The 57671-nt window shown below is 33.0% G+C and carries 51 protein-coding genes and 5 pseudogenes (2 of these 56 only partly in view); 18 read left to right on the top strand and 38 right to left on the bottom strand.

What is annotated here, in order from left to right; all coding sequences use genetic code 11:
* On the bottom strand, window positions 1–615 hold the 5' portion of the coding sequence (locus ACLBXA_RS17400; RefSeq protein ID WP_079245788.1) for a FecCD family ABC transporter permease. 420 nt of this gene lie to the left of the window's left edge; 615 of the gene's 1035 nt are visible here — the first part of the coding sequence; its start codon is at window positions 613–615; its stop codon lies off the left edge, out of view.
* 268 nt (window positions 616–883) lie between these two features.
* Between ACLBXA_RS17400 and ACLBXA_RS17395 the strand changes: the two genes are divergently transcribed.
* Window positions 884–1648 carry a DUF817 domain-containing protein gene (locus ACLBXA_RS17395; protein ID WP_000499382.1) on the top strand — a complete coding sequence of 255 codons (765 nt, stop codon included), beginning with the start codon at window positions 884–886 and terminating at the stop codon, window positions 1646–1648.
* Window positions 1649–1731: 83 nt separating this feature from the next.
* Here the strand turns inward: ACLBXA_RS17395 and ACLBXA_RS17390 are convergent, their stop codons facing one another.
* Together ACLBXA_RS17390 and ACLBXA_RS17385 are read right to left on the bottom strand one after the other, a co-directional pair.
* Window positions 1732–2769 carry a DUF4003 domain-containing protein gene (locus ACLBXA_RS17390; RefSeq protein ID WP_003309751.1) on the bottom strand — a complete coding sequence of 346 codons (1038 nt, stop codon included), beginning with the start codon at window positions 2767–2769 and terminating at the stop codon, window positions 1732–1734.
* Window positions 2770–2962: 193 nt separating this feature from the next.
* Complete coding sequence (locus tag ACLBXA_RS17385) at window positions 2963–3418, bottom strand: DinB family protein (protein WP_447617342.1); 456 nt, start codon at window positions 3416–3418, stop codon at window positions 2963–2965.
* A 205-nt stretch (window positions 3419–3623) separates the two neighbouring features.
* Between ACLBXA_RS17385 and ACLBXA_RS17380 the strand changes: the two are divergent.
* Window positions 3624–3803 (top strand): annotated as a pseudogene (locus ACLBXA_RS17380) (DinB family protein); the annotation flags it as partial.
* On the opposite strand, the pseudogene ACLBXA_RS17375 reads toward ACLBXA_RS17380, so the two are convergent.
* The 3 genes and pseudogenes from ACLBXA_RS17375 to ACLBXA_RS17365 all read right to left on the bottom strand — a co-directional run.
* A pseudogene (locus tag ACLBXA_RS17375) lies at window positions 3800–4078 on the bottom strand (DUF2690 domain-containing protein); the annotation flags it as partial. The pseudogenes ACLBXA_RS17380 and ACLBXA_RS17375 overlap by 4 nt on opposite strands.
* 17 nt (window positions 4079–4095) lie before the next feature.
* Window positions 4096–4608 (bottom strand): annotated as a pseudogene (locus ACLBXA_RS17370) (YjfA family protein).
* 299 nt (window positions 4609–4907) lie between these two features.
* Window positions 4908–5801: a LysR family transcriptional regulator gene (locus ACLBXA_RS17365; protein ID WP_000403873.1), complete on the bottom strand. Its 894-nt coding sequence runs from the start codon at window positions 5799–5801 to the stop codon at window positions 4908–4910.
* 123 nt (window positions 5802–5924) lie between these two features.
* On the opposite strand from ACLBXA_RS17365, the gene ACLBXA_RS17360 reads away from it, so the two are divergent.
* The gene (locus tag ACLBXA_RS17360; RefSeq protein ID WP_000645236.1) at window positions 5925–6890 is read left to right on the top strand and encodes a quinone oxidoreductase family protein; all 966 of its coding nucleotides are present in this window, start codon (window positions 5925–5927) and stop codon (window positions 6888–6890) included.
* A 67-nt stretch (window positions 6891–6957) separates the two neighbouring features.
* Here the strand turns inward: ACLBXA_RS17360 and ACLBXA_RS17355 are convergent, their stop codons facing one another.
* The 3 genes from ACLBXA_RS17355 to ACLBXA_RS17345 all read right to left on the bottom strand — a co-directional run bounded on the left by ACLBXA_RS17355 (window position 6958) and on the right by ACLBXA_RS17345 (window position 10261).
* Window positions 6958–7668: a histidine phosphatase family protein gene (locus ACLBXA_RS17355; RefSeq protein WP_001042048.1), complete on the bottom strand. Its 711-nt coding sequence runs from the start codon at window positions 7666–7668 to the stop codon at window positions 6958–6960.
* Between the two features lie 160 nt (window positions 7669–7828).
* Window positions 7829–8353, bottom strand: a complete 525-nt coding sequence (locus ACLBXA_RS17350) for a GNAT family N-acetyltransferase (protein WP_000256473.1) — start codon at window positions 8351–8353, stop codon at window positions 7829–7831.
* Window positions 8354–8359: 6 nt separating this feature from the next.
* Window positions 8360–10261, bottom strand: coding sequence for an endonuclease MutS2 (locus ACLBXA_RS17345; RefSeq protein WP_001095201.1), 1902 nt, complete (start codon window positions 10259–10261; stop codon window positions 8360–8362).
* Between the two features lie 608 nt (window positions 10262–10869).
* On the opposite strand from ACLBXA_RS17345, the gene ACLBXA_RS17340 reads away from it, so the two are divergent.
* Window positions 10870–11583 carry an exosporium leader peptide-containing protein gene (locus tag ACLBXA_RS17340; protein WP_001001586.1) on the top strand — a complete coding sequence of 238 codons (714 nt, stop codon included), beginning with the start codon at window positions 10870–10872 and terminating at the stop codon, window positions 11581–11583.
* Window positions 11584–11684: 101 nt separating this feature from the next.
* Here the strand turns inward: ACLBXA_RS17340 and amyS are convergent, their stop codons facing one another.
* Window positions 11685–13226, bottom strand: coding sequence for an alpha-amylase (gene amyS / locus ACLBXA_RS17335; RefSeq protein WP_079245791.1), 1542 nt, complete (start codon window positions 13224–13226; stop codon window positions 11685–11687).
* Window positions 13227–13429: 203 nt separating this feature from the next.
* Between amyS and ACLBXA_RS17330 the strand changes: the two genes are divergently transcribed.
* Window positions 13430–14221 carry an arylamine N-acetyltransferase family protein gene (locus ACLBXA_RS17330; protein WP_136804219.1) on the top strand — a complete coding sequence of 264 codons (792 nt, stop codon included), beginning with the start codon at window positions 13430–13432 and terminating at the stop codon, window positions 14219–14221.
* A 117-nt stretch (window positions 14222–14338) separates the two neighbouring features.
* Window positions 14339–16126, top strand: coding sequence for an oligoendopeptidase F (gene pepF / locus ACLBXA_RS17325; protein WP_136804220.1), 1788 nt, complete (start codon window positions 14339–14341; stop codon window positions 16124–16126).
* 48 nt (window positions 16127–16174) lie between these two features.
* Here the strand turns inward: pepF and ACLBXA_RS17320 are convergent, their stop codons facing one another.
* The 7 genes and pseudogenes from ACLBXA_RS17320 to ACLBXA_RS17290 form a co-directional block, all read right to left on the bottom strand.
* Window positions 16175–17221: an agmatine deiminase family protein gene (locus tag ACLBXA_RS17320; protein ID WP_447617340.1), complete on the bottom strand. Its 1047-nt coding sequence runs from the start codon at window positions 17219–17221 to the stop codon at window positions 16175–16177.
* A gap of 187 nt (window positions 17222–17408) precedes the next feature.
* The gene (locus tag ACLBXA_RS17315) at window positions 17409–18230 is read right to left on the bottom strand and encodes a MerR family transcriptional regulator (RefSeq protein WP_447617339.1); all 822 of its coding nucleotides are present in this window, start codon (window positions 18228–18230) and stop codon (window positions 17409–17411) included.
* Window positions 18231–18272: 42 nt separating this feature from the next.
* Window positions 18273–19250, bottom strand: a complete 978-nt coding sequence (locus ACLBXA_RS17310) for an agmatine deiminase family protein (RefSeq protein WP_000435525.1) — start codon at window positions 19248–19250, stop codon at window positions 18273–18275.
* A 231-nt stretch (window positions 19251–19481) separates the two neighbouring features.
* Window positions 19482–19673 (bottom strand): annotated as a pseudogene (locus ACLBXA_RS17305) (bestrophin family protein); the annotation flags it as partial.
* Between the two features lie 210 nt (window positions 19674–19883).
* Window positions 19884–20300, bottom strand: a complete 417-nt coding sequence (psiE, locus tag ACLBXA_RS17300) for a phosphate-starvation-inducible protein PsiE (RefSeq protein WP_447617338.1) — start codon at window positions 20298–20300, stop codon at window positions 19884–19886.
* A 167-nt stretch (window positions 20301–20467) separates the two neighbouring features.
* Window positions 20468–21625 (bottom strand): agmatine deiminase family protein, encoded by a 1158-nt coding sequence (locus tag ACLBXA_RS17295; protein WP_000755771.1) that lies wholly within the window; start codon window positions 21623–21625, stop codon window positions 20468–20470.
* Between the two features lie 250 nt (window positions 21626–21875).
* Window positions 21876–23003 carry a serine hydrolase domain-containing protein gene (locus tag ACLBXA_RS17290; RefSeq protein WP_000915206.1) on the bottom strand — a complete coding sequence of 376 codons (1128 nt, stop codon included), beginning with the start codon at window positions 23001–23003 and terminating at the stop codon, window positions 21876–21878.
* Window positions 23004–23260: 257 nt separating this feature from the next.
* On the opposite strand from ACLBXA_RS17290, the gene ACLBXA_RS17285 reads away from it, so the two are divergent.
* On the top strand, window positions 23261–23491 hold the full coding sequence (locus tag ACLBXA_RS17285; RefSeq protein WP_000798793.1) for a hypothetical protein: 231 nt from the start codon (window positions 23261–23263) through the stop codon (window positions 23489–23491).
* A gap of 110 nt (window positions 23492–23601) precedes the next feature.
* Here ACLBXA_RS17285 and ACLBXA_RS17280 read toward each other — a convergent pair whose 3' ends face one another.
* Entirely contained in the window at window positions 23602–24801 is a 1200-nt protein-coding gene (locus tag ACLBXA_RS17280; RefSeq protein WP_015945864.1) for an MFS transporter, read from the bottom strand.
* Between the two features lie 117 nt (window positions 24802–24918).
* Here ACLBXA_RS17280 and ACLBXA_RS17275 point away from each other — a divergent pair, with 117 nt between their 5' ends.
* Both ACLBXA_RS17275 and ACLBXA_RS17270 read left to right on the top strand, forming a co-directional pair.
* Entirely contained in the window at window positions 24919–25770 is an 852-nt protein-coding gene (locus ACLBXA_RS17275; RefSeq protein WP_000351677.1) for a LysR family transcriptional regulator, read from the top strand.
* Window positions 25763–26272, top strand: a complete 510-nt coding sequence (locus tag ACLBXA_RS17270; protein ID WP_001208325.1) for a DUF3916 domain-containing protein — start codon at window positions 25763–25765, stop codon at window positions 26270–26272. Before ACLBXA_RS17275 ends, ACLBXA_RS17270 begins: the two co-directional genes overlap by 8 nt.
* Window positions 26273–26310: 38 nt before the next feature.
* On the opposite strand, the gene ACLBXA_RS17265 is transcribed toward ACLBXA_RS17270, so the two are convergent.
* Both ACLBXA_RS17265 and ACLBXA_RS17260 read right to left on the bottom strand, forming a co-directional pair.
* Window positions 26311–27255, bottom strand: a complete 945-nt coding sequence (locus tag ACLBXA_RS17265) for a glycerophosphodiester phosphodiesterase (RefSeq protein ID WP_001226361.1) — start codon at window positions 27253–27255, stop codon at window positions 26311–26313.
* A gap of 395 nt (window positions 27256–27650) precedes the next feature.
* Window positions 27651–29270 (bottom strand): FAD-dependent oxidoreductase, encoded by a 1620-nt coding sequence (locus ACLBXA_RS17260; protein WP_000841683.1) that lies wholly within the window; start codon window positions 29268–29270, stop codon window positions 27651–27653.
* 510 nt (window positions 29271–29780) lie between these two features.
* Between ACLBXA_RS17260 and ACLBXA_RS17255 the strand changes: the two genes are divergently transcribed.
* The 3 genes from ACLBXA_RS17255 to ACLBXA_RS17245 all read left to right on the top strand — a co-directional run bounded on the left by ACLBXA_RS17255 (window position 29781) and on the right by ACLBXA_RS17245 (window position 32787).
* Complete coding sequence (locus ACLBXA_RS17255; protein ID WP_000571870.1) at window positions 29781–30125, top strand: ArsR/SmtB family transcription factor; 345 nt, start codon at window positions 29781–29783, stop codon at window positions 30123–30125.
* Between the two features lie 18 nt (window positions 30126–30143).
* Window positions 30144–31142 carry an NADP-dependent oxidoreductase gene (locus ACLBXA_RS17250; protein WP_079245796.1) on the top strand — a complete coding sequence of 333 codons (999 nt, stop codon included), beginning with the start codon at window positions 30144–30146 and terminating at the stop codon, window positions 31140–31142.
* A 178-nt stretch (window positions 31143–31320) separates the two neighbouring features.
* Complete coding sequence (locus ACLBXA_RS17245) at window positions 31321–32787, top strand: protein adenylyltransferase SelO (protein ID WP_000164912.1); 1467 nt, start codon at window positions 31321–31323, stop codon at window positions 32785–32787.
* A gap of 153 nt (window positions 32788–32940) precedes the next feature.
* Here ACLBXA_RS17245 and ACLBXA_RS17240 read toward each other — a convergent pair whose 3' ends face one another.
* From ACLBXA_RS17240 to ACLBXA_RS17215, 6 genes are all read right to left on the bottom strand, one after another.
* Window positions 32941–33072: a hypothetical protein gene (locus tag ACLBXA_RS17240; RefSeq protein WP_000229165.1), complete on the bottom strand. Its 132-nt coding sequence runs from the start codon at window positions 33070–33072 to the stop codon at window positions 32941–32943.
* Between the two features lie 54 nt (window positions 33073–33126).
* Complete coding sequence (locus ACLBXA_RS17235) at window positions 33127–34221, bottom strand: response regulator aspartate phosphatase (protein WP_001025501.1); 1095 nt, start codon at window positions 34219–34221, stop codon at window positions 33127–33129.
* A 155-nt stretch (window positions 34222–34376) separates the two neighbouring features.
* Window positions 34377–34724: a DUF4260 domain-containing protein gene (locus ACLBXA_RS17230; protein WP_001172057.1), complete on the bottom strand. Its 348-nt coding sequence runs from the start codon at window positions 34722–34724 to the stop codon at window positions 34377–34379.
* Window positions 34725–34736: 12 nt separating this feature from the next.
* Entirely contained in the window at window positions 34737–35714 is a 978-nt protein-coding gene (locus tag ACLBXA_RS17225; RefSeq protein ID WP_000865816.1) for a bile acid:sodium symporter family protein, read from the bottom strand.
* Window positions 35715–35718: 4 nt separating this feature from the next.
* A complete protein-coding gene (locus ACLBXA_RS17220) occupies window positions 35719–37110 on the bottom strand; it encodes an FAD-binding oxidoreductase (protein WP_000406576.1) in 1392 nt (463 codons plus the stop codon).
* Between the two features lie 126 nt (window positions 37111–37236).
* Entirely contained in the window at window positions 37237–37635 is a 399-nt protein-coding gene (locus ACLBXA_RS17215) for a DUF2871 family protein (protein WP_000737896.1), read from the bottom strand.
* Between the two features lie 255 nt (window positions 37636–37890).
* Here ACLBXA_RS17215 and ACLBXA_RS17210 point away from each other — a divergent pair, with 255 nt between their 5' ends.
* Window positions 37891–38394, top strand: coding sequence for a GNAT family N-acetyltransferase (locus ACLBXA_RS17210; RefSeq protein WP_000636434.1), 504 nt, complete (start codon window positions 37891–37893; stop codon window positions 38392–38394).
* Window positions 38395–38447: 53 nt separating this feature from the next.
* Here ACLBXA_RS17210 and ACLBXA_RS17205 read toward each other — a convergent pair whose 3' ends face one another.
* Window positions 38448–39884: an MBL fold metallo-hydrolase gene (locus ACLBXA_RS17205; protein ID WP_447617337.1), complete on the bottom strand. Its 1437-nt coding sequence runs from the start codon at window positions 39882–39884 to the stop codon at window positions 38448–38450.
* A 66-nt stretch (window positions 39885–39950) separates the two neighbouring features.
* A complete protein-coding gene (locus ACLBXA_RS17200) occupies window positions 39951–41150 on the bottom strand; it encodes an FAD/NAD(P)-binding oxidoreductase (protein ID WP_000857326.1) in 1200 nt (399 codons plus the stop codon).
* Window positions 41151–42166: 1016 nt separating this feature from the next.
* On the opposite strand from ACLBXA_RS17200, the gene ACLBXA_RS17195 reads away from it, so the two are divergent.
* From ACLBXA_RS17195 to ACLBXA_RS17185, 3 genes are all read left to right on the top strand, one after another.
* The gene (locus ACLBXA_RS17195) at window positions 42167–42400 is read left to right on the top strand and encodes a hypothetical protein (protein WP_000752669.1); all 234 of its coding nucleotides are present in this window, start codon (window positions 42167–42169) and stop codon (window positions 42398–42400) included.
* A 224-nt stretch (window positions 42401–42624) separates the two neighbouring features.
* The gene (locus tag ACLBXA_RS17190) at window positions 42625–42870 is read left to right on the top strand and encodes a hypothetical protein (RefSeq protein WP_000477970.1); all 246 of its coding nucleotides are present in this window, start codon (window positions 42625–42627) and stop codon (window positions 42868–42870) included.
* Between the two features lie 31 nt (window positions 42871–42901).
* Window positions 42902–43879 carry a CgeB family protein gene (locus ACLBXA_RS17185; protein ID WP_000772272.1) on the top strand — a complete coding sequence of 326 codons (978 nt, stop codon included), beginning with the start codon at window positions 42902–42904 and terminating at the stop codon, window positions 43877–43879.
* Between the two features lie 73 nt (window positions 43880–43952).
* On the opposite strand, the pseudogene ACLBXA_RS17180 reads toward ACLBXA_RS17185, so the two are convergent.
* The 10 genes and pseudogenes from ACLBXA_RS17180 to ACLBXA_RS17135 all read right to left on the bottom strand — a co-directional run.
* Window positions 43953–45011 (bottom strand): annotated as a pseudogene (locus ACLBXA_RS17180) (FtsW/RodA/SpoVE family cell cycle protein); the annotation flags it as partial.
* Between the two features lie 710 nt (window positions 45012–45721).
* The gene (gene pseI / locus ACLBXA_RS17175; RefSeq protein WP_000073382.1) at window positions 45722–46771 is read right to left on the bottom strand and encodes a pseudaminic acid synthase; all 1050 of its coding nucleotides are present in this window, start codon (window positions 46769–46771) and stop codon (window positions 45722–45724) included.
* A complete protein-coding gene (gene pseH / locus ACLBXA_RS17170; protein WP_098578176.1) occupies window positions 46764–47324 on the bottom strand; it encodes a UDP-4-amino-4,6-dideoxy-N-acetyl-beta-L-altrosamine N-acetyltransferase in 561 nt (186 codons plus the stop codon). The genes pseI and pseH overlap by 8 nt, the downstream gene beginning before the upstream one ends.
* A gap of 1 nt (window position 47325) precedes the next feature.
* Window positions 47326–48426 carry a UDP-2,4-diacetamido-2,4,6-trideoxy-beta-L-altropyranose hydrolase gene (pseG, locus tag ACLBXA_RS17165; RefSeq protein WP_000890380.1) on the bottom strand — a complete coding sequence of 367 codons (1101 nt, stop codon included), beginning with the start codon at window positions 48424–48426 and terminating at the stop codon, window positions 47326–47328.
* A 39-nt stretch (window positions 48427–48465) separates the two neighbouring features.
* On the bottom strand, window positions 48466–49461 hold the full coding sequence (locus ACLBXA_RS17160) for a cytidylyltransferase domain-containing protein (RefSeq protein WP_043311326.1): 996 nt from the start codon (window positions 49459–49461) through the stop codon (window positions 48466–48468).
* Window positions 49462–50667 carry a UDP-4-amino-4,6-dideoxy-N-acetyl-beta-L-altrosamine transaminase gene (pseC, locus tag ACLBXA_RS17155; RefSeq protein WP_000251478.1) on the bottom strand — a complete coding sequence of 402 codons (1206 nt, stop codon included), beginning with the start codon at window positions 50665–50667 and terminating at the stop codon, window positions 49462–49464.
* The gene (locus tag ACLBXA_RS17150) at window positions 50667–51629 is read right to left on the bottom strand and encodes a dTDP-glucose 4,6-dehydratase (RefSeq protein ID WP_000699375.1); all 963 of its coding nucleotides are present in this window, start codon (window positions 51627–51629) and stop codon (window positions 50667–50669) included. Before ACLBXA_RS17150 ends, pseC begins: the two co-directional genes overlap by 1 nt.
* Window positions 51626–52651, bottom strand: coding sequence for an SDR family NAD(P)-dependent oxidoreductase (locus ACLBXA_RS17145; protein ID WP_000465153.1), 1026 nt, complete (start codon window positions 52649–52651; stop codon window positions 51626–51628). The genes ACLBXA_RS17150 and ACLBXA_RS17145 overlap by 4 nt, the downstream gene beginning before the upstream one ends.
* A gap of 213 nt (window positions 52652–52864) precedes the next feature.
* Window positions 52865–54268, bottom strand: coding sequence for a CDP-glycerol glycerophosphotransferase family protein (locus ACLBXA_RS17140; protein WP_001280558.1), 1404 nt, complete (start codon window positions 54266–54268; stop codon window positions 52865–52867).
* A gap of 4 nt (window positions 54269–54272) precedes the next feature.
* Complete coding sequence (locus ACLBXA_RS17135) at window positions 54273–55040, bottom strand: glycosyltransferase family 2 protein (RefSeq protein ID WP_001124407.1); 768 nt, start codon at window positions 55038–55040, stop codon at window positions 54273–54275.
* Between the two features lie 283 nt (window positions 55041–55323).
* Here ACLBXA_RS17135 and ACLBXA_RS17130 point away from each other — a divergent pair, with 283 nt between their 5' ends.
* Complete coding sequence (locus ACLBXA_RS17130) at window positions 55324–56610, top strand: glycosyltransferase family 2 protein (RefSeq protein ID WP_001183018.1); 1287 nt, start codon at window positions 55324–55326, stop codon at window positions 56608–56610.
* A 745-nt stretch (window positions 56611–57355) separates the two neighbouring features.
* Window positions 57356–57671: the 5' portion of a hypothetical protein gene (locus ACLBXA_RS17125; RefSeq protein WP_000782791.1), read on the top strand. 254 nt of this gene lie beyond the right edge of the window; the window shows 316 of its 570 coding nt (coding positions 1–316); it begins with the start codon at window positions 57356–57358; its stop codon lies off the right edge, out of view.

Here is a 57671-nt window from a genome sequence, read left to right as displayed (position 1 = left end):
GTGTTCCCACTTAACCCCTGCAACACCACCAGCATACCAAAACGCTAAATCTTGGCTTAAATCATAATAAATCGCAACACCTGAACTTAATGAATGTAAAAGCGCTGCCATAACCGCTCCAGCAATCGTTAACCTCATTGGTGTTAATCCGCCTGATGTGGCCGATCCGATAATAAAAATGAGTACTGTACTTAAAACCGCTCCAATAAAAGAGACAATCATTAAATAGGAATATGGCATATGCGGAAAAAAGGAAAAACTAAGTGCTACTACAAACATCGCACCTGCATTTATGCCAAGCACACCTGCATCAGCTAAAGGATTTCGTGTTACTCCTTGCATAACAGCCCCAGCGACCGCAAAAGCTGCTCCTACAACTGCTGCTCCAATTACCCTTGGGAGCCTTAATTCATATATAATTTGGTGCTGCGTTAATTTCGGATTATAATCAAAAACCGCTGTCCATACGGTTTGCAAATGGATATCCTTTGCACCGAATGCAATAGCTAAAAATATAGATCCGATTAAACATAAAATTGATAAGCACATGAAACATATGAACTTAATATGTTTCATGTGCTTATTGCCAGCATATACAGCAGACTTATGTAACATGTTTCATTTCATCCTTTATATTCAGTTGATTTTTATAATTATTTTTATTTTATAATATTTATTGATAATAATTATCATTTTTATTTAGAAATTATATCCTCACTTTTTTAAAATAGCAAACTATTTTTTTAATTTGTTAAATATTAAAATACTTATTACAATTCCTTTCTAAAACTTACAAATACATGCAAAATAGACTGCTGGTTTATTTTTTAAATTGTAGTATACTTAGTCATTATTTTGATTTTTCTAACAAAAAGGAGATACAATGTTCTATATAAAACAACTATTACATTTCACTTACGAGCAAGCATTATCCTGTTTATTCCCAGTCGTTATTTTCTTAACACTAGCCCTATCAAAAATCATTTCCATCCCAGGGTTATACCGCTATGATTTCATACTCATCGTATGTCTTCTTATGCAGTGGATTATGTATAAGACTGGACTTGAGACGAAAGATGAACTAAAAGTAATTACTGTTTTTCACCTTATCGGGCTTTTACTAGAAATATATAAAGTACATTTCGGTTCATGGAGTTATCCAGAAGAGGCATATTCAAAAGTTTTTGGAGTTCCACTTTACAGTGGCTTTATGTATGCAAGTGTTGCCAGTTACATATGCCAAGCGTGGAGAAGATTACATTTACAAATGTACCATTGGCCGAGGGCTATTTTTGCTATACCGCTAGGCGCTATGATTTACTTTAATTTTTTCACACATCATTTTCTATATGACTTTAGATGGGTATTAACTGTACTTTTATTCATCGTTTTCTTTCGGACATTTGTAGAATTTTCATTACGAGGCGTTACATATAAAATGCCACTCGTTCTCTCCTTTTTCCTTATTGGGTTCTTTATTTGGATTGCAGAGAACATCGCAACATTTTTCGGAGCATGGCAATATCCAAATCAACGGGAAGCGTGGAATCTCGTTCACTTAAGCAAAATTAGTTCATGGTTTTTACTCGTTGTTATTAGCATTATGATTGTTACACAACTCAAACATTTGAAAGAGTCGAAAAAATAATGCTGATTATGTAAAAATAGTTAGCCCATCACTCATTAGAAAGTGATGGGCTTTTTTACCTTCCTTATTAAAGTAGTTACATATTATGAGCTACTACTAGCAGAAGATGTTGCTGCAGATGAAGCGGCAATCGTTGCCATCATAGCTGCTTGTTGTGCTTGTATGAGGACTTCTATCATAGTTTGTAAACCTGTGTTGGTAGCTTTACTTTCCTCACCTTTCTGACTTACGAACAGTTGAATAGCAATAAGAATATTCGCATCTGCATGCCAACGGAATAATTTCTCCCCCTGCAGTTTTTCAATCAACGCTTTAATAGCATAAATCTCTTTTTCTCCATCTTCAAGTAACGCTAGTAGCCCGATTGCTGGATAATGCATCTGTTTCACTTTTACCTTTTCTTGTTTTAACAAATTCCATATGTTTGTACATGTTGCAACTAACATTTCTTCACGGACATCCTTCTTTAGTGAAAGAATATGACTTAAAAACTGAAGATCATTCCCTTTACGCAAACCAGCTTTCGCTAGTTTCTGATACAGACGTTCTACACGATCCATAAGTGTTTCTACATTCTCTGATTGTCCTGCTAATAAAACCGCGAGCGGATAATCATTTGTACTTGTAAGAAAGAGGTGATCCTTTTTCATGCGTTTATATACTTGCATCGAACGCTGAATGTGCGCGCCATGCTGTTCATTTTCTTCTGTTAAAAGCACAGCTGCTGCGAGATAAGTAAATATACTCCGGCTAAAGCCACTAGTGACCAATTGTTCATATAAATCTAAAAACGTCCGAAAAGCTTTCTTGTAATCTGTAAAGTGAATATCTAATGTTGCGGCCACTACAAAACGATGATAAGACTTTAAGTATGAAAACATCCCTACCTGATTCTTAATATAACTACTAATTTCTAAAAAACGTTCGAGATTAAACAATTTATCACTACCTGCATACATAGCAGCAATCATCATTCCTGTTCGAGAATCACTCGTTTTCCATTTTAGTTCTCCCTTTAACTGTACATATGTATGTTTATATTGCTCTAACTTTTGCTCTAATGTAATCATAGTATTCACCCCTATTTCTAGTTCTTCTCTATCATTATACTTATATTCCATATTTAGGAATACTACAATTAATAATCACAACCTAAAAAATTATAAAATTCTCTAATCCTTCTTCATCAGCACCACGATGATAATCCCTAATCCTTCACGAAGTTATACAAAAAAGGTAGATAATAATTTATCTACCTTTTTTGTATATATTATTTAACATTACAACTGTATTGCTTGTTATATGCAATTAAGACTAAAGAGCTTTAATAATACGTTCCATCGCTTTCATTTGCCCAATATGATCAGCTTCATGATAAAGCATCATACCGTAAAGCTCCCCTACTGTTTCCAATCCTAGGAATGGCTCTGGCAGTTTATTTTCAAATGCTTCTGCTGGAATTTCGTTAATACGTTTTGCTTGTTCTTTTAATTGAGCCGTTAATACTTCTAACGATGGTCCTTCTGTTTTCCAATTAGATGGTCGTGATCCATACCCAAACATACCTGGATATTCAGTTGGTAATTGTTTGAATTCTTTTCCAAACATGAAAACCTCTGCTGCCGTTAACACATGACCGATATGCCAACGAATTGTATTGTTAAAACCCTCTGGCTGCGTATCCGCAGTTTTATCATCTAACGTTTCCATAAATTTAAGTAACGCCCCGCGCGTTATTTCAAATTGTTTTAAACCCACTAGTCTATTCATTTTATCGTTCCCCTTCTTGATGTACAATTTATTATGAACTAAGAATGTTCAACTTATTAACGTTTCACCTTGTTTAATCTATCAGAAACGATTAAGAAAAACATCTAATATGCTTAGTAAAAATAATTAAAAGGTTCACCCCTAATAAATATAGAATTACTTACTACACAGTTAGTTTAGTAAATAATAGAGGAGTGTCAATTACATGTTACATGTTTTAAAACAACAATATGATCTTATTAGCTCTACAAGAGAAACTCTATTTTCGTTTTTGGAAGAAATCCCACTAGAAAAATTACATAGCACTGTTCCTAATTTCGGGAGCGGTAGCATTATAAAGACGCATATTCATGTAGCCGATTGCTACCGATACTGGCTTGGATCAGCTTCGTTATTATAAACTGCTGGACGAGTTACAGTAACTTTCGCCCAAGCCGTCTTACACGTCGTGCTAAATTTTAATTCTACATAAGAATTTGAATCTATCCATTTCTTCTCTTTCGTTACTGCGGATTGATCACAACTATTATAATAAGGACTTTTCCCATCATATGAATGATCTTCTGCATATGCTTTATCGCTATTAATCGTGCTAAACATACTAGTTACAACGAGTAAAGATAGCAATAAACATGCACTCGTCTTTTTTAAAAGTTTCATATAATTTCACTCCTTTATTAGTAACGTGCTGTTTTCCCGTAACCGTTATTAAACGTAACTGCTTCAGCATCTGCTGTGTATCCGAAATCAGCAGTTAAATCAAATACCATTCCTGTATAAGTGCTCGTTTGACCTGTTTTTATTGTGCCGTTCCCCTGATTAGAAGTAACTGATTTTTGGAATACATCATTTTTGTATTTATTTACAACAGCGTACGCGTACACTCCTCCCGAAACAGCTGGTGCTGGTTAATCTAACACAAACTTAGCCCATGCTGCATGACATTTATTACTGTAACGTAAATACACTGTCCCCACTTTTTTACTACCTTCATAAACTGCTGTAGACTTTGCATTAAATCCATCTGCATCACATGTTGTACTTCCCCCGTATACTTTCGTTGTTGCTGGATTTTTCCCGTCATAATAACTACTTAAATCAGTAGCTGCAAATGTACTTCCTTGAAAACTAAATAATACACCTATACTTGCCGCACTTAACACACATACTTTCATTAACTTTTTAAACATTTTAAATTCCCCCTCACAATAAGTACGTATACTAAAGACAAGCTATACTGCTATGTAAGCCCTCCTTTCACTCTTCCTAGAGGCATCTTACAGAAACGAATAAACGTTGTAAATTCCCTGATGATTATTGGAATATACGAAGAATTTTACTTATCCTTGTAAGAAAAAAGTTGAGAAATACACATTTTATAGCATTCTATATTTAAAACATAAAAGAACCGATACTTGTTATATTCAAGCATCGGTTCTTTATACAAAATTGCCATTTTTTCTTTTATATAAAATAAATATTTCTCCACTTAATCCGTTGTAAAAAACTCCCTTGTTACATCAATAAATTGCTGCAGTGGTGCTGTCATCCATTTATCTTTATGCCAAGCAATTTGTGTATAAATCGATGAAATTGCATTTTCTAAATGTAACTCTTTTATTGTCCCTTCTCTTATATCTTTTTCTACTACTATCGCTGGTAGAACAGCTATACCTAAATCTGCAATAACACATTGTTTAATTGCCTCGACACTAACGAACTCAATTTTATTTGCTGGATACACATCTTCTATACGAAATAGTTCTTCAAATAAAGTCCGATACGAGCAGCCTAATTCTGTTAGTAGAAGTGTTTCACTCTCTAAATCTTTTATAGAAACTGAAGGTTGTTCAAGTAAACGATGCGTAGGAGCAGCTACTACTTTTAATTCTTCTTTCATAAGTGGTTCCACATGTAAAACATCTTCTGTTTTACATTCGTCCAAAATAAATGCAAGATCTACTTTCCCCTCCATCAATTGTTCCTTTGCATCTTTATTGGAATGTGCTGGTTTAAATATAAGTTTTATTTGAGGAAATTGTGCTTTAAACCTCTTTAATATAGAAGGCAGTCTGTATGTACATTGACTTTCTTGTGCACCAATTATTAACGTACCTGCTATTTCCTCATCATCTTTCACGGCCGTCTTTGCTTCTTTACTAAGTGCGATTATCTTGTCCGCATATAGTTGAAACTTTCTTCCTGCTTCAGTTAAGAAAAGGCGTTTTCCTAATCTTTCAAATAACGGTGTACCAAGCTCAGCTTCTAACGTTTTAATTTGTGCCGTTACGCTTGATTGGGCAAAATTTAATTTCTTTGCAGTTTGTGTAAAATTCAAAGTGTCTGCTGCTACTTTAAATGTAATTAATTGTTTTATCTCCATTTATCATCCCTCTTTTCAATCGATATTTCCGATTGATTTCATCAAAATAATCCTCTTTGCCTATTGATATTTGTATTGTATGATAAAGAGCATCGACAAACAATACAAATGGAGGGATTCCATATGAAAGCACTTTGTTTCGAACAGTTTGGAAATCCAGATGTACTACAATATAAAGAAATACATGATCCAATCATAAATCCAAATGAAATTCTAGTCCGCACGAAAGCAATCGGATTAAACTTCGCTGATATTTATAGACGCCGCGGCGATTATCATCTTGCTGGCAATCCGCCTTATGTATTAGGTTATGAAGGAGCTGGAATTGTTGAAAAAGTAGGAGCTGACGTTACTACTATCAACCTAGGAGACCGTATTGCATTTGCGGACGTCCCATTTGCAAATGCAGAACTAGTTGCCGTTCCATCTGAAAAAGTAATCCCACTACCAGATTCTATTTCTTTTGAAACAGCCGCTTCTGTCTTATTACAAGGATTAACTGCACATTATTTAACGCAAGATAGCTATCAACTAAAACAAAGTGATATAGCTTTAGTACACGCTGCAGCTGGTGGCGTCGGTCAACTTCTTGTTCAAATGATTAAACTATATGGTGGAAAAGTAATTGGTTTAACGTCATCAAAAGAGAAAGCAAAGATAGCTACATTAGCTGGTGCCGATCACGTATTTTTATATAACGAAGAATGGCATACGAAAGTACTTGAAATGACTAATGGAACTGGAGTAAATGTTGTATATGAATCAGTAGGTTCTACATTAGAGGACAGTTTTAACGCTACTAAAATTGGCGGTACTGTCGTATTTTACGGAATGGCTGGTGGTAATCCTGCGCCAGTTGATCCACGTATGCTTATGGATACTTCAAAAACTTTAACTGGCGGAGACCTTTGGAACGTTCTTACCACTTATGAAGAACGTAAAAAACGATCTACTCAATTATTCGATTGGATCGCAACTGGCAAATTAAACATTGAGTGCCCTACTACATTCTCCTTACAAGATGGTGCTCTTGCACATAAATTATTAGAGAGCAGAAAAAGTACAGGGAAGATTTTATTAATTCCATAATCGTTCCAATAAGAAAAGGAAGCTAGATTTCTCTACCTTCCTTTTCTTATATCTCTTGGAGATTTAATTATATTTCCACACTTTCTTTCCCTTTTGCAACATAACTCATATCTCCAACCGACTCGACTGTATATGTTCCATCTTGGTATACAATCTTCGTCACACTAGCATTTTCCACCCCAAGTTTTGTTTTGCTACTGTCTAACATTTCTATTAAGGTAGTAATCAAAAGCCCATGAACGACAACTAAAACGTTACCGCCACCATTTCCAGCAGCTTCTTCACTAATTTTATCTATCTCAGCTTTTATACGAGTAGAAAATAATTCCCAATCTTCCGCCTGTTTTGTAGGATCTGCTACTCTAATAAGATTAATCACTTCTTGAATAGAAAACTTCATAAGTTCTTCTGGTGATGGAACGCCTGCAGCTTTTCCAACCACATCCCACATATTCTCAAGTTTTTCACCTTCAAAAATACCGAAATTTAATTCTCGCAAATCTTTTCTTTGCTCAAGTTTTAATTTTGATTGCTCACTATATTTTAATACTAAATTAGCAGTTTCAATCGCTCGGCCACTATCACTACTATACGCATTCATAAAATGAATATCTTTTAATCCTGTTCCTAAATTTGTGGCAACTTCAACACCTTTTTCTACTAATGGAGAATCAGCCCAACCTTGCGCGCGATGATTCGTATTTAATATTGTTTTACCGTGTCTTGTAACATATAACGTAACTGCATTCTCATTGCTATCTGTTTCTCGCTTATTCATTCTATTCTCTCCCTTTACGTTTCTATCTCAATTTTACCACCTCAATTATTCATTGAGCAAAATATACGTCAGTAGATCCGCTTAATAAAAAAAGCTATCTTTCTGTATATCCATACAAAAAGATAGCATCTTTTATGATTACATTTCTTAACCGTTACTCCTACTCAGCAAAAGCACTCGAATACTGAACAACTCCTTCTACACCTTGGAGAGCGTTCTCTCTTAGCTCCATCGCCATAAACACTTCTTCAGGCACTTCAAACGGTGCTTTTACATTCCACTCACTTGCTTTCTTAAAACCAAATTTCGGGTAGTACTCTGGATGTCCTAATACTACAACTGATCCGTATCCAAGTTCTTTCGCTTTTTCTAAAGCAGCCGTGATCAGTTTTCCGCCAATTCCTTTCTTCTGATGGCCCCTAGCAACTGAAACTGGCGCAAGTGCTAACGATTCTACAGAAGTTCCATCTTGTTCTATTGTAATTTTCGATAACATAATGTGACCAACTATATCTTCATCTACCGCAACAATTGATAACTCCGGAACAAACGCGTCACATTCTCTAATACGTTTTACAAGTTCATGTTCTGTTTTATCACTAAATTCTTCAAGTAAAAATGCTTCTTTTACGACTTCTTCTGTTTTTCTATAATCATTTTTTTGTTCTTGTCTAATCGTTACCATTTTAACTTATCCTCTATTCTTTCTTATTTCTTTTTGAATTTTACGCAGTGCTTTTTTCGATCCGCGCTCAATATCGTGTTGCATTTTTCTTTCTTTATAATCAACAAATAGTGTATTTAAATCGTATCCTTCTGGATATAACTCCTTCGCTGCTACTTCTAAAGTAATACGTTTTACATTTACTTCAACGAATTCACCGTTATAATATACAACAACGTTATAAAAATTATCTTTTTCCTTATAGATGATACCAAAATCATCATAATCCAATAAATTCACACGATCGCCGATTTTGTACTCATAATGAGATTCTCTTTTTTCTTGTACAAATTTCGGTTTTCTAATTTTACTTTCATTCACTTTTTCTAAAGCGTACTCTTTATTTCCCATGTACTCTTTCGCTCTTTTCAGTACATGTTCTTTTACGCTCATTTTATTCGCAATCCAAAGTGCATTACTTTCCCCTGATTTTCCGATAACTAATTTATAAAGCGGCTCTAACGTTTCACTATTAAATTGCATCGCTGCATTCATAAAGTCATCGTGCATTTCTGAGAATCGTTTAATTTCTCCGTAATGCGTACTCGCAACGGTAATACATCCCGCAAGGTACAATTCTTCTAAAATAGAAATTGCAAGTGCTGCACCTTCATTCGGTTCTGTACCGCTCCCAATTTCATCAAATAATAGCAACGTATTATTATTTGACATCCTCATAATCTCAGAAAGATTTTTCATATGAGACGAAAATGTACTTAATGCATTTTCAATACTTTGATTATCACCAATATCTACGAATACATTTTCGAAAATAGCGATTTCTGTACCTCTATCTCCTGCAATATGAAGGCCTGACATTGTAGCTAATGTTAACAATCCAATCGTTTTTAACACAATTGTCTTTCCGCCCGCATTCGGCCCTGTAATAATTAAACTACGATACTCTTGACCAATTTTAAAATGTAACGGTACAACTTGCCCTGTTAAAAGCGGATGCTTACAATTCACTAAATGAATGTAGCCATGATCATTTAACTTCGGCTCTATTCCATCAATCGATTTACTAAACTTTGCCTTCGCAAATACCATATCATACTGACTAATTAGCTCCATGTTAATCTTTATACTATAAATGTTTTCTAACACCATTCCTGATAACGTCGCTAAAATCTGATACTCTTCAACCGCTTCTTCTGCTTTCAAACCTGCTAATTCTGCATTCAATTTCGTAACCGTATGCGGTTCTATAAATACAGTAGAGCCTTTTGCCGAGGCTTCAATAATACTTCCAGCAACTTGATTTTTATAGGAAGATTTAATTGGAATCGTATAACGGTCATCCTTTTTACTAATAAAGAATTCCTGAATGAATTTCTTATTTGCACTACTATTTAAAAATTTCATTAAACGTTCTTTTATTTTCCCATCTACAGAATCAATATTATTTCGAATTCGCTTTAACTCTTTACTTGCAGCTACATCAATACTATTTCCTTTAATTGAAAAGTTAATTTCCTCTTCAATACTTTTATATTCAGTCATTGAATTTGCATAAGAAGCTAATACTGGTGCAAAAAATTCTTTATCTAACATAAACTTTTTAATCTTTCTACATCCACGTAAAAAGTCTGAAACACTTACTAATTCTTCTGGATCTAAAATCATCCCTTTTTCTAATTTTTGAATTGTACTAGCAATATTAGAAATGCCGAAGAAAGGAACATGCCCCTCTGCATCTAATATAGCTCGTGCTTCTGTCGTTTCATTCAAGCGATTTCTCACTACTTTTAGACTCGTACTCGGCTCTAATTTGTTTAATAATTCCTTACCTAATCCACTTACACAATAAGATTTCACTATATCCTTTAATTCGTTATATTGTAACTTTTCAAAAGTCATCGTATTCATTTTGTTTCTCCTCACTATGATTGATTTTTATCATAAATGAAGATACCTACTCATTAGATTCCAATGAGTTCTACATTATTCAATTACCATTTTTATACATTAAAAATATATACAAAAAAGCTGCGGGGATACCGCAGCTTTTACATTTACAAGGCATGTGTAATAACATATGAGGAAATAAGCCATAAAAAAATAGATGGCAGTCCCTTATTACACGCTTTATAAAGTATTGTAGGTATCTTCATAGGTATCGAAATAAATCCATGACAAAGTTAGGGGTATGGTATACATAAAAATCCCCTGTTCTTATCTGACTTATTTCATTAAATTTTTCCTATTTAGTACCTACCGCACTCACAAAAAGCACCTCTCATTAATTTATATTATAGTCATTGAAATCTAATTTATTGAAATCATCATACTATATGTTACGTGAGAAGTAAAGGTGTCATACTTAAGTAGTACGTAACTGTACGCTTCAATATCACTTAAACTAGACCTATATTTGCTGAGGAAAAATTATAGAAGCGGCTCCGCTATTGCGAATGTCATTTACTTCCTCTAATACATTTAATAATTATGACAAGCAATGATAGGAGGTTTACTATATGAATGAAGAATATAATACTTTACATGGACCTGCTCTGGAACCAAATTTAATCGGTCCCACACTACCATCAATTCCACCATTTACTTTCCCTACTGGACCTACTGGAATCACAGGCCCTACCGGTGCGACAGGTTTTACTGGAATCGGAATAACTGGTCCCACCGGGGTTACAGGTCCTACCGGAATCGGAATAACTGGCCCCACTGGGGTTACAGGTCCTGCCGGTATCGGAATAACTGGTCCCACTGGGGTTACAGGCCCTACCGGAATTGGAATAACTGGTCCCACTGGCGCAACTGGTTTAGGGATTCTTCCCGTATTTGGAACAATAACTTCTGAAGTAGGAATCGGTTTTTCAGCAGTAGTTAATACAAATGTCAACTTTACCATTCCAGGACCTGTTAGTGGAACTACTCTAAATCCAGTAGACAACTCCATTACAATTGATACCACTGGTGTATACTCTGTATCCTTTTCAATCGTATTTGTAATACAAGCTATTTCGTCTAGCATATTAAATCTTACAATAAACGATTCCATTCAATTCGCAATTGAAACACGAGTTGGTGGTGCTTCTGGGGTAAGAGCCACATCCGCCAGAACTGATCTATTACCTTTAAACCAAGGAGATGTTCTTCGATTACGAATAAGAGAAGCCACGGGTGACATTATTTATTCCAATGCATCTCTTGTTGTTATAAAGGTCGACTAGTTCTTTTATTACAATAAAGATTCAGGAAAAATAAATATGCACCATATAAAAAGGAGAGGAAAACTTATATTTCAGTCTACCTCTCCTTTTTCATCACAAAATTACTGCTGAACATATATGGAAACTGATCCTCCACTTACTTGGAACTGCCCCCACCCGTCCTTATTAATTGTTACAGTATTTGTTTGATTACCCGTAATATCGTACCATACTTCCCCTACGTTATTCTTTCCAACATCCATCCACTTTGCCCCTCCTGGTCCATCAGAGATTAACGTTGCTAAACCAGAATTAGCATGCACACTATCACCTTCTCTTGTCCAGCCAATCACATCTGGATGATCAAAATAATCACGCTGCGTACCATATGCAAAGTTTTTTCGTGCCGTCAAAATCGAATCAATTTTGTCCTTTAACGCTGGAATTTCATAGTTACTATTTCCTTTTGTACCATAGTAATCACCATAGAAAACAGAAGGATATCCCTCTGCACGCGTTAAAATAAATGCATATGCCAACGGTTTGAACCAAGGGCTCACTACAGATTCCAATGACTGACCAGGCTGTGAATCATGATTTTCAACTAGAGTAACCGCAAGTGTAGGATGATTCGCAACTACCGTTCCTTTTAAAATATTTCTCATATCATAATTTCCATTTCCTGTTGAAGCATAATGAAAATTATAATGAAGTGGCGCATCGAACACAGATTGATTATAATTGACCTTCGCTAAATAATTATTTAAAGTCTGGATATCATTTTGCCAATATTCAGCTACTGTAAACATGTCTTTCCCCGTTTGCTGTCTAACATGATTTACCCAATCGCGCAAATATTCATGATCAATATGTTTAACAGCATCTAAACGAAAGCCATCTAAATTTAATTCCTTCGCATACCACGTTCCCCATTTTTTCATTTCATTCGCAACATCTGGATGATCAAAATCAAGATCCGCGTACATCAAATAATCATAATTCCCATTCTCGCTAGACACTTCCCAGTCCCACGCTTTACCTATGCCCCTAAATTTATAAATTCGGTTTAATTTCTTTCCTTCATCCCAATCTGTTCCGTCAAAATGATACCATTTCCATTTGAAATTAGAATAAGAATCTCCACGCCCTGGAAAGTTAAATCCTGTCCAAGCACTAATTTCATAATCACCTGATACTTCAACATTTCGATTGCTTGGGTCTACCTCAACTGCTGTGACAGTTTCTGTATAATCAGCCCCACCTTTATGATTCATAACTACATCACCGTATACATCGATGTTTTTCTTATGTAAAGCGTCAATTGCAGACTTCAATTGTGCTTTCGTCCCATATTTCGTCCGCACTGTTCCCTTTTGATTGAATTCCCCCAAATCATATAAATCATATGCCCCATATCCTACGTCATTTTGCGTAGTTCCTTTATATGCAGGTGGTATCCAAACAGATGTAATTCCTTTTTGCGCTAAATTTTCAGCATCAGTACGCAAACGATTCCAATGATCCCCATCATTCGGAGCATACCACTCAAAATACTGCATTAACGTTCCATTGTTAACTGTATCTGCATATGCTTTACTCCCCTCATATATACTAGGTAAAAACATAACAACTGACAATCCGACTATTGTTACTCTTTTAAACATCTGTACACCATCCCCTTCTAAGAAAGCGTTTGCATAGTTTATCAGAATTATTATAATATTCGTTCCACCGTTAGTAAAGTAGCAATCTCTCACTCTCCCACATTATTTTTAATCTCACTTCAAATATTCAACGTAGTTTTAATTTCACATCCTATTCAAGATTGTTTACAATTTACCTATAAAAACATAACGGAGGGATTTCTATGACAGACTTTCAAAAACAATTTTTCGCACGATTATATATAGAAGAAAAAGACACAGTTTCATTTGAAGATTTATCTAACATTATGTACGCAATGGCACAAACTGTTCCTTTTGAAAACTTAAATATTCTCGAAAAGAATTTTAAAGAAATATCAAAAGAAAATTTGAAAGAGAAAATTTTAGTAAATAACCGTGGCGGTCTTTGTTATGAACTCAATCCTACTATGTATTACTTCCTTAAAGACGCTGGATTTGATGTTCATCTCGTTTCAGGAACAGTTTATAACGCTGCAAACTCCATATGGGCTGTTGATTCTGGCCATATCGCAACCGTTTTAACACATCATAATGAACTTTATTTAATTGAAGTAGGATTCGGATCATACTTACCTCTTGCACCTGTCCCTTTCTCAGGTGAAGTCATTCACTCTGTTACAGGAGATTATCGTATTCGTAAAGAAATGACCGAAAAGGGAAACTACATTTTAGAGATGCGTAAAAACAATGAGTTTTTGGATCAATCTTCTGCTGATGATTGGACGTTAGGCTATACATTTTATATAGAAGAAGTGGATGAAAAAAAAGCAAATACAGCACAAAAAATTATCGTTGAACATGAAGGATCACCCTTTAATAAAGTACCTCTTATTGTAAAACTAACTGAAGATGGGCATGCCTCTTTAACGAAAGATAGCCTTACAGTAGCGAAAAATGGTAAAAAAACGAAAGAAACCGTTACAGACATGCAATATACAAACCTTTTACATTCAAAATTCGGAATTACACTATAAGTATGTAAGCCTTGTTATTTTAGCAAGGCTTTTCAATTTTCAGCAGGGATTTTTTGCAATTTGTTGTATTTCATAGTTATATAGAAATATAACTACATGTTTAGAAAGGAAATGATTATGACAGAACTTAAAGATCGATTACAAGTAGCTGATATAGAAAAATGGGATTTAACAGACATTTACCATACAATTGAAGATTGGGAAAGTGATTTTCATAAAATTGAAGTTTTAACGAAGGAATTACACGAGTTTAATGGCAATATTCACGATGGCAATAGTTTATTAGCTTATTTAACGAAGAGTGAAGAAATTTCTAGCATAATATCTTTAATGTTCGCTTATGCACGATTACAATCTGACCTTGATACGCGCGATACTGACGCGCAATCTCTTGTCGATAAAGTATCACAATTACATGTGAAAGTAAGTGCGGCTAAATCTTTCTTTTCCCCCTTCTTACTTAGCATAGACGAAAACACATTACATTCTTACATAGAAGAAGCAGAAGGCTTACAATATTATAAAGAAGACTTGTTTGAATTATATCGTTATAAAAAACACGTATTGAATAAGGACCAAGAAGAAATTTTATCACAAATGGGTGAAGCTCTTTCCTCTCCACAGCACACATTTGGTATGTTAAACAATGCAGATATATTATTTGGTGAAGTGACGACTGACGATGGAGAGAAAGTGAACTTAACACGCGGAATGTATGCAAAATTAATAGAAGATACGAATCGTGAAAAGCGTAAAGAAGCTTATAAAGCATATTACAAACCATATGTTCAGTTAAAGAATTCCATCGCATCTACTTTATCCGCTGCTATTAAAAATAATGTTACTGTTTCGAAGCTAAGACACTATCCATCGGCGTTAGAGAAATCATTATTTGGCGATATGGTTCCGAAAGAAGTATATGAAAACCTAATTGATACAACGAAAAAAAACATTCAAACATTACATACATACAATGAAATTCGAAAAGAAAAATTAAACGTAGATGAACTAAGACAATACGACCTAGGCGTCGATTTAGTAGAGGGTGCAAAACAAGACATTCCATATAGTGAAGCATTTGACATTATGATTGCATCACTAGCTCCTTTAGGAGAAGAATATATTGAGACATTAAAAAGTTTTAAAGATAAACGATATATAGACGTAAGAGAAACACCAGGAAAACGTTCTGGTGCTTATAACTTTGGTGTATACGGTGTTCATCCTTTCATTCTTTTAAATCATCACGATGATTTAAACAGCCTGTTCACTCTTACTCATGAATGCGGGCACGGTATGCATACGCACTATTCACATGGATACCAACCAAGAATTTCTGCACATTATTCTATCTTTGTCGCAGAAGTCGCTTCTACAGTAAATGAAGTGTTATTAATTCACTATTTATTAAAAGAAGCAAAAGAAACGAACGTGCGTAACCATTTAGTTAACCATTTTATTGAGAAATTTAAAGGTACTTTCTTTACACAAATCATGTTTGCAGAATTTGAAAAAATCACACATGAAATGGCTGAGCAAGGTAAACCATTAAATGCACAAGTCTTCAGTGAAATTTATGAAAAGCTATTTAAAGAATATAACGGTGATTCACTTGTATTTGATGAAGAAGTAAAATACGGATGGGCTAGAATCCCTCATTTCTATCGCCCGTTTTACGTATACAAATATGCAACTGGATTCGCATCTGCCATTCAAATCGCTGATAAACTATTAAGCGGCGATCCAAATGCTCAAAAACATTATATTGAATTCCTTAAAGGCGGAAGTTCTGACTATCCACTAAACTTATTGAAAAAAGCTGGTGTTGATTTAACTACGCCAGAACCGATTGAAAGTGCATTGAAACAATTCACTCAACTTGTTGAGGAGTTTTCAGCATTATAAAAAGCATGCAGAGTATATACTCTGCATGCTTTTTTCATTTCGGTTACTTTATGCTAAATGTTGCTGCGTCACACAGTGAATCATGCCACCATACGCAAACAGCTCATTTACATAAATGCCGACAATTCTTCTTCCCGGAAACTGCCCTTCAATAATTTGAAGCGCTAACTTGTCATGCTCATCGCCATATATAGGAACCAATACAACCTCATTTCCAATATAAAAGTTTAAATATGAGCCCTTACAATCTGCTTCTTTTACAGCTTTTCTTGTCACCGGTACTGGTATAAGCTGAAATGGTTTTCCATCTATATTTCTTGCTTGTCTCAATTCTTGATAATGCTTTTCGTACGCCTCCAAAAGGTAGGATTCACTCTCCCCGAAAGGATCATATTCATAAAGAATTGTATTTTCATTTACAAAACGTGCTGCGCCATCAATATGGTAATCCGTATCTTCATCATAATTATCCTCACCACGAATACCAGTTATCCATATAAAATTCGTTACCCCCAAATACTTCGTTAACTCCATTTCAATCTCTTCCTGACTTAGTGTAGGGTTTCGATTTTCATTTATAATAGAAGTTTTTGCCGCTATTAAGGTTCCATTTCCGTTTATCTCTATTCCTCCACCTTCTAGACAGACACTAGATTTAACTTTTGGAATACTATACATCTCACTTATTTTTGCCGGAATAACAGCATCATTTTCATACGGATATTTATCTCCCCAACCATTAAAAACCCAGTGTGTTAAGCAGAGATTGCCTTCCTTATCTTTTACAAAGATCGGTCCATTATCTCTTATCCACACATCATCCGTCTCTTGAACTAAGAAATCAATTTTATCCATATCCACTTTCGCTTCCATTAACTTCGATTGGACATGTACTTTTTCTTCCTCATCATATACAACAATATGCACAATTTCTCCGTAATGAAGCTCCTTTGCCATCGTTACCCAAATATCATCTAGCTTAGCTCTGTAACCTTCACCTCTATGAGCTTTATCATGAGGCCATTGCAGCCATGTACCTTCATGTTTCTCCCATTCCGCAGGCATATAAAACAAACTATTTTCTATATTTCTCATACGTGTTCACCCCTTATATGAATGTACGTACAGTCTATACTTTGACATCGTGTTAAGGTCAACAGGAATATCTTCATTTACTTGTAGCAACTTTATAAGGTGACTCTTTATTTCGCCTTTTTATTATGATAAATTGCTTTCGTACATAGAATAAGGATTGACATAATGTTAATGTCAATCCTTATTCTCATTCTATTTTCGTAACTAAAAAACAAATTTGTGTCACATACTCTTCTGCTAAACAATCACATTCAGGCCCCTTTATATAAACCTCATATGGCGAATTAACTATTACACACCCATTTTTTTCAACCCATTCTTCTAACGCTATATAAGCGTAACCAATATAGTCGTAACTTCCATAATGCATAGTAGTAACGATTTGATGTGGACTTAGTTTTTTCATTTCATACTCTTGTGCTACGTCTTCATCATTCCCCTGCATAACCGGGATTCTTAATTCAATATCACTGTTACTTGGAATATATTCTTCATCATAAAAGACTGCAGATGGTGAACCGACTATTTGAAAATTATTTTTTTGTACCTCTTCATATAAGTCATAAAAATAATCATCCATATCATCCATATCTATTTTTACTCTTTGAATAATTATCGTTACTTCATTCCTCATTCCCATTAATATATCGTAATTTCTATGACGAGCAGTATTTAGACTACTATTCACCTTTACCATTCCATTCATTTCTGAAATAACCTGTAAATTTTGCTTCACTTCCTGAGACAACTCGATAATTTGTGATTGTATATGTTGAACAAACGAATCTTGATCCGATGACTGCAAAACAATTTTAATTTTTGGAAGAGGAAATTTATACTCCCTTAGCTTTTTGATTTTCAACGCTACTTCCAGCTGTCCTTGTTCATAATACCTATACCCATTAACCGGATTCACATATGCCGGTTTTAATATCTCCTCTTTGTCATAATGTCTTAACATCCGCGTACTCATTTTACAAATCCGAGAAAACTCAGCGATGGTATACATATCAATACTCCTTGAATACATTTTCTTTTCATTACTTATTTATTAAAACCAATCAAAAATCTTCTTCATTGAAAAATCTTCATTCTGATTTTTCAATCTTCTTATTTTCGAAGGTAACAAATGACTTGGACAATACCACGTTAAACAATTCATCGCGCCTCCCATTGTTGATATTTCTCCTACATGAATTTGAATAACTTGTTTCTCCGTATACTGTTGAATATATCGTAAAACTTCCTCGTCTTTAGCTAGTCCAAACTTAGGAACATACAGAGCATCACATGATTCTAACATATTTATATACAATCCTTTTGCCGATGCTATCTCTTGATCATATTGTCCTTTCTCTGTATACGATGAAGGAACAACTATAAATGCAGCTTCTGGCATTTGTTCTTGAATAATCTCTTGAACACTATATCTAAATTCATGATCCCCTAAAAAATCACTAATAAACATTGTATGTTCATCAATAAATTTAACCATTCCGTCTGCGTGTGCTAGTACATCCCCTTCTTCAGCAGGAATAATAATAACTCGGCTCACATCTAAATCCCATTCTAACTGCTCAATAATTTCCTCTTCTGTCCAATCATCGTTATCATCAAATATGCGTTCTGTTAATATTACAGTATCTTTTTTATTCCAAATAAGATTACCACCATCTAATATTAATGGAGATTTTACATATTCAAAGTCATTCTTTTTCAACCATTTATTAAATTGTTGATCTAAATATCGCCCTTGATCATCTGGCAAATAATTTGGTCGATATTTAAATTTAACTAGATGATTTGTGGCAACCGGTGCAACATCTCTTAGCCAAATATCATCATACTCAAAACAGCTCGTATGAAAGTCTTGTTCTTCAACAGATAAAGATATAAGTTGATCTGCCATTGATTTCTTTTCATTTAAACATTCATTAAAGTAAATCAAGTCTTCATAAAATGGTTGATAATATTCATTCGATTCGTCTGGTATTGCAGTAAAAATAATCCCATTATGTTTTTGTTCCATATTATTTACCTCGCTTTTTAATAGTAGTTACATAACTGATTTCACAAAGCCAACTATTCCTCAATTCATTTCTCTTTTCATTACAACTCATGAACCGCGTATATTTCATGAATGGATTATAGCATGGAGAAATATTATATATTTATATAAAAAATATAAAGCTGACGTTAAGCCTTAAATTGACTCTTGACAAGTTTTTTAAATAACCTATTTTAAAACAACAATAAATGATTAAATGATTTTTTTATCACGATTCAAACCCATTACTTCTAATAGATCGTTTTGATTATATAAATTCACTAAATGCGCTTCTACTCCTATACAAATTCCTTCTAGCGGAAGATCATTTGGATCCTGACCAAAGGGATCTTCAATTTCAACCCCTATTGCTTCAATACCTATGAATGCAAAACTTATAAATGTAAACTATTTTAATTATTGTAATGAACCATATTTACAAAAACCTCTTTCTCTATTAACCTTTTATTCTTTTAAATCACGAAAGTATACAATTAAATAATAGAATCATAAACCCTATCATTATGAGGCTGGTTAAGATTATTTCTTTCAATACCGTTACTCCTTTTTTGCAAAAAGATAAAATATCTTATTTAATTCAACAACAAATGTTCACTATTCTAAATCCCGACGCATCATTTTAGAATTCGCAATGAACAACGCACTAATTAATACAAAGATTGCACAGGCATATAACAATAAATCTAACGGACTATCGTGATCTATAATGATGAGACGCACAATAGCTGTTATACCTATATATATAAAATATCGTAATAGAAAATGAAAATTCATTTGAAAATACTTTATAATCATTACGATGAATTCAAAGTACAAAAAGAATACGACGATACTATCAATTAAATGATAACTAGATTCATTACCATCCAATTTCAGTTCTTGTATAAACTGAATGACTTCTTTCATAAGAAATACACTTAGAACAACCCCTAAGCAAATTAAAGCTACATTTAAAATGTACTGTAAAACGATAGGGAAATACGAAAACACTATTTTAAAATTCTTTAACACAAACATTTTTCTCCTTTACCATATAAAACGAAAAGCGAACATACACTACAATTCAATTATCATTATATTTAATTTTTATTTTTACAAATAATAAGGAACGACAAAATAGGTAAAGATAAGATTTCACCTATTTTGTCTATATAGCAGCACAACGAAATTACAATTAATTACTTCAATGCAATTGGTTGTTGTTGTGTCACACAATGAATCATGCCACCATTTTTATAAAGCTCTCTCACATCAATGCCAACTACTTTACGATCCGGGTATAACTTCTGAATCGTATCGTTTGCGATTTTATCATTCGGATCATTATAATTAGGCACTAATACAACTGTATTCCCAATATAATAATTGATATACGATCCCTTATAATCGAGAGTTTTTCCATTTTCTAAAGCAACTTTTTCTTTACTAAGCGGCAAGTATTCATACTTATATTTCTGTCCTGAAGCATTTTTGGCATCTAACAATGTATTCATATCTTTATTAGATAAACCCCATTCGGCTAGGTCATCTTCTTTCATCGTTACAATGGTAGAGTTATTATGGAATTTAGCAAATCCATCAATATGAAAGTCCGTAATATCTAAATTAGGTACTCCGTCTAACCAAATAAAGTTTGATACCCCAAGGTCACTTATATATTTTTCAATTTCCTTTTCTGATAAATTAGGATTTCTATTTTTATTCGTTACTGCACTTCGAGTTAATAAAGCAGTTCCATTGCTGTCTAACTCAATTGCACCACCTTCAAGGACAAATTTCCCCCAATCAATTCTTTCAATTCCTGATTGTTTACTGACATTCTCTCGTATTCGAGCATCATTTTTGTAAGGCGTTTTCTTTCCCCATCCATTAAATGCCGGGTCTAATATTTTTAAATTTTTATTATTGTCATAAACAAAAATCGGTCCACTATCTCTTGCCCATACATCATCAGTAGGCGCGATAAAGAAATCAATCTTCTCCATATTTAACCCTTCATCTGTTAAAAGCTTATTGATTCTCTTCTTTTCTTCCTGGTCATATGCAACAATGTGGACTTTCTCTCCCTCAGTTAAAGCACTTGCCATCTTAACCCAAATAGGTTCAACTTCCTGCTTATACTCTTCACCATATGTGTATTCATGTGGCCATTGCAGCCATGTACCTTCATGTTTATCTTTTTCATCTGGCATCGTATATTTCCCAGCATTTTTCTGTACCTCTACTTTTTCTCCTTCTTTCCCTTTAACATTTTCATTGTTACCCTCAAAAGAGCATCCACTAATAATCGTTGTAGATAATGTAGCTATTAAACAAAACTTTATTACTTTTTTCATTTTTTCAACCTCCTGTTCTTGTCTCCAATAATGTAAAGCTTCACATAGTGTGAAGCTCAAGCTTTTTTATCAATGTAAAAATTACCAATTATTCTTTACATTACTTAGCATTTAACTACCTATTTTGGTTTATTCAAATGCCAATCACCTTTCTTACCTATTTATCCCGCTATTTGTGGGCAGTAAGTAAAACTTTACAAAATAAAAAAATCGGTATTGATAATTACATATCAATACCGATTTTTTATAATTATTTTCCTTCTATTAAATCATTCGCCATTTTCCTAAATTCTTGATTAAATGCATCATTCATACCATTTTGGACGTTAGAAAATAATATGACAAACGTTCGTTTATCCCAGTTAAAATTATTAAAAGTGTTCCAGCCAGCTAATACACCGTGGTTATGATAATAATCTGGGTAAATATAGAAACTAAATCCATATTTTCTTGCAGGTGATGCAGAAAACATATCTGATACACTTTGTTTAGAAAGTAGTTTACCATCCATAATAGCTTCATCTAACTTTTTCATATCTTCAACAGTCGTATACATTTCACCACAACCATACAGCCAGTTCATTTTTAAGCGAGGCGTGGCTATTAACTTATTATCTTTTTTCGTATACCCTTCTGCTAAGAAAATATCCTCTGGAAGTGTTGCGCCCATTCCAGATTCATGCATTTCAACAGGAGTCAAAATATTTTCTTTCACATATTCAGCAAGTGGTTTATTCGATATTTTTTCTACAATATATGCAAGCACCATATAATTATAATCTGTATATTTCCATCCTGTCCCTGCTGGAAATTGTAACGTTTGTGCCCCAATCCACGTTACTAATTTTAACCGTGATGCTGCGTCAACACTACCTTGTCCCTGTTCTGGTAATCCAGACGTATGTGTTAACAAATTTCGTAACGTAATGTTTTTATCTGCCGGAAACGATGGGATATATTTATTTACATTGTCTTCAATGTTCAACTTCCCTTTTTCTTTTAGTTGCATAATAGATATTGCAACAACTGTTTTCGTAATAGACCCAATGCGATATTTCGTTCTTGGAGTTGTTAATACTTGATCTTTCACATTCGCATAACCGTACCCTTTTCGTAAAATGACATGATCTTTACTTGCTACAAGAACACTCCCATTAAATCCTTTATCTTTTAAGTACTGATCTAGTTTTCCAGCTGCAATTTCATAACGCTTTTTCGCATTCGCATCAACTTCCTGCTTAACATCTTTTTGCTTACTATTTACATTTAAAAATGCCTTTACATCATATTTTTTTCCTTTATTTGCATGTATTAGTGTAACAACACTTCCACAAAAAACAGCAAAAATAAAGAAAACGATTAACCATTTCTTTAACATACTAGGAACCCTCTTTTATCTAGTTTCACTTAACGTACATCCATTCTATTTTATATCTTTTAATTATCAAGTATATTATAATATTATTTAATATTCACTATGTTAAAACTAGATTCCTTTTTCTCATTTTCAATTTTGACTACTCTCTATTGTATTTCTTTCTAGCAAAATTTCCAACATACAATCGGATGCATTACACTATAATTTCAAATTCTTTTGTAACATTTGTTACATACTAAAAAGAATGGAGATGTAATATGAAAAACACCGATAAACGCAACCGTTTAGATGATAAGATGTTTCATTATCGGATAACAAAAAACAACATGGTATTAATTGAATATTACGGAAAACAAATTATGATATTAAAAGGAAATGATGCTGAAAAATTTTTAAATAAAATAAATCATGCAAATAACGATAAAGAAAAACAGCTAATTATGGCTAAAATTACAGGTAATTTCAAAAGAGGTAATGAACGAAATTGAAAACGAATCTCATTTACATTTTGATTATACAACAAATAAAAAAAGAAATGTCGCTCATTCAACATTTCTTTAGACTTTCTTCACAAAAAATTTACATTGCTAACATTCCTTTATTTTCTATAATTCCTATATAAGCTAACCGCTGAAATAGTTAGTAATACAACTATGCATAACCACGCATACGTATATCCCTTCTTATCTACAATATAACCAAATAAAGCAGGTGCAACAATAATGGAAATTTGATTTAATGTAAGTGCAAAACTCACTGTCATCCCTACCGATTCTTCACTTGCTGATTCTGCAACTTCAGTTATAAAAAGACTAAACCATCCAATCGAAAAGAACCCTAACAATGCACTTACACCATACAATACATTCGTTATTGTATGTATGCTCATTACTAATATTAGAATGAAGAGAATAGAAATACAAACAGTTATAAATAAAGGGGTGCGCCGATTTCCCTTATAAAACAAATCACTAGTAGCTGCTAATATAACCCTACCAACCATTCCAGAAAAGAACATAACGGAAAATACTTTTCCAGCTAAAATTGGCGTGATTGATTGTTCCAATACTAAAAATTTTATAAAGTGTGCAACTAACACCATTTGCAATGAAATCATACAAATGCCAGTTATATAAATTGCATACAACTCTTTTTTACACATCACTTCTTTTAACTGCATCCAAAAAGAAAGTTTAATACGTTCTTGTTTAACTTTCTCTTGAATATATGGTTCCTTATAAAATATAAAAAATAAAAACCCTCCAATTATACAAATGCATGCAATACTATTTACCGCATAAGCCATATTATATTTTATTGTAAGAAACGGGATCAATACTCCCGCTAACGTGCCACCAATCGGTATACCAGCTTGTCTAATCCCCATTGCTAACCCGCGATTTTCTTTTGGGAACCACTTTATTATCACCTTACTTCCTCCTGGCTGCGAAACACTATAAAACGTTCCTACTAATAAAAGTACAAAGAGTAACCCATTAAATTCATTGACCATATTAGTCAGTAAAAATGAACCTCCTAGTAAAAATGAGCTTATCGAAATTAACAACTTTTCATTGTATTGATCAAGTAGCCGCCCGACAAAAAGCATACAAAATAGCGGTCCTATATTTACAACACTTACTAGCAATCCACTCTCCGTATTCGTAAGTGCATATTCTTCTTTCCAAAATAATGCAAACGCTCCAACACCATACGTTATAAGTGTCGCTGTTGTTTGAGCAACTGTCGCAAAAATTAACATAACCCACTTATAAGTACTATTCACCCTTTCTTCCATTAACACAATAATCCCTCCATCCCCCTTTCATTGTATGAAAGTTCTGATATCATATAAAATAAAGATTTATTATGTAATCCATCAAAAAAAATGATACCTTTTATGGAGGGATGATACTTGGATATAAAAGATTTAACTGTATTTTACGAAGTTGCGAAAGAAAAAAACATATCTCACGCAGCGAAAAATTTAAACTATGTACAGTCTGGCGTAACAATGCGTATGAAACAACTAGAAAACGAATTAGGTGTGCCTTTATTTTACCGAAACGGAAAAGGTGTAACTTTAACTTCTAACGGTGAGATTTTATTAACATACGCCAAACAAATTATCCACTTAATAGATCAATCTGTTAAAGCAGTTCAAAGTAATGGGATCGAACCAAGAGGCACTTTAAAAATTGGATGTACAGAATCTACAACCGCTGTAAGACTTCCATCTATATTAACAGCCTATTATGAGAAATACCCAAAAGTCGAATTGATTTTAGAATCAAATACGACGGAACAATTGATTAGGCTTGTATTAGAACGAAAACTGGACGGAGCGTTTATAGCTGGCTCTACTCAGCATACTGAACTTCATACAAATATATTTCGTGAAGAAGAATTAGTTCTCATTAGCAAAAATCCTTTATCTTCCTTTAAAGACATCGGAGACATGAATTTACTTGCATTTAGTCGCGGGTGCTATTATAGAAATTTATTAGAAGATTGGCTTCAAGAAGAAGGAATTTCACCTAAGCGAGTATTAGAGTTCGGAACAATTGAGGCGATACTCGCATGTGTAAAATCAGGTATGGGCATAGCAATTATGATGAAGTCTATTTTAAATGATCATAAACATGACATATCATTCAACCCTTTACCAAATAGCTTCAAAAAAGTTCCTACTACTTTTATTACTAGAAAAGATATATATCACTCTGCTGCATTACAAAAATTTATGGAGATGACTCACAATGCGTGAAAAGAAAATACGTGGTATGAAACGAAAAACAAACACTTTAATAAAGCGAATTGAGGAACATACAAAAACGTTCCCTTCTATTTTCTATAACGATGAATATTGGAATATGCTATTGCCAGTTTCGCAAACTTTTATCGACTCTCGTAAAACACCTAGAAAAGTAAAGCGATTATGTATTCAAACCTTATTAAATCAAGCAAATCATTTAATAAATATGAAACCGAGCGATACACATACATATCGAGTTGTTGTTTTAATTTCTATAAATAATTTGTGGGGTTCGCAAATCATTATATTTAAAAATGAGGACTACTTTCATAATTTTTTTAATAGAAATAGTGAATTTCAAAAATGGATTCTTCTTTCAAATGAAATTGATTTTTGGGAGAAATTAGAAATTCCAGTTTGTCATTCCTTCGAAACGCTTCGCTTTCAAGAAATTATTTATGATGAAGATGAATGCTACGAAAAAGAGATTCTGTTTATCGGGGAGTTAAATTAAAAAGGGTGTACCTAAAACACTGGTATACCCTTTTTCACTTATTTCCCCTTCAATACACTATGTAATCGATCCGGATAATTTGTAAACATTCCTGTAGCACCCCATTTGATTAACAGTCTCATATCTGGTTTCTCATTAATTGTATAAGGATGAATTAACAGTCCATTTTTCCTAGCTATTTTCATATATGATTCATCAATAATTAGTTCTCCGTTATCATTACGTAAGTTTGGTCCAATACCAGCTGCATACTTTTTAATTTCTTGAAAATCATCATTCGTTACACTTTTCGGTTCATGTGTAATGCCAGACCATTCAACAATTTCATTGTTTTCATTTGGATAATACCAAAGCAATTGAACTAACGGAATATTTTCATTCATACTATGAATCTTTTTCAAACTATCTTTACTAAATGATTGAATCATAACACGGCTAGATGACATGTTTTGACCTACTAAATTATATTTATTTAACAATGCTAACAATTTCTCTTCCATTCCTGGATACACATCTGGTGATTTTGTTTCAATGTAATACTTCATGCTTCTTCCATACTTTTGGAAGATTTCTTCAAGAGTCGGAACTTTTTGCCCAACATACTCTTGCTTAGCCTTTTCTGGATACGCTTTATTAAACCACGTTCCTGCATCTAAACTCTTTATTTCGCTTAACGTTTTATCACGTACTTCGCCTGTTCCATTTGTAGTGCGATCAACTGCTGTATCATGCATTGCAATTAATTGGCCATCCTTTGTTAATTGAATATCTAACTCTAAATAATCCGCTTTCATTTTTTTCACTAAATCATAAGAAGCAAAAGTATGCTCAGGTGCATGTCCACTTGCTCCGCGATGTGCAATATTTAAAAACTTATTCGTATTCCATTCATGCTTCCCTTCTGCTTTCGCATGAACAGCTCCCCCAACAAAGATACTTCCCGTCATAAAGAAAATAACTAAAACGCTAATAATCTTTCTCATCCTTCTAACCCTTCCTACGTTGCAAATTTCAACAAGCTAATGAGATTTACACGAAATAGAAGACACACTTTCATTATTTTTATAGACCTATATTAAAATTCCAATCTTACAAATATACTTTATCTATATTATTAATATAGAAAACTAGTATTATCCTATTTAATTCCTATAGTCCTCCTTTTCATATGTAACTCTCTATTTTGTACGATTCATTCAATAAAAAAAGCCATAAATTATTTAGAATACACTCCTGTATCCCTAAATAAATTTATGGCTTTTCTCAAATATCTCCGGCCTCTATTAACTTGTCGAATTTAATCATACCAAACCTATTGAAATTTGTGAATATTTTTTTCAGTACAGTGAAGCACATAAAACAATATTTCTGTAGTTACTTAAAAATCACATAATAAATTTCTCATTACCTCTTCCAATACTATATCTGGATTTACTACCGTTTTTTCCGAACGCCATCCGATAAAGCCATCTGGTCTAATTAATACAGCACCTCCATTCTCTATACCATATAATTTGCTAAAAATATCTTCTGGAACAACAAAGTCTCCACTTAAGCCAACACGATACCCTTTTATATTTATTCCTAATTTAGCTGAAACAGCATGTGCTGCCTCAGCCCAAGAACTATTTTCTACTCCTGTAAGTAATACAAAACTGTTACCGAATAAGTCTAATGTAGAAACTTTCTTTCCTTCATACGTTCCCCATAAATGCGGTGCTCGTGTTCCAGGTCTCCCGTTCAACTCTATGCTATCCATTCTATGTGGAGTGACTGAATTATCTATAATTGCCTCTGAACAATACTGATATCCAACTGTAACAGCTAAAACATCCATATTATTCAAACTGCCTTCCTCTCTATTCGCAGCACGAAACAGTAAACTACTTGCATAAGCTGTCGTTAATTTTGCAACAGAGTGTCTCTCTTCATGATATGTTTCTAACAATTTTGGTTTTGCCTTCCCTTTTATAACAGCCGCTAATTTCCAAGCTAAGTTATGCGCATCTTGTATTCCTGTATTTGAACCAAATCCTCCTGTTGGCGGCATAATATGTGCTGAATCTCCAACTAAAAAGGTTCGATTTCCTTGAAATTTCACCGCTGTACTTTCGGCCGCTTCCCACGGTAAAACACTTAATATTTTTGATTCAACATTTGTACTTCCAATTGCTATTTGAATAATTTGTTTACAACGTTCTATAGTGAAGTCCTCTAGCCCCTCTCCTTTTAATGGATCGTAGGCTACATGATAAATCCATTTTTTTACGTTATCAACTGGGATAAGTGCACCAAGAACCTCCGGATGAAGTACCATCGAAAAACCGAATGCGTCTCCTTGTATAAACTCTCTTAAATCAGCTTCAAAATAAATATTCATATAATAGCCACCAATGGTTCCACGCCCCTCAGTTTTAATCCCTAACTGCTCACGTATTTTACTTTTCGCTCCATCCGCTGCAATTACATAGTCACAATGTATGACACTTTCTTTTTCTGTTTCACGATTTCGAATCTTTGCTTTTGCCCCGTTTTCATTTTGTTCAAATGAAACTAATTCATGATAAAAAGATAGTTGCCCGCCTAGCGTTTTTGCTTCTTGTAACATCATCTCTTCTAAAATAATTTGATAACATGCAGTTTGTTTTGATGGACTAATCTTTTCTATTTTTTGAAGTAACTCTTCATCGTTTCTGTATTGCGTCGCTCTCATTTGTTCCAATTCTTCTTTATTTGCCTCAGCTATTGTATGAACCGCTATTCTTCCTCGGCAGTTCTCTAATGCTTTACCTGCCAATTTAATTCTTTGTTCCAAGCCTAATTCTCGAAATAACTCCATTGTACGTAAAGTAAGACCGCCTGCTTTCGGATGAATGGCAGTAGACGGATGCCTTTCAATAAGTAAGTACTCAATGTTATGTTTTGCAAGAAATAACGCAGACGCTAACCCAGATAATCCCCCTCCAACAATTAAAACTGGTACATAATTCGATTTCATATATTTACCCTCCACATCATTGTTCTGAGCTCAGTGACATAAATATAATCAAAAAAAACATTAAAATATAGACTTATATTTCATTTTGAATTATCATATAGATAGATTACGCCCCAAAATCCCTTTTACCTTTTCATACATCTATAATCCACCTGAATTATGTCTGTATGAAAGTGTAAAACAAAAGAACGTACTTTACGTTGAACTATGTTCTATCGTAAAAATCAAAAATAATAAAAACATTATAAACGGTCGTAACCTTATGGATTATACAAGGTTACGACCGCTTATTTTATTGTTACATCATTTTTTGTTTTTAAAACTTCATCTATTGTGTTATGTAGTCCTTCCAATCCCTTTTCTATCTCCCTATAATTTTCAAAAATAAAAAATTCATTCGTCTCGATTTTCTTTCCCAATATTGCACCTCATACAACAATCATGTAGCATTACCGTATCGAAGTAATGGTTCGTTATCTTAAACCTTTCGACTAATTAGCAGGAGGCAAAGTGATTGAAATGAATAAACAAGAACAATTAAATATTATAAAAAAAGATTTTATTGATTCTCAAAAAGTATTATTGGCAATTGGTGATGAAACACGTCAAGCTATTTTATTAGTGCTAATGGAAACGGAATGTCAAACAGGATTACGTGTAGGAGAAATCACGAAGCAAACACACCTTTCCCGTCCAGCAGTATCACATCACCTTAAGATTTTACGAGAAGCTGGCATTATTTTAATGAGAAAAGAAGGTACAAAGAATTTTTATTATATTGATATACGTACAAAATTAGGTTTATTAAAAAATCTTGTATTAGATATTGAGAAGCTATTGCAAAACTTTTATTAAAACTTGGAGGTATAAGAAATGAAAGCAATGATAATTGATAGATATGGAAAAGTCCCAATGCGTATGGCAGAGGTACCTACTCCTGAAATAAAAGAGTATGAGGTGCTCGCAGAAATTCATGCAGCTAGTATTAACCCAATTGATTTTAAAATACGCGACGGAAAAGTAAAAATGTTACTGAAATATGAAATGCCCCTAATCCTTGGTAATGACTTTGCCGGTGTCATCACGAAGGTTGGATCAAAAGTAACTCGTTTTAAAGTTGGTGATGAAATATATGCTCGCCCAAGAAAAAATAAGATTGGTACTTTCGCGGAGTATATAGCCATTCATGAAGATGATATAGCTTTAAAGCCGAAAAATTTAAGTTTTGAGGAAGCTGCTTCGATTCCACTTGTTGGCTTAACATCATATCAAGCATTACATGACATCATGCAATTACAAAAAGGACAAAAGATTTTAATTCACGCTGGATCCGGTGGTGTTGGTACTTTCGCAATTCAGTTAGCAAAAATAATGGGTGCTACTGTTACAACGACTGCTAGTGAAGCTGGTGCAAATTTAGTAACGTCTCTTGGCGCAGATGAAATTATTAATTACAAAACAGAAAAATTTGAAGATATACTAAAAAATTATGATGCGGTATTTGATACAATCGGCGGTGCAACGCTTGAAAAATCATTCAATATTATAAAAAGCAGAGGAAACATTGTTTCCGTTTCAGGTATGCCGAATGCACGCTTCGGTAAAGAATTTGGTTCAGGATTCTTTAAAACTCTCTTATTTTCATTAGCCAGCAAAAAACTTACTGCACTTGAAAAAAAGCATAATGCTCAATATTCATTTTTATTTATGAAGCCAAGCGGGGATCAATTACGTACTATTGCAAACTATATTGAAGCCGGAAAAATCAAACCGGTAATCGATCGAGTCTTCCCTTTTGAAGATGCGCAAAAAGCAATGGAATATTCAGAGTCTGGAAGAGCAAAAGGAAAAATAATTGTAAAAATTAAATAATAATAAAACCTCCATTTTCTTAAAATGGAGGTTTTAAATTTGCTGTTAAATAGACATAGTGCAATGAAGTCCTTACAATAGATTGCAAGGGGAAATATTATATTATACTTTTAGTTAACTTTACAAAGAATACATACGTACAAATACATAACTTAAAATACAAAAAGGAGGAGATACAATGACTAAAAATAATGAAACAGGTTGGAATTTAGATAATAGTTATACGACTTTACCACAATCATTTTATACAGAAATCCCCCCTACTCCCGTAAGTTCACCGGAGTTAGTTAAACTAAACCATTCATTAGCGATATCTCTTGGCTTGACCCCTGAAGAACTGAAAAAGGAAGCTGAAATTGCTATTTTCGCTGGTAATGCACTCCCAGAAGGAGCTCATCCATTAGCTCAAGCATATGCTGGCCATCAATTCGGACATTTTAATATGTTAGGCGACGGTCGTGCTCTTTTAATTGGCGAACAAATTACTCCTTCAGGTGAGCGTTTCGATATTCAACTGAAAGGTTCTGGCCCTACTCCCTATTCACGCCGAGGAGATGGCCGTGCTGCACTCGGTCCGATGCTACGTGAATATATCATTAGTGAGGCAATGTATGCACTTGATATTCCGACTACTCGCAGTTTAGCAGTTGTCACAACTGGTGAAGCAACATATCGTGAAACAAAGTTACCTGGAGCAATTTTAACTAGAGTAGCTAGTAGCCATATACGCGTCGGTACATTTCAATATGCTGCAGCTCGTGGTTCAATAGAGGACCTGAAATCACTAGCTGACTATACGATAAAAAGGCATTACCCAGAAATTGAAGCTCATGAAAACCGATATACTGCATTACTACAAGAAGTCATTAAAAGACAAGCCAGTCTTATCGCAAAATGGCAACTTGTTGGATTTATCCACGGTGTAATGAACACTGACAATATAACGATTAGTGGCGAAACAATTGATTACGGTCCTTGTGCATTTATGGACAATTACAATCAAGGAACCGTATTTAGCTCTATTGACACACAAGGTCGTTATGCATATGGAAATCAACCATATATGGCCGCATGGGACCTCGCTCGATTAGCAGAATCTTTAATACCAATTCTGCACGAAGATGAAGAAGAAGCATTAAAGATCGCCCAAGACGAAATTTCGAAATTTAGCGTACAGTATGAAAACCATTGGTTCCTTGGAATGAAAAAGAAATTAGGACTATTTAGTACCGAAGAACAAGATCAACCACTTATTGAGCAACTTTTAAAAATGATGGAGAAATATAAAGCAGATTATACAAATACATTCCGTTCATTAACTCTTGATGCTATTGAAAATACAGCTCTATTTGAAAGTCCTGAATATAAAGATTGGTACAAACTGTGGCAATCTCGATTAAAAAGACAAGAACAATCGAAAGAAAACGCCTACGAAATGATGAAAAATAATAACCCATCAATCATCCCAAGGAACCACCGTGTAGAAGAAGCACTAGAAGCAGCTGTTACAAATGACGACTATAGCGTAATGGAGAAACTTCTTGAAGCTTTATCAAACCCTTATGCGTATTCTACAGATCAAGAAGAATACTGCATTCCGCCTGCACCGACGAATCGCCCTTATCGTACTTTTTGTGGGACTTGATTAAAAATTTGTTTTTATTTTAACCCAAAATTTATTAAGTTAACTATTAATCACAAACTTAAAAGTTGCTTTCAATATTGAAAGCAACACATTTAGTATCCAACCTTAAACAAGTCACAAATTATAATTTGTGACTTGTTTAATTACCCACGTTCAATAGAAGATTTGTTTTGCAGGCATCGTTGTATCTTCAGAGACAGCATATGGATTTTCATTAGGTTTTATAATTATAAACATTCTACCATATCCACTGTGAGCTAATTTATTGCAAAGACCTTCTACCATAAAACCCCATAACTCCAGCTGCTATTCCCATTATAGATAATCCAAGTTTTTTCTTTATTTTAATGCTTCTTTTTCAAATATTCTCTTTTTTATTTCATAACTCATAAAAAAATACTTTTCTGCTTTTTCTATATTACCTACCTTATGAAACTCTAATGCCAGACTTTCGGTATATTCGTGAATATACTCCGATAAATTTTTTCTTTCAAAGTAAGAAAAACCTTCAAGAATAATTTTTTCTATTTTTTCTACCTCTAAATGCTGACAAAATCCCTTTAGAATTAAAAAGTGATATCTATATTCATCATTTTTTAATTCCTCACAAACCTTCAATCCACTTTCAATTAATTCCTTCGCTTTTTCTATTTCACCTAATTTATAATATTCTCTTGCCTCTAAAAAGATTGCCTTATAATGAGTAGGCATTTTTTTAGAAACCTCAGATAAGTGTCTAATTGCTAAAACTGAAAGATTTTGACTCGCATACAATAAACCTAAATTATGTCTGATTCTTAATACTAACATTTCAGCATCATTTTTTTGTAAAATGTTTATTGCTGACGCAATATATTCCTCACCTTTATCATGCTGCTTTAATTCCGAAAAAGATAATCCTAATATATTTTCGCACAGCGCTATGTTCACTTCATACCCTGCTTGTTTAACAAAGATATCTCTTGCCTTTGAAGCGTATTCAATAGCTGAATATGCGTAATGCAAGTGGTATTTTAATATAGCAACTCTATAATTAAACTCTGCATATTCAATTTCATCTGAAATATGCTCTAATAACCCTTCAGCTTTTTCAAAATAGTTGCTAGCTTCACTATAATTAGTAAGAATTGTATAATGAATGGCTTTGAATAAATAATAATAATAATTAGAATATTCATCATTCGGTTTAGGCAATGCATCTATTTTATCAAAAGCTTTTTTCAAATTACCTAAACCATCTATTAGCACTTTATATCGAAATTCTAACAGATAATAGTGAAATGAAACCTTTACATCTGATTCGATAATATAAAGCTTTTTATCGATCTCTTCTTTTAATTTTTTTGCTTCACTTATACGTTGAGCTCTAATATCTCGATACCAATCATTCAGCATCTTATTAATTAATTCATTGCCAGTGATTTGTATATTCATCAAATCCACTCTCCTTCTTTTAATTATCATAAAAATAACATAATTCGATTATTTGTATCTATCTATATATATATTTCTCAACAATTGAACAAAATTCATTCACTGAATTTTGTTCAATATTTTAATAGACCCGCTGTAAATATGAATACTTTTTCTTATAACCTCTGAATATGAGTATCCTTAAAATCCGTCTCATATTTCAATCCATATCCAAACATTCGATCCATTCCAATATGTGCTGTCCATATTAAGCCAATCATTATAACGGTATCTATCTTAAAATAGACACCTATTAGAACAATTAATATGGATATGATATATGTGTGACATACATTATATATTTTCGCACCAACGTGATTATTAATCCCATATGCTAACATTGATAGATCCGGCGCTAAAAGGAATACAAAAAATATAATCCAACTAAACTCATAGATCGAATACATATAAATCGCGGCTAAAAATACAACCATTCCTTCAAAATGTACAATACGTTTTTGCATTATTTATCATTCCTATTTTTCTATATTTATTAATACATTTTCATCGCTAAAAGTATTCTTTTCATTTTTTGCATTTTTTGACCAGATGGTTGCTAATATTGGCCCTGCAATGTTATGCCATACTGCCGCTAATACACTTGGGAGTGCAGCCGCCGGTCCAAAATGCGCTGTCGCCAGTGCAACACCTAAACCTGAATTTTGCATTCCTACTTCTATTGAAATAGCCCTTCTTGTCCCTTCGTCTAGTCCAAGTACGAACGCAGTTATATATCCGAGCAAAAAACCGAAAGCATTATGGAGCATCACCGCAATAAAGATAAGAAGTCCTGAAGAAGTAACGCTACTTACATTTGCTGAAACAACTGCAGAAACAATTATGATAATTGCTACAACTGATATTAAAGGAATAACAGTCATTCCTTTATTAACGATATGAGGGAAAAACTTTTTCACTACTAGTCCTAAAATAATAGGCGCAATAATGACTTGTACGATAGAAAGAAACATGGACATAGCATTTACTGGCATCCATTGCCCTGCAAGTAATAGTAGAATGAGCGGTGTAGCAATTGGTGCTAGTAACGTTGATACTGAAGTCATTGCAATAGACAACGCTAAGTTCCCTTTTGCTAAATAAACCATAACATTTGATGCAGTGCCACCCGGTACTGAACCGAGCAACACTAACCCAGCTGCTAATTCCGCTGGCAGATTCATAACGTAGGCTAGTACGTATGCGACAAGTGGCATAATAATAAACTGAGCACATACACCGATAATAACTGCTAATGGTTTTGTAGCTATGATTTTGAAATCAACAGCCTTCAATGTTAATCCCATCCCAAACATGACAACCCCAAGTAAAATCGTTATGTAACTAGTTAACCCGAGAAATGGCGCGGGAATGAAATATGCAATAGCTGCAATACAAATAACCCAAAATGCAAAATACTTTCCAGCTATATTACTTATCGCTTCTAGTACTTTCACCCGATCAGCCCCTATCTTTTAATTGAAACACCTTATTCGGATTCAAAATATTTTGCGGATCAAGAGCTTTCTTTATTTTCTCCATTACACATAATGCCGCCCCATGTTCTTCTTCTTGATACTTTCGTTTTCCGATTCCAACGCCATGTTCTCCTGTACATGTTCCTCCTCGTTTAAGAGCATACAGAACGATACTTTCGTTTATTTCGTCTGCCTTCTTTACTTCCTCTTTATCATTTGTGTCAATCATTAAGAGTACATGGAAATTCCCATCTCCAACATGACCTAGAATACCGCCAATAAGCCCTACTTTATCTAATACCTCTTTCGCATGTTGAATCGCGCCAGCTAATTCCGAAATTGGCACACATACGTCTGTACTCATTAGCTTTTTACCAGGATAACTATGCACGTAAGAGTACGCTAAGTTATGCCTTGCATCCCACAGTTTATTTCTTGCTGCTGTTTCCGTCTCAAACGCAATTTCTTTACATTTATGATCAAGAACGATTTCTTTCGTAAATTCAATATCTTGCTTTAACCCTGCTTCATTGCCGTGAAACTCTAAAAATAGTGTCGGTTCTTCTCTGTAACTTGTTTCATTGTAATGATTTACTTGTTTCATAGATAATTCATCAACGAGTTCAATTCTCGCGATTGGAATACCTGCTTGTAATATGTTAATTACAGCTTCTACTGCATCATTTATAGTTGGAAACGATGCCCTCGCAGCCATAACATGTTCTGGTATACCGTATACTTTTAAAGTTAACTCCGTGAAACATCCAAGTGTTCCTTCTGATCCTACGAAAATACCATTTAAATGATAACCTGATGATGACTTCGCCGCTAAATTCCCGGTATGTATTACCCCTCCATCCGCAAGAACGACTTCTAAATCTCGAACTTGATCACGCATTACACCATACTTTACTGCTGTCGTTCCGCTCGCGTTTGTAGCAGCCATTCCTCCTAACGTTGCATCAGCTCCTGGGTCTACACTAAAAAATAATCCATACTTTTTCAATTCTTTATTAAGCTGAGAGCGCGTCACCCCTGGCTGTACTCTCACAAGAAAATCCTTTTCTCTTATTTCAAGTATTTTGTTCATAAGAGAAAAGTCCATTGTAATTCCTTTTTCGTAAGGAATTACATGTCCCTCTAAACTGGACCCTACTCCAAATGGAACGACAGCTGTTCCGTGCTGAATCGCTATTTTCATTATCGCGCTAACTTCTTCGGTCGTTTTTGGAAAAACAACTACATCAGGTAAACTACTAGTATGATAAGATTCATCTTTACTATGTAACTCTCGTACTGTCATATTTATTACTACTCGATCTTCAGGAAGTATGCCTTTTAATTCATTTACTACATGTTCAATTGTTATTTCCATAATCAACTCTCCTTTTTAATTTTAAAACAAGTATACCATCTTTATACAAAATAATTAGAAAAATAAGATTGTTAAACCTGAACATACAAAAAAGAACCTGCAGCACACGCTACAAGTTCTTTTTCACTACATTTTAAACGATTTCTTTATTAACAACATAAACCAAATTAAAGTAACTGCCATCAACGAATGAGAAAATCCTACAATATAAGTTAACCCTTTAAAGTCAGCTCCATTTAACTGAAGAAGCCCTCTCGCTGCTAGCGAACCTAACATTAATGTTAATGCAATGTTATGTAAAACAAACCACTTATTAAACCCTTGCACTTCATGAAACGCGAATACTTTTGCTAATCCTAAAGCAATTAAAAAGAAGAAAAAGCCAAGTACAAGTGTATGTGTATGCAAAAGATTTAACAAAGTAGATCCTAAAATCCCTTTATACTTACCATACTCCCTAGCGAAAATCCCTGATAATAAACCGATAATCAAATACGTAAACGATGCATTATATAATTTCTTCATTATGTACCTCCTTGAGTAGAATGTGTAGTGTGTCATATTTAGTAATAATGATAGTTATATAGTAAAAACTCCTAGTCACCTAGGAGTCATTGTATAAGCACCTCACTCTTTACAATCAATCCTAATTATAAAATATCTCTCTATACAAAACAAACGAACTTTATGTGAACAAACAAAGCCCCATTAAAATATGTTGCACTTTTGTTTTACACAATCCATACTAATTGTTATAACTTTTTAAAGGTGGTGTAATCATTGATAGTTCTTAAAACAGAACGTCTTAACCTTCGTTGGTTTGATATAAAAGACGCTCCTTTTATTCTTGAGTTAGTAAACGATCCTGCATGGATTCAGTTTATCGGTGACAAAGGAGTTAGAAACTTAGAAGATGCAAAAAATTATATTGTAAACGGTCCCATCGATATGTATAACAAACTCGGATTTGGCCTTTACTTAGTAGAACGAAAAGAAGATCTCACTCCACTTGGTATGTGTGGCCTTATTAAAAGAGATTCATTAGAAGACGTTGATATCGGATTTGCCTTTTTAGAAACATTCCGTTCAAAAGGATATGGCTACGAGTCAGCTTCTGCAATAATCGAATACGGTGTACAAAAGCTCGGCATGAATCGAATTGTAGCAATTACTTCTATAGATAACATCGCCTCAGGAAAGCTTTTAGAAAAAGTAGGATTACGATTTGAGAGGATTATTTCAGGGTCTGGAGAAGATTTAAAATTATTTGGGTATAACGCATAGTAAAGAAGGTCGCCGTGAATGGCGACCTTCTTTACTATTGTAATAATATTTTCCTACACATTGAGATTGCTTGTTGTATAAGGAAGCCTTTCTTTTTTCCATGCAAGAAATCCTCCCTTTAGATTCACCACTTCCTTTATACCAGCTCTTTGTAAAATACTAGCTGCTATAGCAGAGCGCAATCCGGTTCGACATTGTAAAACGATTGGGCAATCTTTTGGTATGCAATCTAGCTGCTTAAATAGATTTCCTAAAGGGATATGTATTGCATCATAAAGATGTCCTTCCTCCCACTCTTTTTTACTACGCACATCGATAACCTTAACGCTTCCACCTTTTATATGCGGATATAATTCAATTGATGTTTTTTCTTTATAACTTTCAAATCTATCAAGTCTTTTTATAACTTGTAAGGGTGCAAAAGCAATACTATTATCTAACCCAATAGATTCAAAGTCTCTAATAACCTCCTCCACTCTAACCTTTTCCTCATCTAGAATTATTAACGTTTCTGTTTTATAATCTAATAACCATCCACACCAAGTTGTGAAAGAATTGTTATAAGGTATGTTAATTGACTTCTCGATATGACCTGCAGCAAAACTCTCTACATCCCTTATATCAACTATTTGATGAACGCTCTTCAAAATTTCTTGAAGTTCTTCTACTGTATTAATAGCATTACTTTTTCTCTTCTTACGAATTGGCGGACCATACTTATTTAAATTCTTCATTAATGAAAAATACTTTGGAGGCTCTGGCTGTCCCGTCAATAAAGTTGATATAAAATCACTTTCTTCATTACACTGAAATGCCCAATTGAACATCTTTTCATAACCTAATGTAGAAGTTGGAATTGCTCCTAATGCTTTTCCACATGCGCTTCCCGCACCATGTGATGGCCATATTTGCAAATAATCAGGAAGTATTTTTATTTTTTGTATAGAATCAAATAATTGTTTCGCTCCTATTTTTGCAGTATCTTTCATACCGACTGCAGTTTCTAATAAATCCGGTCTTCCTATATCTCCTACAAATATAAAATCACCTGTGAATATCCCTATCGGTTTATCATTCGTATAATTATTTTGACTTGTATCAGTCACTAAAAAAGAAATACTTTCAGGCGTATGCCCTGGGGTGTGAATTACATTAAATTTTATATGACCTACTTTAAACTCTGTGCCCTCTCTAACCAATTTGTATCGACCTTCATTAAGATATTGATATTTCCAATCACAATCTCCTTCATCAGATACATATAAATTTGCATGATAAAGATTGGAAAGTTCTCTAGACCCAGAAAGAAAATCAGCATGAATATGAGTCTCAGCCGCAGCAATTACTTCCATTCCCTCTTTCTTAGCAAATTCTATATATTGTTCTATATAGCGACCTGGATCAATTACAATTGCTACGCCTTCCTTCTGACAACCGACTAAATAGGAAGCATGTGCTAATTTTTCATCATAAAAATATTTTAAAAGCATAGCTATTCCCTCCAAATAGGTATTTCAAATTGCTTTTCAATTTTTATAACCACTTTCTATCTTCCCCTATAGGATCCCTTTCAACATAAAATTCCAATACATATATGGCAACATAAATCTTTTAAGTAAAAACATACTATACCTTTCTTTCGCTTGATTAAACGGAAACGTTTCTTGAGGCTCATGTTTATAGTTAAATTCAGCGAGTATAAGACTTTTATATCCTGTAATAATTGGACAAGATGTATACCCATCATATTTAGCCTGCAAATCTCTTCCACTAAGTACGTCCATAATATTTTGTTTTAAGACAGGTATTTGTTTTCGAATTGCCGCTCCAGTTTTAGAAGTAGGTAAATTAGTACAATCTCCAAGTCCGAAAATATTTTTATACTTTACATGCTGCAAAGTATAAGGGTTTATATCTACCCATCCCTGATAATCACTTATTTCACTCTCTTTAATAAAATTTGGTGGCCCCATTGGTGGAACAACATGTATCATACTATATGGTATGGTTTCTCTTTTCAGCGTTTGCGTATCTTCAAAAATTGCTTCTCTCTTTTCGGCGATAATTTCTACTAAGTTTTTATTATAATTCGTTATAATTTGCTTTCTTTCTAGTACTTGTTCTAAAGTATTTGCATATCGTGGAACCTGAAATATGTCAGTGTTTGCAGAATAAAACATTACTTCACTTCTGTTTCTTACACCACTATTACAAAAATACTCCTCTGCTAAATACATAATTTTTTGTGGAGCACCACCGCATTTAATAGGAGTATTAGGGTGGGTAAAAAGCGCATTTCCTCCTTTAAATTTTTCGATTTCTCTCCAAGTAGAATCAACATATGTATAAGAATAATTGCTACATACCCCATTAGTCCCAATAGATTCTTTTAAGCCCTTAATACCTTCCCAATTTATTTGTATACCAGCTGCTACAATAAGAATTTCATACTCAAGCAGCAGTCCGTCATCTAACAGTATCTTATTTTCATCCGGAAATAACTTAACAACACTTTTAGGGATCCACGTTGCCCCTTTTGGAATAAGCGATTCTTGATCACGCATTGTACTTTCCTTTGAAACAATTCCTCCCCCCACTAAACTCCATAGTGGCTGAAAATAATGTTTTTTTGACGGATCAATAATCGCTATACTTTCTTTCAATAGGGGGATATTTCTTAATAAATGTGCAGTAGAAGATAGTCCTGCAGTCCCAGCACCAACGACAATAATTTTATAACTATCTCTGGTCTTCATTATCCTCTTCCTATCTAAATTTAATTTTTAAATTAACTAATTTGTGGCCGTATTTTCATCGTAGTAAAATTATTATACGTTAAAAACATCACATTTTTATCTTATTAAAATGAAAATTCTGTTAATTTTACCATCAACATTACTTTATGCGTAAATTCCTTATGTTACTTCTTTAATTTGTTTCAAACACTACAAACTTTATATTTTTCAATATTATACTGTATTCTAGCTACATTTAATTACATCACATGCCAATAGACATTGGATTATAAGTCACTTGAAACAAACTACATAGAAACATCCAGTGTCCACATATACAATAATAGGATGGTTTTATATTAATTAATCACTTATATAATTTTTCCTTACAGTTTATCCTTGTCTCAATACTCTCTCAAAGTATCCTTTGTCACTTATAAGAACCGGAATATTCAATTTAGCAACGCGAAAAGTTTGTTTTCAAATATTTTTGTTTATATAAATTTACAAATGAAATTATGGTTATTTAGTTTATATGTATGCAAATCCATCCTGTTGAGCTATTACTCTTTTAAAAACCTCATATGTATTATTTTTATTTAATTTTGTTTACACCCTTAAAAAAAACGAGCATATGATAGTATATACTAATCCGAAAGCCCTATAGTCTACTTTCTAAGAGCACTGATTTGTGTTCTTTTTTTTAATGAAGATTATGTTCAATTTTTGTTACATTATTAAAACTTCCATTTGTTACTCTGAAAAATTCCTCACTTTATAATTCCTATTCACAGTATTTTGACCTTGGAATAGCTAATTACTATATCATAGAATATCTTTTTCATTAAACCTTCTGACCATATTGTATTTATTAAACCTTTGTATTGTAGGATTTAATAGTTATCTCATTGATCATAAAGAGATAAAACCAGAAAGTGATTTCTATTAGTCCAAGCACTTCATGTTACTCCCACATACACTATAAAATGTTTGGACTTTATTACTTCAATTAAAATTTAAAGTTAGGAGGATTTATTATGGCAGATTGTACAGGTTTAGCTTGTTTTCTATTCTCTTCGTGGCCAACGGGAACAGTTGTTACAATTACTACTAGATCAGGTCAAATTATTGGACCTGCTACTTTTTCACTGTTCTTTCCGAATATATGTGCAGTAGTATTGGAAGAAGAAGATGTGATAACCCCTTCATCTACCAATACTACATTCATAAGTTGTGAAGATATAGAAAGTGTTACTTTAACCACTCTTTAAAATGATTCATATTTTTCTAGCTTAATCCATATTTAAGACATTCTAATGAATGTCTTTTTTCATGAAAAATCTAATCAGTATCCCCTGAGATGTAACATTCTATTGACCTATTATTTCAATAAATTGCTTTAATTTAAATTTTTTCTCTTCTAAAGGTTACTTGTCTACACATCGTTCTACAAAACTTCATATGATATAGTATATTGTTTAAAGGAGGAATAAATTTGTTCTTATGCAATTTATTTGGTTGTTCAGGTGGAGTATGTAGTATTTTTAAAAATTTACAGCCAGGCGAAGTCGTTACTGTGACTGGTAAATCTGGGAATATTATTGGACCTGCTATTTTTACAAATTTTAACCCTAATACTTGTATCGTCACATTAGAAGAGGAAAATTCAGTTACTCCTCCTACTACAAGTATTACTAAAATTAGTTGTAAAGAAATAGAAAGTGTTACGTTTATCTCATAATATATTTTAAACCTAAAGCAGGGGTTGAAATATGAAACTCTTATACATTACTTCTGGTTACTCAAAAATTTATCAATATCTAGATCAAAGCATACAAGGAACACTTATAGATCAAAATTTCGAATGGTTAGCGATACAACCGAGTGAATTAATACAACAATTGGATTTCATTACAACAACTTTTCATCCCGATATTGTATTCACCTTATTAGGTAATCATCTACCACAAAAAGCAATTCAATATTTTAAAAAATGGAACATTAAATTAGCTGTCTGGTTAACTGAGGATCCATTTTATATAGATACTTCTCTTCTTCTATTAAATAACTTTGATTTTATATTTACTATTGATAGCGAAGCACTTAAATATTACACAGCTTTAGGATATACCAATGTATATCACTTACCATTAGCAACTAATATAGACGTATTTAAACCTAGTCTAAAAAATATAAAATATAAAAGTGAAGTATTATTCATTGGCTATCCTTATCCAAACCGAGTAAAATTAATACATTTCCTTTTAGAAAATACCCCCTATCACTATACTATTATTGGCCGACATTGGAGAAATAAGTTATTAAAAAAATGGAAAAATCACCGAAGAATTAAAATTATAGAAGAATGGATTCCACCTCAAGAAGTTGCGCTCTATTATAACAACGCTAGTCTTATTTTAAATCCTCATCGTAGTCATCTATTTCCACAAAATAAAAATAAAAATAAAGTAAAAAATAATACTATTAATAATCGTACGTTTGATATTGCCGCTTGCCAAGGCTTTCAAATTATTGAAGAAAAGTCTGATCTTTTATCGTTCTTCAATAAAGATGAAATTATATCCTATAACAGCTTTGAAGACTGTTTAAATAAAGTATCTCTTTATTTGGATGACACGATTTCAAAAAGATTAATGGTTGAAAAAATTCATACAAAAGTGATAACACAGCATACTTTTCATAAGAGAATCCACTTTATAACAACTATTTTACAGTCACAGCTTTATTAAAATAGAAATCCCCTTGTGCATATAGATGCACAAGGGGATTTCTTCAAATTAATCTATAACATATTCTTAACTTTTATTTCACTTGAAACATGTATTTTTTATAATTTTTATGCACCGATAAGATAAGCCCGATCATTATCATATTTGAAAACAGTGAACTTCCTCCATATGATAAAAAAGGAAGTGCGATTCCTTTTACTGGCATTATACCAATATTTTCGAAGATTCGAAGTGTTAGAACACTAATTGCCCCGCACATAGTAATGTACCAAACAGATTCTCTGCTGAATATGCAATTATAGTTACTCGATATATAAGAAGTAACAAGACCAATACAACGAGAGCCGCTATTATAAATCCACCTTCTTCAGCGATGGTAGCAAAAATAAAATCAGTATGCTTTTCAGGAATATATACACTTCCTTGACCAAATCCTTTTCCATGTAATTCGCCACTTCCAACAGCTAAAAGAGATTGTTGCGTTTGATACCCTTGATCTGTATTTTCAGCTGGATTCAGCCAACCTATAATGCGTGATTGTTGGTGAGGTTTTAACCTAGTAACTAATTCTTTAAAGAAAAAATCTGGATATCTTACGTATGTAAATATTAATGTAGATAGTAGAGTTACCGGAATGAATGTACAAAATGCAATTAATTTCTTTTGAATCCCTGATATGAATAAATACAATAGATGCTGCGTATAAGAACACCATCCCTGTATCTGGCTGGCTATATACCAGAGCAATAGGAGGAATTGAGACTAACATAATTTTTCCAACCAACAGGAAATCAGTTTTATATGTCCGAATCATATATTTAGCGTTATGATTCATTACTAAATTTGCGACAAATATAATTAGTGCAATTTTGAAAAACTCCGATGGTTGAATTTGAACAATAACAGGAAATTGAAACCATCTTTTTGCTCCCAATTTAACGGGAGTAAATGTTGATTCTGGTAGTATTTTTAATATAACAATTGATGCAAATCCAATAATATACATTGGACAAGATAAATTTTGCCATTGATCCCACTCAATACTTGCAACTAATATTAACAGTACAAAACCAATTAAATAGGTCCTACCTTGCTGAAATGCAAAGTTTGTGCTTCCATACTGGCCAGTTTGTTAACTACTATTTTATGTTTCATCGTCACATTATAATGAAATAGTCATATATTTTCTTGAATTTTAAAAACCTAATTCACTTTTCAATATCTCATTTCTTCCTTAAAGAGGTCTTTTTATAGATGCTCTTCTTAAGTTTTTCAGCATAAAACTAAACATTCCGTCAATACTAAAGATAGGCGAAAGCCAGAACTCATTTAAACGTCCCTGTAGTTCTTCTCTTTTCTTTATTAAGCAGCTAGCTTTCACTAGCTGCTCTTTTATTTACATATATCATAAGGATTTGAATATATTATGTTTGAAAGTACGCTGTTTTATCAAAAGGTGATCCGGTGACAATTTCTTTTTTATTTCTACAAAATAAATTTTTTACTAGATACCTTTTCGTATAATATATGCAAGCTTGTTAACACTATAAATGTAACTTTAGGTTACATATCTATTACTTTCAGGGCCTAATTTTCTTTTGTGCAACAAGTGTTTAGCTAGCTTCGCTGGCCACTTTGTTGTACCGAATGAACTTTTTATTTCTCAACACCTAACATATGGTATCGATATTCCAATAATGGTAATATGAAGGTACCTTCAGTTGTTAAATATTATGCCCTTTTTAAAGGCCCTGTTTTTAAACAGGGCCTTTAAAATTTATTCTCTACTTAAATAGTATTTTTGTTATAAATCTTTCTATAAACACTCTCATTTCCTCGATATCAAATTAAATCCCATGAAACAGGCGTCCCTTTTTCGATATCCTTATTCGCTTTTTTCCCAATAATTTTGGATATGTGTTTTGGTAATAAGCCATTCCCTGGTCTAATAGCTTTAACATTTTTATTTGTAAAGAATTCTCCCGCTTTTATGTTTTCTACTACATATAATGATCTTCTAAATTTTAAAGAATCTTTTTCTATATCAGTCGGTCCATAATATACATTCCCCAAAGATTCCCATGCTTTTTCAGTTTCGCTTACTAATAATTTAAATTCAGCTGGTTCCATTGAAAATTTAGCGTCAACTCCTCCATCCAACCTCGAGAGCGTTAAATGTTTCTCAATTACTGTGGCCCCAAAGGCAACACTCGCTACAGATACTCCTACACCCAGTGTATGATCAGATAAACCCACCTGACATTTAAATAACTCTTTCATATGAGGTATGGTAACTATATTTGTAGATTTTGGAGACGCAGGATACGTACTCGTACATTTTAATAGAATTAGTTCTTTACACCCTTCTTCTCTCGCAGCCCTTACTGTTTCATCTAGTTCGGCAATTGAAGCCATACCTGTCGAAATAATTATTGGTTTTCCTGTTGCGGCTACTTTACGTATGAGGGGGATATCAGTATTTTCAAAAGATGCAATTTTATAACATGAAACATTTAATGTCTCTAGAAAGTCTACAGCTGTTTCATCAAAAGGCGTACTAAATGGTATCATCCCTAACTCTATACAGCGATCAAAAATTGGTTTATGCCACTCCCATGGTGTATATGCTTCTTTGTATAAATGATAAAGTGATTTGCCTTTCCATAAACTTTTCGTATCGTGAATTGAAAAATCACCATTTTCTATATTTAAAGTCATTGTATCTGGTGTATATGTTTGAATTTTAAATCCTTGTGCCCCGGCCTCCGCAGCTGCCTCTACAATTTTCAACGCTCTATCTAATGATTGATTATGATTTCCTGACATTTCTGCAATAATAAATGGTGGCAAACTATTGCCAATCTCTCTACCTCCGATATATACATTACTCATTTTTTTCACCTTCAAGTTCTATTTTTATAGCTTCTTTTCTTTCCTCCCATTGTTCACGGGACAAGGTCATTGTAATGACATCTATATAATCATTGTCCCTATAAATATAATCTTCATATCTTCCATCTTCTTGGAAACCAAGTTTCTGATGAAAATTTAAACTAATACAGTTTGATTCTATTATTTCTGCATATACTTTGTGTATGTCTTTAATTTCAAAAATAAAATTTAATGCTAATAAACCTAATACAGTTCCGGCACGTCTTACACTTTGTTTTTCACCTATATAAAATCCCCAATAACAAGTTCGATTCATTTCATCTATTTTTGTAAAATTAACAAATCCAATTGGTTTTTCTTTATATATTAATATTCTTGCAACCTTTGTTTCATCCATTATGAGTTGTTCATACCACTTTAAATGTTCGTCTATTGTTATTTGATGATCTTCATACATAACTGAACGTATTTCTTTTGCATTCCGCCAATTTAAAATAAGTTCTAAATCTTTCTTTTCTAACCTTTCCAATTGAAAATCCTCAATATCTAACATACTATCCTCCTAAAATATTTTTTGCTATTTCATTTGAATTACTGGCACACTGTATAGAAAGAGCTTTATTAGACATTTCTTTCACTATTTTAGAATTTGATAAAAGTTTGTTTAGACATTCCATAATTGCTTTATCCGAAACACTTTCAGCTGTACCAATATTCCATGTAGCTCCAACCTTTGCTACAGCCTTGGTTACTTCAATTTGATTTTGTGCAGTTGTAATTGTAATAGAAGGTAATCCAAGAAAGCAGCGTTCCCATGTGGTTGTTCCTCCAGCTCCTATCCCTAAATCCGCTCGTACGAGAAGCTCTTCCATATTTTCTATTTGACAATAATATGAAGCGTTAGAAACACTCTTACAATAAGTTTGAATCTCCTCTTTATGCGGATTTTGGCTTCCTACCACAACATCTATTTTTAAGTTATCTTGATTTATATTTTGTAAGGCTCTTAATGTTTTTAATGTTTCATTTGTTACATCATGCCCACCAAAAAAAATAAAAATCCTCTCAATTTCTCCTGTTCTTTTTCGTGAAAATTTCTTAGCAGCATGAAACTCTGGCCGTAATATAGCATATTTAGGCCCCAATTTTACTAATGAGTGCTCTGGTATTAAATCTTTATAGCGATCATTAGGGTTATCGTATAAATTTTGGTCTAGTAACAAATCACAGTCGTGCATTCGATTTGCAAGATCATCGATTACCATGATTTTCCTTACAGTTTTTCTTAAAGCAGACTCCCACCTATTATCTAATCCATAATGATCAACGATTAACCAATCACACTTGGGAAGTTGCGACAAAATATCATTGGTCTGCTGTGCATCAACAAACCAATGATATTTGAGCCAATTTAAATAACTCCCGTGTTCTGAACTTAAGAAATTTGTATTTTCACCATCTCCATCTAATACAAACACACAAAATCCCTTATTTAAAATATATTGATGTAAATCACCTTCTAGCTTACGACAAATGAAATATACTTGAGCACCTTTATTCCGTAACTCGTGGGCCAGTGTTAAACAACGCATAATATGACCGGTACCTATTTCAATAGATGCGTCGGCGCGAAAGGCAATTTTTTTCTCAAGCAAGATACTCCCTCCTCACTAAAAGCACTACAATTTATTAATTTATAATATCGTTTCTCTATTTAACTCATCTACTAATGATTGTTGATTTGCCCATTTCAATTTTACATGACTATTAATTTCAATAAGTTCAGGGTTTCGAAGGATGTAATCTTTTATTTGATGAAAAAATAAAGGTTTAGATTTTACATTCAGACCTTTATAAAGTTCATTGAACATATCTAAATCCGGTTGTTCATCTAATGTTAACCTCCAAGTAGGGTAACAAAATGGTTGAGGAAGTTTCACTATATTGATACGAAATAAATGTGGATTATTAATAAAATAAAATGGAAGGTATTCTGCATAGGTTAAAGGTTTTGGGGTTTGTAGTAGTCGTTCAATTGCCTCTAATGTAAAAATATCGCCTGCTGTTCCGACAGGTAACGTACTTAACTCTGCCTGTGTATAATCTGCACCACTTTTCAAATGTTCATCTAGTAAAAAATTATTAATTTCTGGTGACACAGCTGGGCAATCTCCTGTAATCCGCATGACAATGTTTGCATTTTCTTGTTTTGCAGCTTGGAACATGCGATCAGCGGTATTTTCTGGATCACCTCTAAAAATCTTAACCTTTCCATCTAAATTAAATTTTTCCAAAGGGTCATCTTGTGCAATATCTGAAGTAGCAAGTATGACCTGATGTTTTCCTGGAATAGCTAATGTATTTATAAGACATCGTTCAATGGAAGAAACTCCGTGTATTGGCAATATGGCTTTTAAAGGTAACCTAGTAGATTTTAAGCGGCAAAGTACAATTATTACTACCTTAGGAGGTTCAATAACCTCTTTTGTTAATGGGGTACCTGCAGACAAATTATATACAGCTACCTGAGGTAATAATTCCTCTGCTTCAAGCTTGTTCAGCGCATTTTCTACAACATTTAACTCCATTGTTACTTTATTAGCTGTAATAATCTCTCCTTTTTTAATGTCAACTTTTGTAACTGCTCTTAACAATTTCTGATTTTGCAATTTTATTAACCCCCCTTTCATTTAATTTTTAGCAACACTATAAAACAAAAGAACTTTTCTCACAGCTTGTATTACATCCCACACATCAGCTTCTGTCATTTTAGGAAATAGAGGCAGCGTAATAATTTCCTCATATACGTTTTCTGCTTGCGGACAAATACCTTTTTCATAACCTAATTTTTGATAAAACGGTTGCAAATGTACGGGTATATAGTGCACATTCACACCGATATTTTCTCTTTGTAACGCTTCGTAAAATTCTTTTCGATTACATTTTAATAACTTAGTATTTAAACGAATAATATAAAGGTGCCAGCTCGAACTGGTTTGAGGCAATTGCTTTGGTATGATGATTTCAGATAAACAACTAAATTCTTTACTATAGATGTCTACATATTTCTTTCGAATCTTAATAAAAGAGTCTAATTTACTTAACTGTGATAAACCAAGAGCAGCTTGTATATCCGTAATTCTATAGTTGTAACCTAAGAATTGCATTTCATAATACCAAGGTCCATGATTTTCAAGAAGTTTTTTGGGGTTCCTTTCAATTCCATGTGTACGGAATTGAACAAGTTTTTCATAAAAAAGAGGATTATTTGTGGTAATTACTCCGCCCTCTCCGGTAGTAATATGTTTCACCGGATGAAAGCTAAACATTGTCATATCACCAATTGAACCAATCTTTTTATTTTTATAAGTGGCTCCTAATGCGTGGGCTGCATCTTCAATGATAATCAAATTATTTTTTTTTGCTATTTTTTGTATTGCTTCTAACTCTACAGGCTGTCCAGTAAAGTGTACGGGAATAATGGCTTTTGTTTTGTTTGTAATCTTTTCCTCTATAGATTTAGGACTAATGTTATATGTTTCATTGTCAATATCGGCGAATACCGGCTTTGCACCCTGGTATAAGATACAATTTGCACTTGCTACAAATGTCATTGGAGTTGTAATTACTTCATCTCCCTCAGTTATGCCAGCTGCATAGCAGGCAGCATGCAATGCAGCTGTACCATTTGAAAAGGAAACAGCGTATTTTGCTCCCACATATTTCGCTATAGCCTCCTCAAATTGTTGAACCATAGGTCCTGTTGTTAAAAAATCCCCTTTTAATACGTCTACAACAGCCTGAATGTCATATTCATCAATTTGTTGCTGACCATATGGTAAATAAGTTTTTCTAACAGGCTTTCCTCCATGAATACCGAGAATCCCCCTTACCATTACTCTTTCTCCTTAGGGTTAATTTTTAAAGATTTAATCCACTCTTCTGTTTTAATAACTCCATCTTCTAAAGAAACTTTCGGTTCCCAGTTTAATATTGTTTTTGCTTTTTCATAGTTACATAATAATTTTTGGATTTCACTTTGCGGATGGATATGAGTTACATGTTGAATACTTACTTTATTTCCCGAAATCAATTCTGCTAATTTATTAATGGATATATCTTGTCCTGTTCCAGCGTTGATAATATGACCATTTGCTTTTACAGAGTATCCTGCTGCCACAACAAAATCTGCACAATCTTCAACGTATAAAAGGTCTCTCGTTTGTTTTCCATCCCCATATATATTCAATGGTACATTATCTAATTTATTATTTATAAAAATGGCAACAACCCCACCTTCCCCACCTGTTTTCTGGAATGGACCATACGTATTAAATGGACGAATAACCACTACAGGTAGCTTATAAGCATAATAGTAAGATAAAACCATGTTTTCAGCAGCAATTTTTGATCCAGCATATGGAGAAGCTGGTTTAATCGGGTCTAATTCTGATATTCCTTGTATATTAGTAGCTTTATCATATACCATACAAGTACTCATAAAGACCATTTTGACGTCATACTTAAGACATTGTTCTAACAAATTAAAAGTACCTATTGTATCATTTTCAAAAGTTGATCTAGCATCATCTATACTATCTTGAACATTGATACTCGCTGCTAAATGATAACAAAGATCAAATGAATTATTTTTAAATAATTCAGCAACTAATTTTTTATCTTTAATATCTCCTTGAATGCATTGCTTTAAATTTAGATCGTGTGCAAACTCGGTGATATTTGCAGTAGTTGAATTTGCTAAGTTGTCTAATATCCATACTTCATGCTTATCCTGCAATAATCTCTTTACAACCCACCTACCAATAAAACCTGCACCACCAGTTACTAATATTTTCATAGTTTCTCCCCTCCTGTTAATAGTTGCTGGTTTAATATTAAATTTCTAAGCTCTTCTTTTGAAATCGCATTTTGATGATCAGAACGGTAAAACCCAACCTTCGCCCTTTTTGCATTTTCATATTGAGTTCCCTTTTTTAAGGGGCTAGGAATGATAAACATATCTGGTAATTCAAAAGCCTGTAAAGATTCATCATGCGTCATAAGTTCTTCATACATTTTTTCACCAGGTTTTAACCCAATTTCTTCAATTTTTATATTCTCCTTGGGCAACCCATATAACTTTGTAACTTCTTCTATCATCACTTCACTTAAATCTTTTAATAAAATAACTGGCATTTTTAATATAAAAGTTTCACCACCCTTTGCTATTTTCATTGCTTCAATTGTTAACATAGTTGCTTGGTTCAGTGTCATCATAAATCTACTCATACTAAGATCCGTTACAGTTATTTTTTGGTTTTCTTTAATTTGATTTTCAAATAAAGGAATGACAGAGCCTCTTGATCCCATCACATTTCCGAAGCGAACACTTGTAAATGTCGTTTCACTTGAACCTTTTGAATATTCCGCTGACGTAATCAATCTTTCAGCAGTCAATTTTGTTGCACCGTAATTATTTGTTGGTGAAATCGCTTTATCAGAACTTGTAAAAACTACCTTTTTTACTTTCTGAGCAATTGCCGCTTTTATTACATTTTGTGTTCCAAAAATATTGGTCAAAACTGCTTCAAACGGATTATATTCACAAAACGAAACATGCTTCATCGCGGCCACATGAAATACATAATCAATATTTTCCATCGCACTAAATACTCGATCATAATTACGAATATCCCCAATTAAATAACGAATATTTCGATTTTTATCCCTAAATTCTTCTTGTAATAAAAATTGATTGTATTCACTTCTACTAAAAACTCTTACCACTTTTGGCTTTTCCTGTAGAACATTAGAAAGAATGCTTTTTCCAATTGTTCCTGTTCCACCAATAATTAAAACATTTTTATCTTTAAAAAACATGAAAATATATACCTCCTCATATTAAAAAATAATTTTAGCAAAAAAACTCTCTTCAACTTGTTTGTAATTCCATAGGCAATCCATTTGTTGAGAGATAAACTAGTTTGCCGGATATAGAAACATACGTTTCTATTGCAAGTTTAAAATACATATTAATCATTGAAAACTGAGGATATAATCTTTTACTTCAAATATTTATAAATGGTGACGATTTTAATCTTTTTCAATTTGAATTAAATTTATTAATCTTTTTGTGCATGCTTCTTGCGGATAGTTTTCATTAATAAATTTTCTTCTTAATTCTTTTGCTAAATTTGATTGTAAAGGATTATTTAGAACCTTTTTAATCGTGCTAGTCATATCCTCCATAGAATGATTTACAAGCCAATCTAATGTATCGTAATATTTATAATCCCTTTCCTCTAATAAAGATTTATAAACAACTACAGGTATATCTAATAACATTGCCTCTAATCCCACTGTTGAATTTGAGATAACCACAAGATTTGCATGTAAAATAACATCATATATGTTTATTTCATTTGTTATATATTTAACATTAGGATATAAGTTACTTAACTTAATATATTCTCCCACTAAATTACGCCCTTTTTCCCAAGGATGTGGTTTTATAATAACCGTAATATTTTTGTCTTCCACTAACTTTTCTGTCAATTCAGTATAAAATGAAGTTTTAAATGGCTGGGTTGCAATAAAAACCACTTTTGTAGAGGGGTCTATTTTTAATTTATTAAAAAGATTCTTTTTATCCATATATACTCTATCAAAGATCTCATCATATCTGGGGTGCCCTAGTATTTCGATTTGAGATTCACTGACCCCTTTTTGAAGGTACCAATCTTCTTCATATTTCCCATATACGACCTGTTTTGTTGCGAAAACCGGAAAGTATGCTTCTTCCCCCATTACTGCACCATGCTGCAGACAATAACTCGGTATACCCTCACTACTAGAAAGAAAAGTAAGAGCTCTACTTGTTATATCTTCCGTAGTACCGACAATCACACCAGAAATATCTTGTTCTTTAAAAATAAAATGAGCCATATTAAGTTTCTCAATCATGATAGGAAGGTCGCTTAGTAATTTTTTTTGAAAAAAGAGGTTTGAAAATAGTGGGTGCTTATTAAACTTTAAAAAGATTTCTTTAGCTTTTTCTATAAAAACATGTGCGGTATTAGCAGATTTATTTATATAATCTGGTGCACAAACTGTAGGAAGACCATAGAGTTCGGTCTTTTTTGATCTAGTTAATATCTTTGTTTGATTTGGATTAAAGTGAGTAAAGTTACTTACTGAAAAACGGAGATAATCTGAATTTAGGAGGATTGCTCCATTTTGGTTTTTTCTTTTTATTTTTGATTGAAATACAGACATTATTTTTTCAAACTCTAACTGTAACTGTGTTTCTGCTATTGGCTCAATTGACAATTGCTTGTAAAAATTATTATCTTTCATTTTATTTTTTATATCTTCATCTAAATATTGATAAAAATTACTCAGTAATGGTAAAGGAATATTATAATGCTTTAACCTTGAAAAAATATTTATATACTCTAAATTTAATAGCCAGTAATTTTTCAAATAAATGTCACTCAATTTTTCACCCTCTTTTTCTTCTTAAGTCTTCCCTTAATTCTTTGCATGTTCTTTGTGGTGGTAATAATTGCACAAATTCATTTTTTTCTTCTGCAAATAACTGCGCATGTATTGAATGGGGAGTAATATAATTGATATCTAAAATTTCATCTAAGGGATAAAAATCCCAATAGTGATTTAATCTCCAAAAGAAGCGTGCATCTCCTATCCGGTAAAACTGAGGATCTTCATCCCAATAAGAATTCCACCTTTTTTCAAGAATTGGTAAAACAGATGCTCTATGCATAATAGAACAATGATCAATTGTACATGGAGCATTATTCGTAATTTTTTTTGCAGGTCTCTCAACCGTTTTAATAGGCATCTCTGTTTCATCTATATGAATCGTTTTTGATGCAGAATAAATAATTTGAACATCTTTATTCTCATCAAGATAACTAGACATCTTTTTAAGACGTTCTTCTTCATATTGATTATCATCTGTAATATAAGTTATATATTCTCCTTTAGCATGCTTAAGTGCCTCATTAATTAAAGCGGCATATCTTACTTTTTTTGTCCTTTCAGAAATATGAGCTACATTACTTTTATAAAAATGTACATTTTCATTATTTATGAATGGTTGAATCACCTTCTGGGTCATTTCATCTGAATCATCATCCATTATAAAAAGCTCGAAATCTTGAAAGGTTTGGTTTAATACACTTAATATAGATTTTTCAACAAACGCAGGCTTATTGTAACTTGTCATTATAACTGAAATTTTAGGCAAATCTCTCTCTCCTCCTTATCAATAAATACAAAAACAGTTACGTTATTATATAAATAGAAAGGACAAACCGTTCCGATAATTTTAAAAAAGGTTTCTTTATCTATAAAAAATTAATAGCAGTATTTATATTCACCCATGTCTCTTTTTTCTCCACTATAGTCCATACCATATCTATGAAAAAGTCATAAATTATTTAAGTATAAAAAAGAAAGTGTCGATAAAGCTTTAATTATTAGATTTCACTAGAAAAACACATTCAATATTCTCAATAGAGGTGAAGACTTTGCAACCCCAAATATCAATTATCCTTACTAGTTATAATAAGCCATCATTAATTAATCAAGTTATTGAAAGTGTTCTAATGCAAACTTATAAAGAATGGGAACTTTTTATTATGGATGATAACTCCTGTCCAGAAACTATAAATGTCATAAAAAATTATCTAGAGGATCCTCGAATTACTTATACGAATAGTTTTATACAAGATGATGAACGATATAAAACTACAAGATATGCAACACTTATCAATGAGGCACTACCATTAACTTGTGGGGATTATATTTGCTATTTAACAGATGATACTATATACCTTCCAAACAGATTAGCTGAAATGTTGTCTTTCTTAGAAAAACATCCTGAAATTGATGTAGTCTACTCTTCCCAATACGTAAAATATGTTGATTATAACCTACAACCTACAAATGAATTTGTGAGAGAAGCTTCGGAAATTTTATATACAGCTGCTAATGTTGTAGATCATTGTTCAATTATGCATACTAGAAGAATATTATTAAAAGTCTATGAAAAGTACTGTGGATATTGGGATACAAATCCTTTATATTGGTTTGCTGGAGATGCAATGTTTTGGAAACGCCTAAATACATTTCAACCTTTTTATCCCATTAACAAAGTGCTCGATATTACTTTTAAAACACCATTCTCTTTCCAAAACCTATATGCTAACCTCCCTTCAAAAGATTTAAATGGTATTTTATTTAGTAATTCACAAGGTAAAGTATTTTTAATTGATAACTTTAAACGCAGGCTTATTTCGAAAGATATGCTTTCTTACTTCAAATATAATCAAAATGAAATTGTCTTAATTCCCGATCCATTTATCTACAAATATACAGAAGGGCCCCCCATAACCCTTACAGAGTCAATTCCAAATCTACGGGTTGTGCAAAGTGAAAAAGGAGAGTTATTTTATATAGAAAATAATCAAAAACGTCCATTTATTGACACCATTGCATTTCGCAAATTTAAATTTTCAGTTCAAGAAATTATTAAAGTTTCACAACGTAGTTTAAATCAATTTTCAGATGGACCACCTATTTATCCAAATTTATCTCGTCACGCGGTTTTACCAGAAGGAAAAGTATTTATCTACCATCACAATTATTTCATCATGACAGATTATATGCTTCATCCCATAGATAAAGATATATTGCAAAAACTATATTTATTAAAGAACTGTATACCGATTTCAAAGACCAATTTATCCTACTTTAAGATGGGCCCTCCTATTTCAACATACCCCTCTTACCTAGCTGAAAAATACTTAGAATAGTACCAAGAAAGAGTATTATCAATAAAACAATAGAAGAAGGTTCTGAACTAAGTACTATGCTTGCCTATAGTATTGAATTAAACGAACTGTTAGAAAATGAACTAAATAAAAGTCCATATTGTTCTACTAGCATCTCCTAATAGGGTGATAGAATTTATTTAGATGATCAAAGATTCTTCTTAACTTGTAAAATAAATTATCATAAAAAGAGGACGCAAATAAAAATGCGTCCTCTTTTTATATCAAATCAAACTAATCCATTAAAATCCTTTTCATGAATCCGAATAAGTAATGTTTTTAAGAAAAACAAGATCTAACATCTTAGCTGTTACACTAAATAGATTTACATAATTCACAACTATGACAAGTATTACATATCGCTTAAGTTTCGTTACCTTTTTCTGTATATAATGATAAAAAAATTGTGAACTTTTATCGCATTATGCAAGACATTTAATATCAAATATATTACTTTTACTATGAATTAAATGTGTTTATAGGACTTTTCTAGATAAACAAGGTGCTAAATTAATTCTTAAGAAGTCATTACTATTTCATTTATCTAAAAATTGAAAAAATATGTGTAGATAGATATCATCTTAAATACATATATAATTAACTTTAATTTTCTGACAAGATTTCACATAATTCTTAAACTAATTTTTTACGTGCATTATGAAAAAAATTGCACCGTGTCAGTCTTTAAAAGATTATATATCATAACTTTAAGAGAGGAAGAAAAACTATGAAGATGAAAAGAAAAATCATTATGACAACAGCACTTGCCGCTACGTTAGCTACAGGTGCACTACCTACTACCTCGGTGTTTGCTGCAGAAAAAGAGGCTCCTATTCAACACAAAGAGGCACAATCGAGTATTCAACCTTTGGCACAAAATAATTTGGAAACAGCCGTTCAAGCTGCCTTAAATGGTCCAGAAGTCAAAAAAATTAAAGTATTTGAACATGAATTTAATGTAAAAGAAATAGAAGTAGTAAACCTAGGTGCAGGAAAAAAATATGTTAAGGGGCAAATTTCTCATCATTTAAGTTTTCGTCCAG

The sequence above is a fragment of the Bacillus sp. D48C genome (assembly GCF_053345735.1).
This window is presented reverse-complemented; position numbering and strand designations above follow the sequence as displayed.

Coding starts and splice junctions, on each gene's coding strand:
- ACLBXA_RS17230 (WP_001172057.1), bottom strand. CDS start 34,724: ATGCAAAAACGTATTGTACATTTTGAAGGAATGGTTGTATTTTTAGCC.
- ACLBXA_RS17150 (WP_000699375.1), bottom strand. CDS start 51,629: ATGAAAATATTAGTAACTGGTGGTGCAGGTTTTATTGGTAGGTGGGTT.
- ACLBXA_RS17270 (WP_001208325.1), top strand. CDS start 25,763: ATGCGTGAAAAGAAAATACGTGGTATGAAACGAAAAACAAACACTTTA.
- pepF (WP_136804220.1), top strand. CDS start 14,339: ATGACAGAACTTAAAGATCGATTACAAGTAGCTGATATAGAAAAATGG.
- ACLBXA_RS17265 (WP_001226361.1), bottom strand. CDS start 27,255: ATGAGAAAGATTATTAGCGTTTTAGTTATTTTCTTTATGACGGGAAGT.
- ACLBXA_RS17250 (WP_079245796.1), top strand. CDS start 30,144: ATGAAAGCAATGATAATTGATAGATATGGAAAAGTCCCAATGCGTATG.
- ACLBXA_RS17350 (WP_000256473.1), bottom strand. CDS start 8,353: ATGGTAACGATTAGACAAGAACAAAAAAATGATTATAGAAAAACAGAA.
- ACLBXA_RS17285 (WP_000798793.1), top strand. CDS start 23,261: ATGAAAAACACCGATAAACGCAACCGTTTAGATGATAAGATGTTTCAT.
- ACLBXA_RS17315 (WP_447617339.1), bottom strand. CDS start 18,230: ATGTATACCATCGCTGAGTTTTCTCGGATTTGTAAAATGAGTACGCGG.
- ACLBXA_RS17235 (WP_001025501.1), bottom strand. CDS start 34,221: ATGAATATACAAATCACTGGCAATGAATTAATTAATAAGATGCTGAAT.
- ACLBXA_RS17200 (WP_000857326.1), bottom strand. CDS start 41,150: ATGAAGACCAGAGATAGTTATAAAATTATTGTCGTTGGTGCTGGGACT.
- ACLBXA_RS17295 (WP_000755771.1), bottom strand. CDS start 21,625: ATGAAAAAAGTAATAAAGTTTTGTTTAATAGCTACATTATCTACAACG.
- ACLBXA_RS17260 (WP_000841683.1), bottom strand. CDS start 29,270: ATGAAATCGAATTATGTACCAGTTTTAATTGTTGGAGGGGGATTATCT.
- ACLBXA_RS17205 (WP_447617337.1), bottom strand. CDS start 39,884: ATGCTTTTAAAATATTTTTATGATGAAAAATTAGCACATGCTTCCTAT.
- ACLBXA_RS17245 (WP_000164912.1), top strand. CDS start 31,321: ATGACTAAAAATAATGAAACAGGTTGGAATTTAGATAATAGTTATACG.
- ACLBXA_RS17330 (WP_136804219.1), top strand. CDS start 13,430: ATGACAGACTTTCAAAAACAATTTTTCGCACGATTATATATAGAAGAA.
- ACLBXA_RS17345 (WP_001095201.1), bottom strand. CDS start 10,261: ATGAATACGATGACTTTTGAAAAGTTACAATATAACGAATTAAAGGAT.
- ACLBXA_RS17220 (WP_000406576.1), bottom strand. CDS start 37,110: ATGGAAATAACAATTGAACATGTAGTAAATGAATTAAAAGGCATACTT.
- ACLBXA_RS17240 (WP_000229165.1), bottom strand. CDS start 33,072: ATGGTAGAAGGTCTTTGCAATAAATTAGCTCACAGTGGATATGGTAGA.
- ACLBXA_RS17185 (WP_000772272.1), top strand. CDS start 42,902: ATGAAACTCTTATACATTACTTCTGGTTACTCAAAAATTTATCAATAT.
- pseH (WP_098578176.1), bottom strand. CDS start 47,324: ATGTTAGATATTGAGGATTTTCAATTGGAAAGGTTAGAAAAGAAAGAT.
- ACLBXA_RS17365 (WP_000403873.1), bottom strand. CDS start 5,801: ATGGAGATAAAACAATTAATTACATTTAAAGTAGCAGCAGACACTTTG.
- ACLBXA_RS17160 (WP_043311326.1), bottom strand. CDS start 49,461: ATGAAAGGGGGGTTAATAAAATTGCAAAATCAGAAATTGTTAAGAGCA.
- ACLBXA_RS17280 (WP_015945864.1), bottom strand. CDS start 24,801: ATGGAAGAAAGGGTGAATAGTACTTATAAGTGGGTTATGTTAATTTTT.
- ACLBXA_RS17290 (WP_000915206.1), bottom strand. CDS start 23,003: ATGTTAAAGAAATGGTTAATCGTTTTCTTTATTTTTGCTGTTTTTTGT.
- ACLBXA_RS17355 (WP_001042048.1), bottom strand. CDS start 7,668: ATGAATAAGCGAGAAACAGATAGCAATGAGAATGCAGTTACGTTATAT.
- ACLBXA_RS17340 (WP_001001586.1), top strand. CDS start 10,870: ATGAATGAAGAATATAATACTTTACATGGACCTGCTCTGGAACCAAAT.
- ACLBXA_RS17145 (WP_000465153.1), bottom strand. CDS start 52,651: ATGTTTTTTAAAGATAAAAATGTTTTAATTATTGGTGGAACAGGAACA.
- ACLBXA_RS17195 (WP_000752669.1), top strand. CDS start 42,167: ATGGCAGATTGTACAGGTTTAGCTTGTTTTCTATTCTCTTCGTGGCCA.
- amyS (WP_079245791.1), bottom strand. CDS start 13,226: ATGTTTAAAAGAGTAACAATAGTCGGATTGTCAGTTGTTATGTTTTTA.
- ACLBXA_RS17395 (WP_000499382.1), top strand. CDS start 884: ATGTTCTATATAAAACAACTATTACATTTCACTTACGAGCAAGCATTA.
- pseC (WP_000251478.1), bottom strand. CDS start 50,667: ATGGTAAGGGGGATTCTCGGTATTCATGGAGGAAAGCCTGTTAGAAAA.
- ACLBXA_RS17310 (WP_000435525.1), bottom strand. CDS start 19,250: ATGGAACAAAAACATAATGGGATTATTTTTACTGCAATACCAGACGAA.
- ACLBXA_RS17390 (WP_003309751.1), bottom strand. CDS start 2,769: ATGGAATATAAGTATAATGATAGAGAAGAACTAGAAATAGGGGTGAAT.
- ACLBXA_RS17215 (WP_000737896.1), bottom strand. CDS start 37,635: ATGAAGAAATTATATAATGCATCGTTTACGTATTTGATTATCGGTTTA.
- ACLBXA_RS17360 (WP_000645236.1), top strand. CDS start 5,925: ATGAAAGCACTTTGTTTCGAACAGTTTGGAAATCCAGATGTACTACAA.
- ACLBXA_RS17385 (WP_447617342.1), bottom strand. CDS start 3,418: ATGAATAGACTAGTGGGTTTAAAACAATTTGAAATAACGCGCGGGGCG.
- ACLBXA_RS17320 (WP_447617340.1), bottom strand. CDS start 17,221: ATGAGAAATATAGAAAATAGTTTGTTTTATATGCCTGCGGAATGGGAG.
- pseI (WP_000073382.1), bottom strand. CDS start 46,771: ATGAGTAATGTATATATCGGAGGTAGAGAGATTGGCAATAGTTTGCCA.